The 57,671-nt window shown below is 73.7% G+C and carries 45 protein-coding genes and 1 tRNA gene (2 of these 46 running past the window's edge); 26 read left to right on the top strand and 20 right to left on the bottom strand.

From position 1 onward, the window contains the following. The 10 genes in view from FGW37_RS26560 to FGW37_RS26510 are tightly spaced (at most 38 nt apart) and all read left to right on the top strand, a layout consistent with a single transcriptional unit that may run on beyond the window. A protein-coding gene (locus FGW37_RS26560; RefSeq protein WP_179083349.1) for a beta-ketoacyl-ACP synthase III crosses the window boundary here: on the top strand, positions 1–214 show its final stretch. Its footprint begins 782 nt before the window's first position; 214 of the gene's 996 nt are visible here — the last part of the coding sequence; its start codon lies off the left edge, out of view; the stop codon is at positions 212–214. A 14-nt stretch (positions 215–228) separates the two neighbouring features. Continuing rightward, on the top strand, positions 229–492 hold the full coding sequence (locus FGW37_RS26555) for an acyl carrier protein (RefSeq protein ID WP_058042572.1): 264 nt from the start codon (positions 229–231) through the stop codon (positions 490–492). Next, positions 489–2,330 carry an aminotransferase class I/II-fold pyridoxal phosphate-dependent enzyme gene (locus FGW37_RS26550; RefSeq protein WP_179083348.1) on the top strand — a complete coding sequence of 614 codons (1,842 nt, stop codon included), beginning with the start codon at positions 489–491 and terminating at the stop codon, positions 2,328–2,330. Before FGW37_RS26555 ends, FGW37_RS26550 begins: the two co-directional genes overlap by 4 nt. Beyond that, a complete protein-coding gene (locus tag FGW37_RS26545) occupies positions 2,327–3,958 on the top strand; it encodes a D-alanine--poly(phosphoribitol) ligase (protein WP_246430578.1) in 1,632 nt (543 codons plus the stop codon). The genes FGW37_RS26550 and FGW37_RS26545 overlap by 4 nt, the downstream gene beginning before the upstream one ends. An 11-nt stretch (positions 3,959–3,969) precedes the next feature. Further along, a complete protein-coding gene (locus FGW37_RS26535; protein ID WP_246430577.1) occupies positions 3,970–11,142 on the top strand; it encodes a type I polyketide synthase in 7,173 nt (2,390 codons plus the stop codon). 4 nt (positions 11,143–11,146) lie between these two features. Then, positions 11,147–12,208 (top strand): NAD-dependent epimerase/dehydratase family protein, encoded by a 1,062-nt coding sequence (locus FGW37_RS26530; RefSeq protein WP_179083347.1) that lies wholly within the window; start codon positions 11,147–11,149, stop codon positions 12,206–12,208. Next, complete coding sequence (locus tag FGW37_RS26525; protein WP_179083346.1) at positions 12,195–13,079, top strand: thioesterase II family protein; 885 nt, start codon at positions 12,195–12,197, stop codon at positions 13,077–13,079. Before FGW37_RS26530 ends, FGW37_RS26525 begins: the two co-directional genes overlap by 14 nt. After that, entirely contained in the window at positions 13,067–14,137 is a 1,071-nt protein-coding gene (locus FGW37_RS26520; RefSeq protein ID WP_179083345.1) for an SAM-dependent methyltransferase, read from the top strand. Before FGW37_RS26525 ends, FGW37_RS26520 begins: the two co-directional genes overlap by 13 nt. Positions 14,138–14,175: 38 nt before the next feature. Beyond that, on the top strand, positions 14,176–16,881 hold the full coding sequence (redH, locus tag FGW37_RS26515; RefSeq protein ID WP_179083344.1) for an undecylprodigiosin ligase RedH: 2,706 nt from the start codon (positions 14,176–14,178) through the stop codon (positions 16,879–16,881). Between the two features lie 36 nt (positions 16,882–16,917). Continuing rightward, positions 16,918–18,150 carry an aromatic ring-hydroxylating oxygenase subunit alpha gene (locus FGW37_RS26510; protein WP_179083343.1) on the top strand — a complete coding sequence of 411 codons (1,233 nt, stop codon included), beginning with the start codon at positions 16,918–16,920 and terminating at the stop codon, positions 18,148–18,150. 100 nt (positions 18,151–18,250) lie between these two features. On the opposite strand, the gene uriT is transcribed toward FGW37_RS26510, so the two are convergent. Further along, complete coding sequence (uriT, locus tag FGW37_RS26505) at positions 18,251–19,714, bottom strand: uridine transporter UriT (RefSeq protein WP_179083342.1); 1,464 nt, start codon at positions 19,712–19,714, stop codon at positions 18,251–18,253. Between the two features lie 221 nt (positions 19,715–19,935). Further along, positions 19,936–20,838, bottom strand: coding sequence for a hypothetical protein (locus tag FGW37_RS26500; protein ID WP_179083341.1), 903 nt, complete (start codon positions 20,836–20,838; stop codon positions 19,936–19,938). Between the two features lie 89 nt (positions 20,839–20,927). Between FGW37_RS26500 and FGW37_RS26495 the strand changes: the two genes are divergently transcribed. Next, positions 20,928–21,509 carry a hypothetical protein gene (locus FGW37_RS26495; protein WP_179083340.1) on the top strand — a complete coding sequence of 194 codons (582 nt, stop codon included), beginning with the start codon at positions 20,928–20,930 and terminating at the stop codon, positions 21,507–21,509. A gap of 338 nt (positions 21,510–21,847) precedes the next feature. After that, positions 21,848–22,126 carry a hypothetical protein gene (locus FGW37_RS26490; RefSeq protein WP_179083339.1) on the top strand — a complete coding sequence of 93 codons (279 nt, stop codon included), beginning with the start codon at positions 21,848–21,850 and terminating at the stop codon, positions 22,124–22,126. 78 nt (positions 22,127–22,204) lie between these two features. On the opposite strand, the gene FGW37_RS26485 is transcribed toward FGW37_RS26490, so the two are convergent. Further along, positions 22,205–22,561, bottom strand: a complete 357-nt coding sequence (locus FGW37_RS26485) for a hypothetical protein (protein WP_179083338.1) — start codon at positions 22,559–22,561, stop codon at positions 22,205–22,207. Beyond that, the gene (locus tag FGW37_RS34025; RefSeq protein WP_343067195.1) at positions 22,558–23,277 is read right to left on the bottom strand and encodes a helix-turn-helix domain-containing protein; all 720 of its coding nucleotides are present in this window, start codon (positions 23,275–23,277) and stop codon (positions 22,558–22,560) included. The genes FGW37_RS26485 and FGW37_RS34025 overlap by 4 nt, the downstream gene beginning before the upstream one ends. 345 nt (positions 23,278–23,622) lie before the next feature. Here FGW37_RS34025 and FGW37_RS26470 point away from each other — a divergent pair, with 345 nt between their 5' ends. Beyond that, positions 23,623–24,117, top strand: a complete 495-nt coding sequence (locus FGW37_RS26470; protein WP_179083336.1) for a hypothetical protein — start codon at positions 23,623–23,625, stop codon at positions 24,115–24,117. A gap of 146 nt (positions 24,118–24,263) precedes the next feature. On the opposite strand, the gene FGW37_RS26465 is transcribed toward FGW37_RS26470, so the two are convergent. Beyond that, a tRNA-Leu gene (locus FGW37_RS26465) sits at positions 24,264–24,351 on the bottom strand. Between the two features lie 106 nt (positions 24,352–24,457). On the opposite strand from FGW37_RS26465, the gene FGW37_RS26460 reads away from it, so the two are divergent. Further along, entirely contained in the window at positions 24,458–25,786 is a 1,329-nt protein-coding gene (locus tag FGW37_RS26460; RefSeq protein ID WP_179083335.1) for a DUF2254 domain-containing protein, read from the top strand. Between the two features lie 235 nt (positions 25,787–26,021). Here FGW37_RS26460 and FGW37_RS26455 read toward each other — a convergent pair whose 3' ends face one another. Beyond that, on the bottom strand, positions 26,022–27,668 hold the full coding sequence (locus FGW37_RS26455; RefSeq protein WP_179083334.1) for an aldehyde dehydrogenase family protein: 1,647 nt from the start codon (positions 27,666–27,668) through the stop codon (positions 26,022–26,024). Positions 27,669–27,876: 208 nt separating this feature from the next. Here FGW37_RS26455 and fdhD point away from each other — a divergent pair, with 208 nt between their 5' ends. After that, complete coding sequence (fdhD, locus tag FGW37_RS26450; protein ID WP_179083333.1) at positions 27,877–28,788, top strand: formate dehydrogenase accessory sulfurtransferase FdhD; 912 nt, start codon at positions 27,877–27,879, stop codon at positions 28,786–28,788. Positions 28,789–28,795: 7 nt separating this feature from the next. On the opposite strand, the gene FGW37_RS26445 is transcribed toward fdhD, so the two are convergent. Continuing rightward, a complete protein-coding gene (locus FGW37_RS26445) occupies positions 28,796–29,257 on the bottom strand; it encodes a MarR family winged helix-turn-helix transcriptional regulator (protein ID WP_179083332.1) in 462 nt (153 codons plus the stop codon). Between the two features lie 158 nt (positions 29,258–29,415). Here FGW37_RS26445 and FGW37_RS26440 point away from each other — a divergent pair, with 158 nt between their 5' ends. Both FGW37_RS26440 and FGW37_RS26435 read left to right on the top strand, forming a co-directional pair. Next, complete coding sequence (locus FGW37_RS26440) at positions 29,416–30,375, top strand: quinone oxidoreductase family protein (protein WP_179083331.1); 960 nt, start codon at positions 29,416–29,418, stop codon at positions 30,373–30,375. A 66-nt stretch (positions 30,376–30,441) separates the two neighbouring features. After that, on the top strand, positions 30,442–32,457 hold the full coding sequence (locus tag FGW37_RS26435; protein ID WP_179083330.1) for a sialidase family protein: 2,016 nt from the start codon (positions 30,442–30,444) through the stop codon (positions 32,455–32,457). 49 nt (positions 32,458–32,506) lie between these two features. Here FGW37_RS26435 and FGW37_RS26430 read toward each other — a convergent pair whose 3' ends face one another. Then, positions 32,507–33,508, bottom strand: coding sequence for a bile acid:sodium symporter family protein (locus FGW37_RS26430; RefSeq protein ID WP_179083329.1), 1,002 nt, complete (start codon positions 33,506–33,508; stop codon positions 32,507–32,509). A gap of 95 nt (positions 33,509–33,603) precedes the next feature. On the opposite strand from FGW37_RS26430, the gene FGW37_RS26425 reads away from it, so the two are divergent. The 4 genes from FGW37_RS26425 (at position 33,604) to FGW37_RS26410 (ending at position 39,226) form a co-directional block, all read left to right on the top strand. Next, entirely contained in the window at positions 33,604–34,467 is an 864-nt protein-coding gene (locus FGW37_RS26425) for a LysR family transcriptional regulator (protein WP_179083328.1), read from the top strand. A 405-nt stretch (positions 34,468–34,872) separates the two neighbouring features. Further along, entirely contained in the window at positions 34,873–36,699 is a 1,827-nt protein-coding gene (locus FGW37_RS26420; RefSeq protein ID WP_179083327.1) for an AMP-dependent synthetase/ligase, read from the top strand. A gap of 203 nt (positions 36,700–36,902) precedes the next feature. After that, on the top strand, positions 36,903–37,700 hold the full coding sequence (locus tag FGW37_RS26415; RefSeq protein WP_179084926.1) for an aldo/keto reductase: 798 nt from the start codon (positions 36,903–36,905) through the stop codon (positions 37,698–37,700). A gap of 155 nt (positions 37,701–37,855) precedes the next feature. Next, complete coding sequence (locus FGW37_RS26410) at positions 37,856–39,226, top strand: cryptochrome/photolyase family protein (RefSeq protein ID WP_179083326.1); 1,371 nt, start codon at positions 37,856–37,858, stop codon at positions 39,224–39,226. 27 nt (positions 39,227–39,253) lie between these two features. On the opposite strand, the gene FGW37_RS26405 is transcribed toward FGW37_RS26410, so the two are convergent. Next, positions 39,254–39,559 carry a 4a-hydroxytetrahydrobiopterin dehydratase gene (locus FGW37_RS26405; protein ID WP_168093213.1) on the bottom strand — a complete coding sequence of 102 codons (306 nt, stop codon included), beginning with the start codon at positions 39,557–39,559 and terminating at the stop codon, positions 39,254–39,256. 213 nt (positions 39,560–39,772) lie between these two features. Here FGW37_RS26405 and FGW37_RS26400 point away from each other — a divergent pair, with 213 nt between their 5' ends. After that, a complete protein-coding gene (locus tag FGW37_RS26400) occupies positions 39,773–41,572 on the top strand; it encodes a hydroxysqualene dehydroxylase (RefSeq protein ID WP_179083325.1) in 1,800 nt (599 codons plus the stop codon). 19 nt (positions 41,573–41,591) lie between these two features. On the opposite strand, the gene FGW37_RS26395 is transcribed toward FGW37_RS26400, so the two are convergent. The 3 genes from FGW37_RS26395 to FGW37_RS26385 form a co-directional block, all read right to left on the bottom strand. Then, on the bottom strand, positions 41,592–41,942 hold the full coding sequence (locus FGW37_RS26395; protein ID WP_179083324.1) for a VOC family protein: 351 nt from the start codon (positions 41,940–41,942) through the stop codon (positions 41,592–41,594). A gap of 42 nt (positions 41,943–41,984) precedes the next feature. Further along, the gene (locus FGW37_RS26390; protein ID WP_179083323.1) at positions 41,985–42,803 is read right to left on the bottom strand and encodes a methyltransferase domain-containing protein; all 819 of its coding nucleotides are present in this window, start codon (positions 42,801–42,803) and stop codon (positions 41,985–41,987) included. Positions 42,804–42,876: 73 nt separating this feature from the next. Then, the gene (locus FGW37_RS26385; RefSeq protein WP_179083322.1) at positions 42,877–44,412 is read right to left on the bottom strand and encodes a bifunctional phosphatase PAP2/diacylglycerol kinase family protein; all 1,536 of its coding nucleotides are present in this window, start codon (positions 44,410–44,412) and stop codon (positions 42,877–42,879) included. 149 nt (positions 44,413–44,561) lie between these two features. On the opposite strand from FGW37_RS26385, the gene FGW37_RS26380 reads away from it, so the two are divergent. Further along, positions 44,562–45,134 (top strand): TIGR03086 family metal-binding protein, encoded by a 573-nt coding sequence (locus FGW37_RS26380; protein WP_179083321.1) that lies wholly within the window; start codon positions 44,562–44,564, stop codon positions 45,132–45,134. Between the two features lie 126 nt (positions 45,135–45,260). Beyond that, positions 45,261–45,794 (top strand): GNAT family N-acetyltransferase, encoded by a 534-nt coding sequence (locus tag FGW37_RS26375; protein WP_179083320.1) that lies wholly within the window; start codon positions 45,261–45,263, stop codon positions 45,792–45,794. A 35-nt stretch (positions 45,795–45,829) separates the two neighbouring features. Here the strand turns inward: FGW37_RS26375 and FGW37_RS26370 are convergent, their stop codons facing one another. Together FGW37_RS26370 and FGW37_RS26365 are read right to left on the bottom strand one after the other, a co-directional pair. Continuing rightward, positions 45,830–46,966, bottom strand: coding sequence for an MBL fold metallo-hydrolase (locus FGW37_RS26370; RefSeq protein ID WP_179083319.1), 1,137 nt, complete (start codon positions 46,964–46,966; stop codon positions 45,830–45,832). Between the two features lie 88 nt (positions 46,967–47,054). Next, positions 47,055–48,263 carry an aminotransferase class I/II-fold pyridoxal phosphate-dependent enzyme gene (locus tag FGW37_RS26365; RefSeq protein WP_179083318.1) on the bottom strand — a complete coding sequence of 403 codons (1,209 nt, stop codon included), beginning with the start codon at positions 48,261–48,263 and terminating at the stop codon, positions 47,055–47,057. A gap of 369 nt (positions 48,264–48,632) precedes the next feature. Here FGW37_RS26365 and FGW37_RS26360 point away from each other — a divergent pair, with 369 nt between their 5' ends. Continuing rightward, complete coding sequence (locus FGW37_RS26360) at positions 48,633–50,048, top strand: amino acid permease (RefSeq protein ID WP_179083317.1); 1,416 nt, start codon at positions 48,633–48,635, stop codon at positions 50,046–50,048. Here FGW37_RS26360 and FGW37_RS26355 read toward each other — a convergent pair. From FGW37_RS26355 to FGW37_RS26335, 5 genes are all read right to left on the bottom strand, one after another. Then, the gene (locus FGW37_RS26355) at positions 50,038–50,799 is read right to left on the bottom strand and encodes an SDR family NAD(P)-dependent oxidoreductase (protein ID WP_179083316.1); all 762 of its coding nucleotides are present in this window, start codon (positions 50,797–50,799) and stop codon (positions 50,038–50,040) included. The genes FGW37_RS26360 and FGW37_RS26355 overlap by 11 nt on opposite strands. Before the next feature lie 110 nt (positions 50,800–50,909). After that, positions 50,910–51,491 (bottom strand): TetR/AcrR family transcriptional regulator, encoded by a 582-nt coding sequence (locus FGW37_RS26350; RefSeq protein ID WP_179083315.1) that lies wholly within the window; start codon positions 51,489–51,491, stop codon positions 50,910–50,912. Between the two features lie 113 nt (positions 51,492–51,604). Then, positions 51,605–53,620 carry a DUF5107 domain-containing protein gene (locus tag FGW37_RS26345; protein ID WP_179083314.1) on the bottom strand — a complete coding sequence of 672 codons (2,016 nt, stop codon included), beginning with the start codon at positions 53,618–53,620 and terminating at the stop codon, positions 51,605–51,607. Positions 53,621–53,651: 31 nt separating this feature from the next. Beyond that, on the bottom strand, positions 53,652–54,215 hold the full coding sequence (locus FGW37_RS26340; RefSeq protein WP_179083313.1) for a GNAT family N-acetyltransferase: 564 nt from the start codon (positions 54,213–54,215) through the stop codon (positions 53,652–53,654). 45 nt (positions 54,216–54,260) lie between these two features. Then, positions 54,261–55,790, bottom strand: coding sequence for a hypothetical protein (locus FGW37_RS26335; RefSeq protein WP_179083312.1), 1,530 nt, complete (start codon positions 55,788–55,790; stop codon positions 54,261–54,263). Positions 55,791–56,196: 406 nt separating this feature from the next. Between FGW37_RS26335 and FGW37_RS26330 the strand changes: the two genes are divergently transcribed. After that, positions 56,197–56,595, top strand: a complete 399-nt coding sequence (locus tag FGW37_RS26330) for a hypothetical protein (RefSeq protein ID WP_179083311.1) — start codon at positions 56,197–56,199, stop codon at positions 56,593–56,595. A 64-nt stretch (positions 56,596–56,659) separates the two neighbouring features. Here the strand turns inward: FGW37_RS26330 and FGW37_RS26325 are convergent, their stop codons facing one another. Further along, positions 56,660–57,671: the 3' end of a CHAT domain-containing WD40 repeat protein gene (locus FGW37_RS26325; RefSeq protein ID WP_179083310.1), read on the bottom strand. Its footprint extends 1,088 nt past the window's final position; the window shows 1,012 of its 2,100 coding nt (coding positions 1,089–2,100); its start codon lies off the right edge, out of view; it ends in the stop codon at positions 56,660–56,662.

Genomic DNA, 57,671 nt, shown 5'->3' with positions numbered 1-57,671 from the left:
CCTGGCCGACGAGCTGGGCATCCCGCAGGAGCGCTGCGCCGGGAACATCGCCGAGGTCGGCAACACGGCCGCGGCCTCCATCCCCCTGGCTCTCGACCACGCCCACGCCGGGGGGACGCTCCGGCCCGGGGCCCGGGTGCTGCTCACCGCCTTCGGCGGCGGCCTCACCTGGGGGGCGACGGTGCTCACCTGGCCCGCCCTCGACCGCGACTGACGGCAAGGAAAGCGATGACCCCTCAGAAACTGATCACCGATTACATCGTCGAGGTCTGGATGGACGGCGACGCCGGCGGGCTGGAGCCGGACACGCCCATCGACGAGCTGAACATCATCGACTCGGCGGGCGTCTTCGACCTGGTCCATTACCTGCAGCAGGAGTTCCGCGTCACCGTTCCGCTGCGGCAGATATCGCCGGCGAACTTCCGTTCCGTCAACGCGATCTCGGCCCTGGTCGGCCGGCTGCAGGCAGGGGAAGGAGCGACCACCGCATGACACACCTCATGGACGGCCCGCAGGAGACCGTACGCATCCACCGGAAGGTCGTGGGGATCGTCGCCGAGCGGACGCTCTACGACGAGTCCCAGCTGCTGCCCGACAGCCACTTCGAGGGCGATCTCGGCATCGACTCCGTCATCCTGGAGTCGATCCTGGTGTCGGTCGGCGAGCAGTTCGGCATCCCGGAGCGGCTGCCCGGCGACATCACCACGATCCGCGAGCTCGTCGCCCGGGTGGAGGGCGCGCTGGGCGTGCCCCCCGGGGCGGCGCAGGCCGGGGCCCCGGCGGAGGCGGAGGGCGGGGACGCCGTCCTGGAGGCGGTGCTGGCCGCCGCCGTGCGGCAGACGCAGTACCAGCGCAGCCAGCTGGCCCTCGACGCCGACTTCGAGAGTGAGCTCGGCATCGACTCGGTCATCCTCACCTCGCTGGTCGCCGAGGCCGCGCAGGAGCTGGGCCTGCCGGAGACCGCGGTGGGCGCGGTGACCGCGCAGACCCTGCGCGGCCTGGCCGCCGAGCTCTCCGCCCTGACGACGCCGGCCGGAGCGGCCGCCCGCGCCGGGGACGGCTCCTGGGACGACCGCTCGATGAAGGACTTCGTCGAGCAGCGCGACCCCGACCTCTTCGCCAAGGCCCGCAGCTTCGGTGCCTACCGGCGCCGGCGCGAGGAGGAGCGGCTGTACTGGTACGGCATGCCGCTGCTCTCCCGCTGCGAGAACCGGGCCGTCATCTTCGACGAACTGGCGGGCCGTGAGCGCGAGTTCCTCATGTTCGCCTCGAACAACTACCTGGGGCTCGCCAACCACCCCAAGGTCGTCGAGGCGGTGTGCGAGGCCACCCGCACCTACGGCGCCACCCACACCGGCTCCCGCTTCATCGGCGGCACCAACATGCTGCACAAGGAGCTGGAGCGGCGTCTGGCCGCCTTCAAGCAACGCCCGGCCGCCATCGTCTACCCCGGCGGTTACGCGGCGAACCTCGGCGCCATCTCGGGCCTGGTCAAGAGCTACGACACCCTCGTCGTCGACAAGCTCAACCACATGAGCATCGTCGACGGCAGCAAGCTGTCGGGCGGCGTGCGCAGGATCTACCAGCACAACGACATGCAGGACCTGGAGCAGGTGCTGCGCCGCGGGGCCGGGCAGGGAACGGGCGGCGGCACGCTGATCGTCGCCGACGGTGTCTTCAGCATGCACGGCGACGTCTGCGACCTGCCCGAGATCGTCCGGCTGGCGAAGACCTACGGCGCCCGCGTGATGATCGACGACGCCCACGCCACCGGCGTGCTGGGTGCGCGCGGCTCGGGCACGGCCGAGCACTTCGGGCTCAAGGGCGAGGTCGACCTCGAACTGGGCACCATGAGCAAGGCCCTCGCCGGCATGGGCGGTTTCGTCGTCGGCGAGGAGGAGGTCGTCGAGTACCTGCGCTACTACTCCAACTCCTACGTGTTCGCCGCCAACATCCCCGCGGGCGTCGCGGCCGGGCTGATCGCCTCGCTGGACGTCATCGAGTCCGAGCCCGAGCGCGTCAAACGGCTCTGGGCGAACATCCACGCGCTGCGCGACCGGCTCCGCAAGGCCGGGTTCGACCTGGAGCGGACCGAGAGCGCCATCCTCCCCATCGTCATCGGGGACGAGCGCAAGGCCATGGAGATGGGACGCGCCGTGCGGGCGCGCGGCCTGTTCTGCCAGACCGTGGTCTACCCGGGCGTACCGCTCGGCGACGCCCGCCTGCGGGTCAGCGTCACCTGCGAGCACACGCCGCAGGACCTGGAGCTCGCGACGGAGATCTTCATCGAGTCCGCGACGGAGACCGGCGTCCTGCCGCGATCCGAGTGAGCGAGGAAGTGCACACCACCATGGGCGCCTTCAACACCAGTGTGATCTCGCTGCGGCGGGACTTCCCCGCCGGGCAGGCCGGACGTCCGGCCTTCGTCGGCGAACACCCCCTGACCTACGGCGAGTTCACCGCCGCCGTCGACGCGCTCACCTGCCGGCTGCTCGACCTCGGGGTCCGCACCGGCGACCGGGTGGCCGTCTGGATGGACAAGCACCCGCACTACGCCGAGGCCATCCTGGCCACGGTGCAGGCGGGCTGTGCGTACGTCCCCCTGGACGGCGGGCAGCCGGCGGGCCGGGCCGAGACCATCCTCATGGACGCGGAGCCGGTCGTGCTCTTCACCGACCGCCGCCACCTGGACCTGCTCGCGGACCGCGAGCTGCCGCCCTCCCTGGAGGCCGTCGTCACCACCGGCGAGCCGCCGGCGGGCGGCCGCGTGTCCGGCGTGCCCGTCCACTCCTGGGAGGGCTTCGCGCGGGTCAGGGCCGGGCGGGTGACGATCCTGCCCGCGCTCCGGCCCTCCGACCTGGCGGCGGTCCTCTACACCTCGGGGTCGACCGGGGTGCCCAAGGGCGTGCGGATCTCCCACCGGAACCTGGCCAACTTCGCGGGCTGGGCCCGCGCCGAACTCGACGTGGGGCCCGGCGACGTGTTCGCCAACCACGCGTCGTTCAACTTCGACCTCAGCACCTTCGACCTGTTCGTCGCGCTGTCCGTCGGCGCCGCGGTGTGGATCGTGCCCGACGCGGCCGCCCGGGACGTCCCTGCGCTGGCCGCGGGCATCCGCGAGCACGGCGTCACCGTCTGGTACTCGGTCCCCTCCGTCCTGCACCTGCTCACCGCGGCGGGCGTGCTCACCCCCGACGTCACCCGGAGCCTGCGCTACGTGCTCTTCGCGGGCGAGGTCTTCCCGATCCCGCAGTTGCGCGCCCTCGCGGAGCGGCTGCCCGCGGCCACCGCCCTGTACAACCTCTACGGGCCCACCGAGACCAACGTCTGCACCTACCACCGGGTGCGGCCCGAGGACCTCCTGCGGGACACGCCGGTGCCCATCGGGGCGCCGATCACGGGCGCGCGCGTGAGCGTCGTCGCCGACGGCAGGCCCGTCGACGTGCCCGGCGCGATCGGCGAACTCGTCGTCGAGGGCGACTGCGTGACCCCCGGCTACTGGCGCCGCCCCGACGAGCCCGCCGCCGCCTTCCACTGCCAGGGCCGCCACCCCACCGGCGACCTCGTCAGCTACGAGGACGGGCAGCTGGTCTACCGCGGCCGCAAGGACCGCATGGTCAAGCTGCACGGCTACCGCGTCGAGCTCGGCGAGATCGAGGCCGCGGCGCTCTCCCACCCCGCCGTCGCCGAGGCCGCGGTCGTGCTGCGCACCGGGCCGGGGGAGGACGCACAGCCCCGCATCGCCCTCTACTACACGCTGCGCCCCGGCGCCGTGCGGCCCGGCCTGGTGCAGCTCAAGCAGCACTGCGCCCGCGTCCTGCCCCGCTACATGCTGCCGCAGGCGGCGACCTGCCTCGACCGGCTCCCGCACAACGCCAACGGCAAGACCGACTACCGGCGCCTTGACCACGAGGCGGCCCAGCCCACCGCAGAGCCTGCCGGCACTGCCAGCAAATGACGGAGACCATCTTGAGTCGAGGACCGATCGGGAAGCCCTGGCCCGGCGGCGAACCGGAGACCGTGGCCGCGCTGCTCCAACGCCGCGCGGACCGGACGCCGGACGCGCTCGCCTACCGCTTTCTCCCCGGTGCCGACGACGCGAGCGAGTCGTGGAGCTACGGGGAACTGGACCTGCGCGCCCGCACCGTGGCGGGGCGGCTGCTGCGCGAGAACCTCGGCGGCAGGCCCGTCCTGCTGCTCCACCCGCCGGGCCCGGACTACGTCGCGGCCTTCTTCGGCTGCCTCTACGCCGGGGCGATCGCCGTCCCCGCGTATCCCCCGGACAGCGCGCGCTTCGGCCAGACCATGCCCCGGCTCGCGGCCATCGCCCGGGACTCGGGGGCCACCCACGCCTACACCACCGCCGACGTCCGCGAGGCCGCGCGCGCCAAGCCGGAGGAGATCTCCGCGCTCGGCCTGGCCGGGCTGACGTGGCTGACGGCCGGCGACCTCACGCCCGCGGACGCCGAGGCCTGGCACGAGCCGGGCACGGCCGGCGACTCCCTCGCCTTCCTGCAATACACCTCGGGGTCGACGTCCGACCCCAAGGGCGTCATGGTCACCCACACCAACCTCGTCCGTAACTTGCGCTCCATCCATCTGCGCCTGGAGCACGACGAGGGCTCCGGCATGGTCTCCTGGCTGCCGCCGTACCACGACATGGGGCTCATCGGCGGCATCCTGACCCCGCTCTACGGGGGCTTCCCCGCCCACCTGATGGCGCCGGCCACGTTCGTCCGGCGGCCGCTGCTGTGGCTGGACACCCTCTCCCGGACGGGGGCGTCGACCAGCGTCGCGCCCAACTTCGGCTTCGAGCAGTGCCTGCGCCGGATCACCGACGAGCAGCGCGACGGCCTCGACCTGAGCGCCTGGCGGCTCGCCCTCAACGGCGCCGAGCCCGTACGGGCCGAGACGCTGGAGCGCTTCGCCGACCGCTTCGCCCCCTGCGGGTTCGACCGCCGGGCCCTGCTGCCCTGCTACGGGCTGGCCGAGGGCACCTTGATGGTCACCGGCATCGACGCCGCGCAGCCGCCGGTCCTCGGCGCGTTCGACACCGACGCCCTGGCCCGCGGCGCGGCGGAGCCCGCCGCGGAGGGCGCGGAGCGGGTGACCCGTGTCGTCGGCTGCGGCACCCCCGTACCGGACGTCGAGGTCGCCGTCGTCGATCCGGACACCCGCCGCCGGGCGCCCGAGGGCCGCGTCGGCGAGATCTGGGTGGCCGGGCCGAACGTCGCCGAGGGCTACTGGGGCCGGCCGGAAGCCACGGACGAGTCGTTCGGCGCCCGCATCGCCGGCGAGGAGGAGAAGGAGGAGGAGACGGCTGCGGCCCATCTGCGCACCGGCGACCTGGGCTTCCTGCGCGACGGCCAGCTCTACGTGGTGGGCCGCACCAAGGACATCGTCATCGTGCAGGGCCGCAACCACTACCCGCACGACGTCGAACTGACCGCCGAGAAGGCGGCGGACGCCGTCCGCCCCGGCTGCGGCGCCGCCTTCGGCATCCCCACCGCGCAGGGCGAACAGCTCGCCCTGGCCTACGAGTTCGCGGGCGGCGATACCGCTGCGGCGCTCGCCGCACTGCGCATCGCCATCGCCGAGGAGCACCAGGTCGCCCCGCACACCGTCGTCCTGCTCAAGCGGTCGACGGTGCCCAAGACGACCAGCGGCAAGATCCAGCGGCAGGCGTGCCGGGCGGGACTCACCGGCTTCGGTCTGGAGGTGGTGGCGGCCAGCGTGGTGCGCGACGGCACATGGCCGGCTGCCGCCACCCGCCCTGCGGCCGGTGTGAGCCGCGAGGAGGCCGTGGAGGCGGTCACGCGCGTCCTGAGCCGGGTGACCGGCGCGGACTCCCTCACAGGCCGCAGCTTCGCCGCCCTCGGCCTGGACTACGCGGCCCTCCTGGACGCGGCCGCCGCGCTGGAGCGGGAGTTCGGCGTGACGCTCGCGGTGGGCGACTTGCTGGTACACCCGCACACCGACGCGCTGGTCGAGCTGCTGCTCGCCACGGTGGCGGGCGCGGACGCGGCGGCGGGCCTGACCGGCATGACCACGGCCGTGAACGAGACCGGCGAGAACATGCGGACAGCCGGGCCCGTCGAGAACACGCCCGCCGGCCGACAGGACCGAGGCACGGCTGCGGACCGCCCCGGCAACGGCACGTTCACGGGCGCGACCGGCGAGGACCTGCCCGCCGACCAGCCCGGTCGAGCGGCTGCGAACCAGCCCGGCAACCGCACGTTCACGGGCGCGACCAGCGAGGAACTACCCGCCGACCGGACCGGCCAAGCGGCTGCGAACCAGCCCGGCAACCACGCGTGCGCGGGTGCAACCAGCGAGGACCTGCCCGCCGACCAGCCCGGTCGAGCGGCTGCGGACCTGCCCGGCAACCGGACCTTCGCGGGCGCGACCGGCGAGGAACCACCCGCCGACCAGCCCGGCCGAACGGCTCCGAACCGGCCCGGAAACGGCACGTTCGCGGGCGCCACCGGCGAGGACCTGCCCATCGACCGGCCCGGCCAAGCGACTGCGAACCAGCCCGGCAACCACACCTTCGCGGGCGCCACCGGCGAGAAACCACCCGCCGACCGGACCGGCCAAGCAGCTGCCGACCGGCCCGGCGAGGGCGCGCGCACGCCCGCCAGGGCGCCCCGCAGCGACGCCGTCGAGGCGTGGCTGGCCGCCCGGATCGCGGAGCGGCTCGGTCTGCGGGCGGCCGCGATCGACCGGGACCTGCCCTTCACCTCCCTCGGGCTCGACTCCCGGCAGGCGGTGGCCGTCACCGGCGAGCTGGGCGCCTGGCTGGGCCGCGACCTGCCCGCGGGCCTGGTCTTCGAGCACCCGTCCGTCCGCGCGCTGGCGGCCCGCCTCGGCGCGCAGGAGCGGCCGCGGCCCGCGGCCGCCCCCGCCGCCCCGGCCCCGGGCGAGCCCGTCGCGATCGTCGGCATGGGCTGCCGCTTCCCGGGCGCCCCCGACGTGGACAGCTACTGGCGGCTCCTGCTGGACGGCCGCGACGCCGTCGGCGAGGTGCCGCGCGACCGCTGGGACCCCTCTCTCGTCGACGCCCCCCGCCACGGCGGGTTCCTGGACCGCGTCGACGCCTTCGACGCCCGCTTCTTCGGGATCTCGGCGCGCGAGGCCGAGCGCATGGACCCCCAGCAGCGGCTGCTGCTGGAGGTCGCCTGGCAGGCCTTCGAGGACGCGCACCTCACGCCCGCGCGCCTGGCGGGCAGCGAGACCGGCGTCTTCGTCGGCATCAGCAGCCACGACTACGCCGAGCTGCAGATGCCGCACCTGGAGGCGGTCGACGTCTACTCCGCGACCGGCAACGCCCAGTCGGTCGCGGCGAACCGGCTCTCGTACCACTTCGACCTGGCGGGGCCCAGCCTCGCCGTGGACACCGCGTGCTCCTCGTCGCTCGCCGCCGTCCACATGGCGTGCCAGAGCCTGCGGTCCGGCGAGTGCCGCACCGCGCTCGCCGGCGGGGTGAACCTCCTGATCACGCCGGGCCTGTCGGTGGCGTTCGCGCAGGGCGGGATGCTCTCCGCGGACGGGCGCTGCCGGACCTTCGACGACGCGGCCGACGGCTACGTGCGCGGCGAAGGCGTCGGCCTCGTCCTCCTCAAGCCGCTGTCCGCGGCCCTGGCCGACGGCGACCGCGTCCACGCGGTGATCCGGGGCTCCGCCCTGGGCCACGGCGGGCGCAGCAACGGCCTGACGGCGCCGAAGGGTTCGGCGCAGCGCACGGTGATGGCACGCGCCCTGGCCCAGGCCGGCCTGGAGGCCTCCGCGGTCGGCTACGTCGAGGCGCACGGCACGGGCACGGCGCTCGGCGACCCCGTCGAGTGGGGAGCGCTGGCGGGCGTGTACGGGCAGGGGCGGGCCGCGGAGGAGCCGTGCCTGGTCGGCTCGGTGAAGACGAACATCGGCCACCTGGAGGCGGCCGCGGGGATCGCCGGGCTCATCAAGGCGGCCCTGGTCACCAAGTACCGCCAGGTGCCTCCGTCGCTGCACCTGTCCACGCCCAACCGGGGCCTGGAGAGGGAGGGCGCGGGCCTGGAGGTGGCCACGGACCGGCGTGCGCTGCCGGTGCGGGACGCGGCACGGGCCGGGGTGAGCTCGTTCGGGTTCGGCGGCGCCAACGCGCACGTCGTCCTCGAAGCGGCACCCGAGGTTCCGGCCGCCGCCCCGGCCACGGGACCCCTGCGCCCGCGCCACGCGCTGTGCCTGTCCGGGCACACGCCCACCGCCCTGGCCACGCTCGCGCGCCACTACCGCACGCACCTCGCGGCGCACCCGGACGCGGACCTGCGGGAGGTGTGCCACTCGGCGAACACCGGGCGCGCGCACCTGGCCCACCGCGCGGTGCTCACCGGCGCTTCGGCCGCCGACCTGGACGCCGCGCTGGAGGACCTGGTGCGCGACCGGCCCTCGACGGCGGCGGTCCGCGGCCACGTGCTGGGCCGGCCGCAGCCGAAGGTGGCCTTCCTCTTCAGCGGCCAGGGCACCCAGTACACGGGCATGGCGAAGGAGCTGTACGGCACGCACGAGGCGTTCACGCGCACGCTCGACCGCGCCGACGCCGTGCTGCGGCCGCTGCTCGGCACCCCGCTGACCCGGCTGCTCTTCGACGAGGACGGTGCCGCGCAGCTGCGCAGCACGCGGTACTGCCAGGCGGCCCTGGTCGCCCTGGAGGCCGCGCTGGCCGGGGTGTGGACTCAGCTGGGCGTGCGCCCGGCGGCGGTGCTCGGGCACAGCGCGGGCGCGATCGCGGCGGCGGCCGTCGCCGGGGCGGTGTCCCTGGAGGACGCGCTGGCCCTGGCGGCGGAGCGCGGGCGGCTGATGGACGCCCAGCCGGGCGACGGCGCGATGATCGCGTGCGTCGGCGACCCCGGCGCGGTCCGCGCGGTGGCGGAGGGCTTCGCCTCGGTCGCGGTCGCGGCGGTCAACACCGGTGACCACCTGGTGCTGTCGGGCGAGGCCGCGGAGATCGCCGCTGCGGGCGAGGCCCTGCGCGGAGGCGGCATCACCGTACGGCCGCTGGTCGTCTCGCACGCCTTCCACTCCCCGCTGATGGCGGGCGCGGCGGAGCCGCTGCAGGAGGCGGCCGGGCGGATCGCCTTCGCGGATCCGGCCGTCCCCTGGGTCTCCGACGCCACGGGCGAGCTCACCGGCCGCCCCGACGCGGGCTACTGGCGCGCGCACCTGCTCGGCACGGTGCGCTTCGCCGACGGTTTCGCGACGCTGCGCCGGCTCGGCTGCGACGCGTTCGTGGAGGTCGGCCCGCATCCGACGCTCCTCAACCTGGGCCGGTCCATGACCGCGGCCGAGCCCGGTGCGGCGGACGCCCCGGCGCCACTGTGGCTGCCGACGCTGCGGCGCGGCGGCGACGCGTGGGAGTCGCTGCTGCAGTCGCTGGGCCGGCTGCACTGCGCGGGCGGCGCCGTGGACTGGGCCGCGCTCGACGGGCAGGACCCGCCGCGGCACGTCCCCGTGCCGCACGCCGTCCTCGAACGGGAGTCGTACTGGTTCACGGCCCCTGCGGAACGGGCCCGGCGGTCCGCCGTGACCGGCCCCGCCCTGCCCACCACCGCGCCGTCCTCCGCGCGGCAGGAAGCGTACGCCCCGGCGTCCGGCGACGCGACCGCCGAGGGCAGCGTCCTCGGCCACATCGCGCGGATCTGCGGCTTCCCCGCCGAGCAGATCCCGCCGTACGCCCGCCTCGGCGTGGACCTGGGGTTCGACTCGCTGATGCGGACCGATCTGCAGCGCAGCATCGCCGCCCAATTCCCCGATCGGATGGACGAATTGCAACGTGACCTTCCCGAGGACCCGACGGTACGGGACCTGGTGGACCGGCTGGGCGACGGCGGCGGACCCGTACCGCAGGCGCCTGCCGTCCCCGCCCCCGCCCCGGCGCAGGCCGTTCCGCCCCTGGTGCCGCAGCCCGCGCGGCCGGCGGTGAAGCAGGAGTACGCCTTCGAGGAGTGGGCCGAGTACGCCGAGCTCCAGGGGCGACTGCGGCAGGCCCGCTCCGGCGGCTCGAACCCGTACGGCCGCTCGCACGAGGGCTTCAACTCCGCCGAGGCCACGATCGGCGGCCGCAAGGTCGTCAACTTCGCCGCCTTCAACTACCTGGCGCTGTCGGGGCATCCGCAGGTGCGCCAGGCCGCGAAGGAGGCCATCGACCAGTACGGCACGTCGGCGTCGGCGACCCCGCTGCTCTTCGGCGAGACGCCGCTGCACCACGAGCTCGACGCCGAGATCGCCTCGTTCCTGGGCACCGAGGCGGCGATCGTCTTCGCGGGCGGCCACGCCACCAACGTGGCCACGGTGGGGCACCTCTTCGGGCCGGAGGACCTCATCGTCCACGACGAGTGGAGCCACGACAGCACCGTGCGCGGCTGCGTCCTGTCGGGCGCGCGGCGGCGGCCGTTCCCGCACAACGACTGGGAGGCCCTGGACCGGATCCTGACCGCGCTGCGCGGCCGGCACCGGCGGGCGCTCGTGGTGATCGAGGGCGCCTACAGCCAGGACGGCGACATCCCGGACCTGCCCCGGTTCATCGAGGTCAAGCAGCGCCACGGCGCCATGCTGATGATCGACGAGGCGCACTCGGTGGGCGTGCTCGGGGAGACCGGGCGCGGCATCGGCGAGCACTTCCCCGTCGACCGGGCCGACGTGGACCTGTGGATGGGCACCCTCAGCAAGGCGATCGGCAGCCTCGGCGGCTACATCGCGGCCCGCGAGCCGATCGTGGAGTACCTCCGCTTCACCGCTCCCCTGCACATCTTCAGCACCGGCATCTCGCCGGCGAACGCGGCGGCGGCCCTGGAGGCGATCCGGGTCGTCCGCAAGGAGCCGCAGCGCGTGGCCCGGCTGCGCGAGCTGTCGGACTTCTTCCGCGCCGGAGCCCGGGAGCGCGGCCTGGACATCGGGGTCTCCCGGGCGTCCGCCGTCATCCCGGTCATCACCGGCGACTGGGAGAAGACGATGGCCCTGTCCAACTCCCTGCTGGAGCAGGGCGTCAACGTCATGCCCATCGGCTATCCGGCCGTCGAGCGCGACAAGTGCCGGCTGCGCTTCTTCGTCAACGTCGACCACACCGAGGTCGACCTCGAAACCTCCCTCGACCTTCTGGTGTGATCCCATGTCGACGCTGAACAAGGACACGTCCGGCTCCCCCGCCCCCGGCTCCGGCGAACAGCCGGACGTCCTGGTCACCGGGGCGAGCGGGTTCATCGGCGGGCACCTCGTCCGCCGCCTCGCCGAGCGGGGCCACCGGGTGCGCGTGCTCGTGCGGGAGGGCAGCGACCGGTCGGGTTTCGCCGGGTCCGAGGCCGATGCCGTCGTCGGCGACCTCAACGACCTCGCGAGCCTGCACCGGGCCGTGGCCGGGGTGCGGCAGGTCTACAACTGCGCCGGGATGTCGGCGGACTGGGGCGCCTGGGAGGACTTCCGGCGCATCAACGTCACCGGCGCGGCCAACGTCGTCGAGGCCGCGGCCCACGCGGGTACGGTGCGGCGGGTGCTGCACGTCAGCACCACCGACGTCTACGGCTATCCCGTGCGGCCCTGCGACGAGCGCACCGAGCCGCGGGACACCGGCCTGCCCTACAACCGCAGCAAGCTGCTCGGCGAGCGGGCGGTGCGCGAGGCCGCCGAGCGCACCGGGGTGCCGGTGACGGTGATCCGCCCGGTGTCCGTCTACGGGCCCGGCAGCAAGGACTTCGTCATCGAGATCGCGGACCTGCTGCTGCGCAAGCAGATGGTCTACATCCGCCAGGGCCGCGTCCCGGCCGGACTGCTGTACGTGGGCAACGCCGTCGACGCCATGATCGACGCGTGTGCCTCCGAGGCGACGGCGGGGCGCGCGTACAACCTGCGCGACCCCGAACTCACGACGTGGCGCGAGTACATCGAGGCGCTCGCCCGCGGCCTGGACGCGCCGTCGCCCCGGCTCAGCCTGCCCACACCGGTGGCCACCCTCGTGGCGACGGTCTCGGAGAAGCTCTACGGCGCCTTCGGCATCAAGGCGCGGCCGGTCCTCACCCGCCACGCGGTGCACCTCTTCGACCGCGACCAGTCGTACGGGATCGAGCGCGCGCAGGAGGAGTTCGGCTTCAAGAGCCCGGTGGGCTTCGAGGAGGGCATGCGGCGGACGATCGCGTGGCTGGACTCGGCGGAGGGGCGCCGGCATGTCGCCCGCTGAGCCGCTCGTCGCCGCCCTCCCCCGGGACGCCCTGTGGTTCCCGCGCTTCGGGGCGCCGCCGCCCGCCGCCGGCGCCGCGGGGACCGTGCTGATCTGCTTCCCGTACGCGGGCGGCACGGCCTCCGTCTACCGCGACTGGCGCGAGCACCTCGGCGTGGAGGTCGCGGCCCTGCAGCTGCCGGGGCGCGGCCTGCGGATGCGCGAGGAGCCGTACACGTCCGCGCAGCCGCTCGTGGCCGACGTCGCCGACGAGCTCGTACGCCAAGGGTTCACCCGCGACTACGCGTTCTTCGGGCACAGCATGGGCGCGCTGCTGGCCTACGAGACCGCCTGCGCGCTGCGGGAGCGCGGCGAGCCCGGGCCGCGGCACCTGTTCGTCTCCGGCAGCAGGGCGCCGCACTTGTACGGGGACCGCACCGAGCACCTGCTGCCCGACGCCGAGCTGCACCGGTTCGCGACCGGCATCGGCGCGCTCGGCGACGGCGACCGGGCCCTGGTCAACGACGCCTACCTCGCGCGGAGGCTGCCGGTCCTCCGGGCGGACCTGCAGGTCTGCAACGGCTACCGCTGGCGGCCGCGCCGTCCCCTGGACTGCCCGATGACGGCGTTCTCCGCGAGCGACGACCCCGTCGCCGGGGCCGCGGAGGTGGAGGCGTGGCGCGCGTACACGACGAGCTCGTTCCTGCGCCACCACGTGCCCGGCGACCACTTCTTCCTCACCGCCGACGGCCCGTCGCGGGAGCGGCTGCTGCGGGAGCTGCGCGGTGAGCTCGCCCGCCTGCCCCGCGCCACGGCCCCCACGGCCCCCGCAGCCACCGACGGGGCCGCCACGCCCCCCTCCGAGCAAAGGGAACCCTCATGGACGTACTGAGCCTGGTCAAGAGCGTCGGGAAGCGCGTCGGGGAGCCGCTCGGCGACGCCCTCGCCGCGGTGCGGATCGCCGGCAACTGGCGGATGCCCCTGCTGCTCGCCGTGTCCAAGGGGTTCATCACACCCGTCTACCGGGCTGCCTTCCTCGCCTCGGCGACGGGCTCCGGCGTGCTGGGCTGGCTGGCCGTGCGCCCCTGCGACCTGGAGTCGCTGGCCGACAAGCTGGGCGCGACGCAGGACAAGCAGCGGCTGCGCGCCTGGCTGGAGATCGGGGTGCGCCTCGGCGAACTGGACAAGCGCGAGGGCTGCTACCGGCTCAAGAGCCTCGCCGCCCGGACGCTCGCGCGGGCCGGCAACGACGCCCTGGCCGCCGCCCTGGAGGAGGTGCTGCGCTTCCACGTGCCGGTGCTGCTCGGCGGCCCCCGGATGGCGGCGACCGGCGAGCGCTTCTCCCTGGGCGACCAGGACGGGCTCGTCATCGCCCGCTCGACGCGGGTGATCGAGCCGTTCGTCGAAGCGGCCATCGCGCGCACCCTCGACCGGGAGAGCCCCGTGCGGCTGCTGGAGGTCGGCTGTGGCAGCGGCGTCCACGTGCGGCACGCGGCGCGGCTCAACCCGCGCCTGTCGGCCCTCGCCGTCGACATGCAGCAGGAGGTCGCGGAGACCGCCGCCAAGAACATGGCCGAGTGGGGGCTCGCCGACCGCGTCGAGACCCGGCAGGGCGACCTGCGGACCCTCGACCTGCAGCCGCAGTTCGACCTCGTGACGATGCACAACAACATCTACTACTTCGCCGAGGACGAGCGCGTGGCGGCGCTGGAGCGGGTGCGCTCGCTGCTGGCGCCCGGCGGACGGATCCTGCTCACCACGTCCTGCCAGGGCGGCAACATCGGCCTGGACGTGCTCAGCCTGTGGTTCGCCTACGCCGACTTCGGCGGCCCCCTGCCGCGCGAGGAGGAGCTCGTCGCGCAGCTGGAGCGCGCCGGGTTCACCGGCGTCGAGGCGGCCCGGATCGTCCCGGGCGAGCAGTTCCGCGCCTTCACGGCCACCAGCAAGTAGTCCCCCCGCGCAGGCCCGAGCGTCCAGGAGAGCCCGACATGGCAACCCGTCCCCAAGACACCGCCACCCTCGCAGCACGGACCGGCGACATCGTCGTCCTCGGCGGTCCCGGGCAGGCCGACCCCGCCGTCCTCGGCGGCAAGGCGGCCCGGCTCGCCGACATGATCGCGGCGGAGCTGCCGGTGCCGCCCGCCTTCTGCCTGACCACCGCTCTCTTCACCCGCTACCTCGACGGCACCGGCCTGGCCGGCAAGATCGAGGGCACCGAGGGCGGGACGGTCCGCGAGCTGATCCTCGCGACCCGCATCCCGGCCCCGATCGCCGACGAGATCCTCGCCGCCTACGAGACGCTCGGCCGGCCGCGGGTGGCCGTGCGCTCCTCGGCGCTCAAGGAGGACTCCGCGGCGCGCTCCTTCGCCGGCCAGCACGACACGGTGCTGGACGTCGCGGGGGACGCGGCGCTGCTGGACGCCGTGCGGCAGTGCTGGGCGTCGCTGTGGTCCGCCCGGGCCACGGCCTACCGCGACGGCGCCACGGCCGGGGCGATGGCCGTCGTCGTCCAGGAGATGATCCACTGCGATGTCAGCGGTGTGCTGTTCACGGTCGACCCCGTCAGCGCCCGGCCGCACCGCGTGGTGGTCGAGGCCTGCCAGGGGCTGGGCGAGGGGCTGGTGTCCGGGCGGGTCTCCAGCGACCTGTTCGTCGTCGACGACGGCAGCCTGGAGGTCGTCGAGGAGCGGGTGCGCTACAAGGTGGCCAAGTGGGCGCCGCTGGCACCCGGGAAGATCGGGATGACGAAGGTCGACGCCGCCGACCGCGACGTCCCCTGCCTGGACCACGCGCAGCTCGCCGAGCTCGCGAAGCTCGGGCTGCGGGTGCGCGAGCACTACGGCAGCGAGCAGGACGTCGAATGGGGCCTGCGCGACGGCGCGTTCCACCTCTTCCAGACCCGCCCGATCACCACCCGGCCCGCCCCGGGCGACGCCGCGTCGCGCGCCGGGACGCTCAGCCCGTACGTGACGGAGCAGCCGGAGCCCGTCCAGCAGGGCACCTTGTGGTCCCGCATGGACATCGGCGAGATCTTCGTCGGCCTGATGACGCCGCTGGGCCTGAGCTTCGCGCGCTACTACCAGAAGAACGTCCACCTGGACTGCGCCGCGGCCCTCGGCGTCCGCAACACCGGCGAAGCCGACCTGCACATGGGCTACTACCAGGGGCACGTCTACCTCAACATCTCCTACAGCGCCTACCTGCTCGGCCAGGCCCTGCCGACGCGCAACCAGCGCCACTTCACCAAGCGGTTCGTCGGCGAGGAGGTCGAAGGAGGAGCACTCGCCGACTACGAGAACCCCTTCGGGACGTTCCCGGGCGGCACGGAGGGCCTGCGCTCCACCGCGCACTGGCTGCGCTTCACCGCCGCCGAGGCGGTGAAGATGAAGTCCCGCTCCGGCGAGATGGTCGCCTCGCGGCTCTACGAGTTCGACCGCGCCCGGCGGCTGGACCTCTCGCGCATGAGCCGCCGCGAGCTGCACGCCGAACTCACCCGCAACCTGGGCTACTTCCACGACATGCACATCGGCTACATGCCGTACTACATCAACGCCTTCGGGTTCTACGGGATCCTCACCGAGCTGTGCCGGATGTGGCTCGGCGAGGAGGGCGAGAACCTGCAGAACCGCATCAAGACGGACATGTCCAGCCTGCGGACGGTGGAGTCCGCGAAGGAGATCTGGGCCGTCGCCCAGGCCGCCAAGGACCGGCCCCGGGTGCTGCGCATCATCGGCGAGCAGCCGCTGGATCGCGTCGAGGAGACGCTGCGCGCGGACGACGAGGGCGCCGTCTTCTGGGAGCGGCACATGGAGCCGTTCCTGCGCGCCAACGGCACCCGCGGCCACCAGGAGATGGAGATCACCCACCCGCGGTGGATCGACGACCCGTCGTACATCTTCCAGATGATCCGGCGCTACGCCTCCGACGGCTTCTCCGCCGACGACATCCTCAAGCGCAGCAGCGGCTACCGCGACGACTCGCGGGAGATCCTCAAGAAGCTCTCGCTGCCGCAGCGCAAGGTGATCGAGAGCGTCATCTCGCTGTACGCGCTGTGCAGCGAGCTGCGCGAGACCACCCGGATGTCGATGATCACCTCGATCTGGCTGGTGCGCAACGTGGTGTACGAGGTGGGCCGGCGCCTGGTGGACAAGGGCGTCCTGCACTCCCTCGACGAGGTCGCCCACCTCGACTTCGAGGACGTGCGGGCCTATCTGGCCGGGGAGGCCGGCGAGCCGGAGGCCTTCCCCCGGGAGCGGATCGACGAGGCCCGGCGCGTCCACGAGTACCGCAAGCGGCTGCCGGAGCCGCCGCTGACCTTCATCGGCGAGCACGACATCACCCAGGCCGTGCGGCCCGCCCCCGACGGGGCCCGGCTGAGCGGGCTGGGGGCGAGCCCCGGGCGGGTCGTCGGCCGCGCCCGCATCGTGGAGGACCTCGCCTGGCAGGCCGACGAGTTCGAGGCCGGCGAGATCCTCGTGACCCGCTACACCGACGCGTCGTGGACGCCGCTGTTCGCCATCGCCGGTGGGGTCGTCACGGACGTCGGCTCGATGCTGTCGCACAGCTCGATCGTCTCGCGCGAGTTCCACGTGCCGTCGGTCGTGAACACCAAGTACGCGACGCAGCGCATCAGCACCGGGGACATGGTCATGGTCGACGGTGACACGGGGACGGTCGAGGTCGTCGAAGGCTGAGCACCCGTCCGAGCAACTGCCCGAGGAGAGAACGAAATGATCCCCAACCAGTGGTATCCGATACTCGAGGCGAAGGACGTCGGCAACTCCAAGCCCACCGGCGTGCGCCGCATGGGCGAGGAACTGGTGCTGTGGCGCGACCTCGACGGCAACCTGGTCTGCCAGGGCGCGCGCTGCCCGCACAAGGGCGCGAACCTCGCCGACGGCCGGATGAAGGGCAACACCGTCGAGTGCCCCTACCACGGCTTCCGCTACGGGCCCGACGGCGCGTGCAAGGCCGTGCCCGCGATGGGCTCGGGGGCCCGCATACCCGGCTCGCTGCGGGTGCCCACGCACCCGGTGCGGGAAGCGCACGGGCTGGTGTGGATGTGGTGGGGCGAGGAGCGGGCGGAGGCCGACCTGCCGGACATCGCGATCGCGCCGGTCGTCGCGGACAACCCCAAGGCCTACTCGACGACGCACTGGACCCGCCCGGTCCACTACACCCGCTACATCGAAAGCCTGCTCGAGTTCTACCACATCACGTACGTCCACCGTGATCACTGGTTCAACTACATCGACTACCTGTTCCTCTACGGGACCGCGCGCAAGCTGGGCCTGGACGGCAAGGAGCGCTACCTCGCGGCGACGAAGATCGTCAACCACAAGCTGGAGACCGAGGGCCGGACGCTGCGCTACTCCTTCGACCACCAGGAGGAGGCGGACCCCGCGAACACCACGCACTACGTCATCACGTTCACCTTCCCCTGCCAGGTCCACGTCCGGACCGAGCAGTTCGAGGCGACGTCGTGGCTGGTCCCCGTCGACGACGGGCACACCGAGCACATCCTGCGCTGGTACGAGTACCCGACGTTCAAGCCGCTCCTCCGCGCGGAGAAGCTGCGGCGCATCCTGCCCTGGGCCTCCCTCTACATGGAGAAGTGGATCCAGGACGTCCAGGACGTCCGCATCATGGAGCGCCAGGAACCGAAGATCAGCGAGGGCGGCGTCAGCAAGTTCATCCCGGTCGACGAACTGAACGCCAAGTACCTGGCGATCCGCTCCAGGCTGATCCAGGAGGCGGCGGCGTCGAAGACTTCACCGGCCGCGGAGGCGGTGGCGGCGGCCGCCGAGACCTCCGAGACCGCGGCGGAGCAGGAGCCTGCGGCGAAGCGTACGGCGGCGAAGGCCGCAGCGAACGGCCGCCGGGCGGCGAAGGCTGCGGCGAACGGCAACGGCGCCGGCAACAGCAGCGGCACTCCCGTGGCGCCGGCGAGCCGGGCGCACTGAGTCCTGGTGCGGCCCGGCGGACCCTCGCGCGGACGCCGTCCGGAATGCGAAAACCCCGGCTCGGGAGCCGGGGTTTTCCGCCGTGGCCGACCGGGGGTGGTCAGCCGTGCGCCTCCGCCGTGGCCGGCTTCGGGATGAGGAAGGACGCCGCGAGGGCGGCGGCCATGATCACGACACCCGCGATCATGCCGGCGGTGTAGCCGGTGGACGAGGCCGGGTCGGCCGGCTGCACGGCGGTCTTCACCGCGTACAGCAGGGCGAAGCTCAGGCCCGCGCCGAGGTTGAACGCGCCCGCGTTGAGACCGGGCAGGAAGCCCGGGTTCTCCTTGGGCGACAGCACGATGCCCAGGCCGTTGAGCACGATGTTCGCCACACCCGCGTAGGTGATGCCGACCAGCAGCGAGGCCACCAGCAGCAGGACGCGCGAGTGCGCCGGGATGGTGAGGATCAGCAGGACGACGGACGCCGCCGACCCCACGAGCCCCAGACGCAGCACGCGCCCGTAGCCGAAGCCCGCCGCGAGCCGGCCGGCGACCGGCCCCATGGCCAGGCCCGCGAGGGCGTACGGGGTGAGCGTCCACCACGCGGAGGCCTCGGCGGACATCCCCAGGCCCGCCTCGGCGTCCTGGGCGAGGGAGGGGATGAGGCCGTTCATGACGGCGAAGACGCCGGTCATGGTGAGCGTGGTGGTCAGCAGGGTGGCCCAGGTCCCGCGCTGCTTGAGGTGCCGGGTGGCGACCAGCGGGTGGCCGCTGCGGTCTTCGGTGCGCCAGAACAGGGCGAAGGCGACGGCGGAGACGGCCGTCAGCGCGGCGACCATCGGCCAGCGGGCGGCGCCCAGCTTGCCGGCCTCGTTGAGCGCGATGAGCAGCGAGCCGACGGAGACCACGAGCAGGGCCACGCCCGGCCAGTCCATCCGGTCGGCGGCCGCCACCTTGCTCTCGGGCGTCAGGGTGGCGACCAGGACGGTGGCGACGACGGCCACGACGGCCATCGCCCAGAAGACGGCCTGGAAGCCGTGGTTGTCCGCGAGGAAGCCGCCCGCGAGGGAGTCCACACCGGCGACGCCGCCGTTGACGGCCGTGATCACACCGAGCAGGGTGCCGTAGCGCTTGGGCTCGGTCACCTCGACCCGCAGCATGATCAGGCACAGGGGCACGGTGGGCCCGGACACACCCTGCAGGATCCGCCCGGCGAACAGCATGGGCACGCTCTCCGCCAGCGCCGCGACCACACACCCGACGGCCATCAGGGCCAGCATGCCGGCCAGGACCTTGCGGCGTCCGATGACGTCACCGAGGCGCGGCAGGAAGAGGGAGAACAGGGCGGCCGACGTGAAGAACGCGGTCTGGGTGAGCCCGATCTCGGCGGAGCCGGCCCCGAGGCTGTCCTCGATGCTCTTCAGCGCGGGGCTGAGCATGCTGGCGTTGAGCTGGAAGGCGACGCAGGCCGTGAGCAGCGCGGCGACCAGCACGCCCACCCGGACGGGACGGCGGCCCGTCGCGTCGGCGGCGGACCGGTCACCTGCGGCGCGCCCGGCGCGCCCGGTGGTGGAAACGTTCATGCCTCGTGGATCTCTGATAGTTCAGGGCACACGGAAAAACCCCAGCCCGGCTGGGGTTTCGATGGTGTCCAAGGATGGGCAGACCGGCCTCCCTCACCGAGCGCTCCCGACAGGCCCCTGACCTGCGAAAACACCCCCCTGAGAGGGACGCTTCGTACCATATTACCCGCCCCGGCGGGCTCGCGGGAGACAGGAGGCGACCGCGGCACGCGAGGGATGACTCACTGGATCAAGTCGGTGTGCGGATGATCCGGGGACTCCGGGCATACGTAGAGCTGCAGATGGTTGCCCCTGGAGACCTGGACCGCGGGCGGGTTCGCAACGTCGCCCGTGCCGAGCGCGGCGAGGTGTTGATCCTCGTACGGGACCCAACCGTGGTTGCTGGAGTCCCATTCGCCCGAGGCGACGGTCAGCAGCGGGACCATGCCGACGCCACAGGCGGCGCAGAACCGAGCGACGGGATCGGTGAGGCCCCACGGCGGCCAGCCACCGACCTTCCAGCCGGGGGCGACGGACAGCTCGCACCAGTAGAACTCGTGCGGGGCAAGGGCATAGTGGTTGTCCACTCCGGCTGCCTGCCACCTGCTTCTGTCGTCCAGTTGTTGCTGCAACTCTCTGCGCAGATCCAGGTAGTTGGGGTACTCGGTGATCTGCTCCGGCGCGACGACGCACGGCTCCGGCACGTAACCGTCGTACTCCACCGCAGACGGCTCGGGCGGCGCGGCGAGGATGTCGGTGACCTCGGCGGCGGATCGCCAGAACAGCGCGGTCGGAGGCTTGTAGTCCGGCTCGTGTTCGAAGGGGCACCACAGGACCTGGAGCAGATCGGCCTGTCCGGGCGGTCGCAGCAGGGGTACGTCGCGCACGTACAGCTGGACCACGGGCACCATGGCGACCGGACCCTCGTTCCACTCGTCGGCCAGAGCCCCGTGCGACTCGTCCTCGCAGTACGGCCACGGCTCGTCGGCGGGCCACAGCAGCGGCCCGCCGACCGAACTGTCGTGCGGTGACGGAGACCCGGGGCGGGGATGCAACCGGGTCGCCGGGCGTGCCAGCGGAGCCAGTTGAGGAAAGACAGTGGCGACGTCTGCCGGCCGAGGCGGGGTGGTACGGATGTCGTTCACGGCGGCGATACTGCCAGCAGCCTCTGACAATGGGCGTACCGATCCGCGTACAGCTGCCACCGGGCAGCTCTTCGCTTATCGTCCCTGCCATGACCTCAAGTGATCATCTGCTTGACCTGATCCGGACCACCCCGGAGATCGATCTGCTGCTGCGGTCATCGTTCGGCTTCGACATCCACCGGAAGCACTATGGCGAGGGCATCAGACTGGCCTCAGGTGCGCCACTGGAGGTGATCGCCGGGGAATCCGCTGGCGGGGCGTACTTCCTGGGCGCTGAGGAGAATGGCCGCCGGCCGGTGGTGTTCGCGAGTTCCGAAGGGGCGGGCGGGCTGCTCGCCGATGACCTCGCCGAGGCGCTGGAGATCATCATCGGGCTGGAGTGGCGGGACTGCCTCTCGTTCTCGGGCGGTGGCGATGTGGAGGTCATGCAGATCTCCGCTCAACACCTCGAACGGTACCGTGACAAGCACAACCCGGACATCGACAACGAAGCCGCCCAGGTGGCCGCAGCCCTGTCGCTGCGCATCGCGCCTGTCCCGGACCTCGTCATCCGGTTGCACGCAGCCGCCTCGAAGACCGAGCCGCACTACGTCGTGACCGACGACGACGGGCAGGCGTTCGACCCACCGTTCGGCGAGCACGTGGAGCCGCGCCACGGTGGCTGGCGCTGAACCCGACCGGCCGCCGCTGCCGCCAGTCGCCATCGACTCCGGTATCGCGGCCATCTGCCGGGCGTTCCCCTGCCCGATCCGCTTGAGCCGCTCCTTGATCTCCGTCAGGTCTTCCTGCAGGCGATCGGCGCGGGCTTTCTGTGCCTCTGCCTCGCCTCTCCAGCCCTCGGCGGTCTTGGCCTCCTTCGAGGCCCGGATCACGACATAGGCACCGACCCCGGTAGCAAGGATGCCGACGATTCCGAAGAGGTCCAATATGAGGTTGGAATTACTCATGGGCTCCTAGGTGTTTCACAGGGGCGCTGGTTCCGGAGCAGCGGCAACCGACATGAATGTCGATGAGCGATTCAAAGCAAGCTGCAGTGGCGGGAGGGTCGTTCCAGGCATTCCGCGCACACGGAGTCTTCACCAGGCCCTTCAGTGTGACTGGAGTCAATCGCACCAGCGTCGTCATGGTGTCTTTGACAGAGATCAGCGCTGAAGGAGTTCCCTTTATGGGGGGCGCGACGATGAAGGTGTACAACATCGTGCCTCACGACGGGGCGCAAGTAGAGGTGCGCGGAGAGATCCTCCACGATGTCGACCTCAACGTCCGTATCAGCTTTCTCGTGGCCTGAAAGGCTGACGTACGAGCATGTTACGGAAACCTGGTGAAAGCGGCCGGGTTACTGAGCTCGTGGGCGTGATGTCGTGCTCTAGCGGAGCCGTTCAAAGGTGCCTTTGCCGGTACCGTCGAGGTCGTCGTCGCCGCGCCAGCGGGCGAGGGTCTGCACGATCTGCTCGAGAGTTGCGTTGGAATAGTCATGCCAGCGGGACTCGTAGCCGTGCGGGTAGCCGAGCAGCATGTTGAGCACGTTGTTCACCGCGTCGTCTTGTGTGTCGGAATCGGAGAACGACGGCCAGGATGCCGCGATTGCGCCGATCTCGTCCCGGGTGAAGCCCATGAGCGTGTGGAACTCCCAGTCAGGGAAGAACGGTCCGTTCACAGCCGCGTCAAGGCACTCCTTGATGATCTGCAGGTCCTGGTCGGTCACTCTCTCCACCGCGTTCATTCTCTGATGGTCTCATCCTGTTCCGGGGAGCAGCGGGCTCGCCGCAGCCCCGTCGCGGCGAGGCATCCGTCGATGACTTCGCTGCGGTGCACATTCAGGTTGTCCCAGATGACCACGAGCGGGCCGCCGAGCTGTTGGTGTGCCGCGACCAGCAGGTCGCGGTAGTCGGTCCAGGCGAAGCTGCGGCGGCGTGCGTTCTTGTGGTCCTCATGCCGCCGGGTCCGGTAGACCAGACGCGAGCATTGGCCGGGCTTGTAGCAGGTCAGAGCGGCGATCGAGATCCGGCACCGGGAGCGTCCTCTAACCCGGATAACCGGTGTGTGTCCGCGTCGGGCCCAGCTGCGGAAGATTGGCGGCGTCATCGAGAAGCCCTCTTCGTCTTCGAAGCAGAGCCAGGGCCCGAGCGCCGCCGCAGTGAAGCGCGCCCGATCAGCGTCTTGATTCTCGCCAGGGTCCAAGTCGTGCGCGACCGGCCCTCTGGCCAATTCCTTCTCCAACAGCGCGAACAGGGTCTCGCTCAGCTTGGGGCGGGCGGCTGAGCCCTTCGAGCGCAGAGCCCGGTGGCCGCCGGCCAGCCACGAGCGCCGCCACCGCTGCACGGAGCGCACACTGACCCGTAACTCCTTCGCGACCACCGCATTGCCCTGCCCAGTGGCGAACATCCGGGTCGCCTCCACCCGGATCCGTTCACGAAACGCCCACCGTTCGGCGCTCAACCCACCACCTTTCAGATACCTCACATCTCGGGCGTACCGCGACAGCCGTCACCCGTCAGCCCCCACGACATCACGCCCACAAACTCAGTAACCGTTTGGTCGGCCCATCAGCACAGCGGCGAAGCGATTGAGCTGCGCACTCGTGCGCGAGCCGGCCGAGACCTCCCACTCGCCTGTACCCGGCACCGCGGCCACGCGGAGGCTCACCCGCTCCCCGCGGGACGCACGCACCAGGCCCCGCAAGGAGCAGGTGAGGTACGTGCCGGGCACGGTGATCGAGTAGAGCGGGCCGCCGGGAGATGTCCCTTCGGCGACAAGGCCGTGAAGTCCGCGGTCAGGAAATAGATGCCGCTCGACGGCACGGTGAAGAACTCGGCGGTGCCCGACCCCCTGCCCCCGGACGACTCGATCACGTCCCACTTGAGGGTCCGGGCGGTGCCGCTGTCCGGCCTGTGGTGGCAGCAGGAGCGCCAGCAGTACGAGAAGGAGAGGCTCGGGAACCTCTGGGTGGATCACGGCCTGGTGTTCGCCAGGGACGGCTTCAAGCTCTACCGGGGCGAAGCCGGCGGCCCCCAGGACCCGGAGAAGGTGTCCGCCCGCTGGCGGACCGTCCGGAACCGGCTCCACCTGCCGGAGAACCTCCGGCTCCACGACTGGCGGGGCAGCAAGATCACGAATGACCTCAACGCCCACGAGTCCCCGGTAGAGGTCTCGGCGAACGCCCGGCACCACTCGCCGGGCTACACCATGGAGCGGTACGGTCGGCGCCGCCCGGACGCTGCGAAGAAGCCGGCTTCCGCCGGCGCCAACCGAATCGTGCCGGCTCGCGTAGCGGCCTGATCCGATATCTCTGACCGGGTCAGTCTCGTGGTTGGTCACGCCACCGGTCTGGGAAGAGCCCGATCCCGTGGGTCACGCGGTGGGTCACGCGGAGCGCCATCAGGCCCGCAAAAACAGAAAAACCCCAGGTGAACTGGGGTTTCTGCTGGTGTCCGAGGGGGGACTTGAACCCCCACGCCCGATAAAGGGCACTAGCACCTCAAGCTAGCGCGTCTGCCATTCCGCCACCCGGACCAGGTGTTGTCTCCGGCGGGGTGTTCCCCGCGGCGACATGGATAACAATACCAAGGTTTCGGAGTGCCTTTCACCTGGGTATCTGCGCGAGGCATAAGGTCCATTTATGGGCAATACGGGGCAAGCCTGGACGGCTGCGAGTGCGCGGCGGCGGCCGCGGCCCCTGTCGCCGTTGCGGGAGCACCTGCGGGACACCTTCTGGTTCACGCCCACCGCGGGGCTCGTCGGGGCCGCGGCGCTGGCCGGCGGGGTGCTGGAGGTGGACCGGTTCGTCATCGGGATGCTGCAGGCGGACGGGGACTATGCGGCCGTCGGGTCCCTGATCGGAATCGCCGACGACGCCAAGACGATCATCACCACCGTCGGCTCGGCGATGCTGACCTTCATCGGTGTGGTCTTCTCGATCTCCCTGGTCGCGCTGCAGATGGCCGGCGGGCAGTTCTCCCCGCGCGTGGTGCGGCTGTACGTCCGGAGCCGGATCACCAAGTGCACGTTCGCGGTCTTCCTGGCGACGTTCCTGTTCGCGCTGCTGGTGCAGGCGTCCTACGAGGGCGACGAGAACCCCCGCACCGTCTCCACCGTCCCGGTCTTCTCCGGCATCGTGTGCGTCGTACTGGTGCTGGTGAGCCTGGGCCTGTTCGTCGCCTACGTGAACTCCACGCTGCGGCTGATGCGAGTGAGCCACGTGATCGACCGGATCACCCGGGAGTCCTTCCGCGTGCTGGACAAGCACGGCGTCGCCGACGACGAGCGGCCCGTGCTCGCGGAGCCGGGCGCGCAGATCGCGCACAGGGGCCGGGCCGGGGTGCTGCGGGACGTGCACGTCGCACGGCTGGTGCGGGTGGCGCGGCGGCACGGCGTCGTCCTGCGGCTGATCCCGCGGATCGGCGACTACGTGGTGCCCGGGACACCGGTGCTGGCAGTGCACGGCGAGGCCGCGCCGCCGCCCCGCGCGCTGCGGTACACCGTGTCCGTGGGCGTGGAACGGACCTTCCACCAGGACCTGGGCTTCGGGCTGCGGCAGCTGTCGGACATCGCGCAGCGGGCCCTGTCCCCCGCCGTGAACGATCCGACGACCGCCGTGCAGTGCCTGGACCGGATCACCCAGTTCCTCGCGGCCCTGGCCCGCCGCCCCCTCGGGGCGCTGCACCACTGCGACCGCCGGGGCGCCGTGCGCCTGGTGCAGGACGTGCCGGGCTGGGCGGACCTGGTCGACCTGGGGTTCGCGGAGATCCGCGGCTGTGCGACCGGCAGCCCGCAGGTGACCCGGCGGCTGATGGCCGCCCTGGAGGACCTGTGGTGGCTGGTCCCCGAGGACCGGCGCCCGCCGCTGGAACGGCACCGCGCGCTGCTGGAGCACGCCGTGGCGCGCACGGTGCCGGATGCGGCGGACCGGGATTTCGCGCTGCTGCCCGACCGGCAGGGGATCGGTTAGCCCGGCGGGCAGGGGATCCCTCCCCTGCCCGGCAGGGATCGGTCGGGGCGACCGGACGCCGCGCGCCAGCCGGGCGACGGCGGCCGGGCGGCGGCCGGGCAGCGGCCCGGCCGGCGGCCATCACGGCGCTCATCAAGGCGCTCATCCGGGGCCCCACGGCATCGCAGCCGACGGTCACGGCACCGGACCCGCCGTCACGGCATCGCCGCCCGCCGTCACGGCATCAGGCCCGCCGTCACGGCATCAAGTGATAGTCCGGGAAATTCCCCGGCAGCCGTTCGCCGCTCGGTCCCTCCGTCACCGCGCGCACCAGCAGTTCCCCGCCGACGAAGGCCCCGCGCCACGACGCCCCGAAGCCGCCGAAGAGCTCCTCGCGGTCGCCGCGCGAGCGGGGGCCGTTGTGGCCGACCTTGAACGCCCGGATCTGCGGGGCCAGGCGCGCGAAGACCGCCTCGTCGTCGCACGAGAGGGCCGCGACGAGCGCGCCGTTGCTGGCGTTCATGGCGGCGAGCAGCTCGGCCTCGGTGTCGACCGGGACGACGGTGTCGACGGGGCCGAAGGGTTCGGCGTGGTGCAGGGGCGAGGACGGCGGCGGGCTCAGCAGCGCCACGGGCGGTACGTACGCGCCGGTGTCCTGGCCGGGCAGGAAGCGGCCGTCGGCCGGGCGGCCGCGGTGCAGGGGGACGGCGCCCCGGCGGACGGCCTCGGCCACCCGGCCGGTCAGCTCCTCCGCCTTGGCGGCGTTGATCAGGGGGCCGAAGTCGAGCTCGGGGAGGTCGTCGCCGGGTGCCTCCACGGCGAGCGGGTGGCCGAAGGTGACGCTCCGCACCGCGGGCAGGTAGACCGCGAGGAAGTCCGCGAAGGCCTCCCGCTGGACGACGAACCGCGGGTAGGCCGTGCAGCGCTGCTTGGCGTACTCGAAGGTCTTGCGGATCCGCGCGCCGAGCGCCGTCCAGTCCGTGAAGTCCCAGACGCCCCAGGCGTTGAGGCCCTCCTGTTCGAGAACGTGGCGCTTGCCGAGGTCGGCCACGGCGGTGGCGACCCGCGCGCCGGTGTCCCGGCCGCCGACGAAGGAGACGCAGCCGATCCCGGGAGCGCGCACGAGCGCCTCGGAGAGCTCGCCGCCGCTGCCGCTGACCAGGGTCAGGGGGACGCCTTCACGCGCCGCGAGGGCCGAGGCCAGCGTCAGGCAGGCCAGGCCGCCGTCGGTGGGGGTCTTGGCGATCACGGCGTTGCCGGCCAGCGCCTGGACGAGCATGGCGTGGACGAGGACGCTCATCGGGTAGTTCCAGCTCGCGATGTTGCTGACGGGGCCGGGCAGCGGCGTGCGCCCCTGCAGCATGCGGTCGATCTCCGCCACGTACCAGCGGACGCCGTCGACCGCGCGGTCCACGTCCGCCCGGGCCAGGCGCCAGGGCTTGCCGATCTCCCAGACCAGCAGGAGCGCCAGCAGGTCGCGGTGGGCGTCCAGGGCGTCGAGGGCGGCGGCGACGCGGGCCTTGCGGTCGGCGAGCGGGACGTGGCGCCAGGCGCGGTGCGCGTCCACGGCGGCGCGGACGGCCCGGTGGGCGGTGGCCGCGTCGAGGCGCGGCGGGCCGGGGACCGGGGTGCCGTCGACGGGCGTGACGGCGGGCAGCGGCTTGCCGTCGGGGTGCCAGGTGCCGGCCCAGAGGTTGAGGACCCGGTCGTCGCGGAAGGCCTCGGGGGCGGCGGCCCGGCAGCGCTGCCAGGCTCCGGCCCACTCGGTGCCGGGCTTGAGCGCGAGGACGGGCGCGGTCCCACGTAAGGCAGCGGTCCCACGTAAGGCAGCGGTCCCACGTAAGGAAGGGGTCTCACGTGAAGGAGAGGTCTCGCGCGGAGGAGGGGTGCGGTCGGGTGCCATCGCTGATCTCCGCTCTCGGTACGGGATCGGTACGGGATCGGTACAGGAGGGGCGGGAACGTCGGCGGTCCACTACCGGACGGTAGTCATACGGAACGGTAGCCACGCGGCGGGCTGCGAGAGGCGCCCCGGCCCCCGATGAGGCCCACGTCACGCCCGGGCACAATGGAGCGTCCAGCAACCCCAACCACCACCGGGACTGATCGCTCATGGGACGGGTCACCGAACGCCGCCGCGTCATCCGCATCCGGGACGGGGCGGTCAGCGCCCGCCCGGACACGCTCGTGGCCGAGGAGCCCCTGGAGATCCGGCTGAACGGCAAGCCGCTGGCCATCACCATGCGCACGCCGGGGGACGACTTCGCCCTCGCGGCCGGCTTCCTGGTGAGCGAGGGCGTGCTGGGCCGCACCGACGAGCTGGCCAACATCGTCTACTGCGCGGGGGCCACCAAGGAGGTGCCGGTGGTCACGGTGGGGGCACCCCCGGCGGTGGCTGGGGCAGGGGCAGGGGCAGGGGCCAACACGTACAACGTCGTCGACGTGCGCCTCGCGCCCGGCGTGCCCGTCCCCGACGTCACGCTGGAGCGCAACGTCTATACGACGTCCTCCTGCGGCCTGTGCGGGAAGGCGAGCCTGGATGCCGTACGGACCACGGCGCGGCATCCCCTGTCCGACGGTCCGGAGGGCCCGATGCGGCTCGAACCGGCGCTGCTGTCCTCGCTCCCCGACCGGCTGCGCGAGGCGCAGCGGGTCTTCGACCGCACGGGCGGGCTGCACGCCGCGGCGCTGTTCTCCGCGGACGGCGAACTGCTGGACGCGCGCGAGGACGTGGGCCGGCACAACGCCGTCGACAAGATCGTCGGCCGCGCGCTCCAGCAGGGCCTCCTGCCGCTGTCCGGGACGGTGCTGATGGTCTCCGGGAGGGCCTCGTTCGAGCTGGCGCAGAAGGCGGTGATGGCCGGGATCCCGGTGCTCGCGGCGGTCTCGGCGCCCTCATCGCTCGCCGTGGACCTCGCGGCGGAGACGGGGCTGACGCTGGTGGGCTTCCTGCGCGGGGCGTCGATGAACGTGTACGCGGGAGAGCAGCGGATCGCCCTCCGGGAGCCGGCGGCCAACGACTGACGCCGCGTCAGGCCACCGGGCCCTCCTCCCGCTCCTGCGCCACGCGCGCGAGCAGCGCGGTGAACTGCTCCCGCTCCGCGGGCGTCAGCGCGCCCAGCAGCGCCTCGTTGGCCTCGTCGCCCAGGCGGGCGAGCCGGTGCAGACAGCTGCGGCCCTCGGCGGTGAGGGCGATGGCGTTCTTGCGGCGGTCGCCGGGGTCGGGGGTGCGGGTGACGAAGCCGGCCCTCTGGAGGTCGTTGAGGATGCCGACCATGTCCTTGGGATCGAAGCCGGTCATCCGGCCGAGGGCGGCCTGTGCGACGGGGCCGGAGTCGGCGACGGCGGCGAGGACGGCGTGGTGCGGCATGCGCAGGCCCTCGCGGGCGAACGCCTCGCCGAGCAGGCGGCGGCCCCGTGCGGAGGCGCGGTTGAGGAGCCAGCTGGGGAGGGCGCGGATCCGGTCGAGCGCGGGCTCGTGGGGCTCGGTCATGGTGCGACCCTACCGAAGAAACCATTGGAGCCCCCAATAAAAAACGTTGGACACCCCTATGAATTTCCGCCTACCGTTGGGACCACCAACGACATCCGCTGGGACTCCCAACGAAATCCATTGGGGAACCCAACGACAACCCGTGGAGGTGCGTGCCCATGCGCCGTATCCGCTATCACCAGAACGGCGGCCCTGAGGTCCTGCGGCTGGAGGAGACCGACGTCCCCCGGCCCGGTGCCGGCGAGCTGCTGTTGCGCACCGAAGCCGTCGGCGTCACCCTGCCCGTCGTGCGGAAGGTGCGCGCCGGCGGTCTCCCGCTGCCCGCGAGCCTGGGCGGCGAGGTCGCCGGGGAGGTCGTGGCGACCGGCCCCGGCGTCACGGGATTCGCGGTCGGGGACCGCGTCACCGGCCTGTGCTTCGCCGACGGTTACGCCGACCACTCCCTGCTGAACGCGGCGATGGCCTCGCCGGTGCCCGACGGCGCGAGCGCCACGGACGCCGTGGCACTGGTCCGCTGCGGCCTGGTGGCCCGCGGCGCCTACGCCGCGGCCCGCCCGGCCGCAGGTGAGTCGGTGCTGGTGACGGCCGCCGCGAGCGGTGCGGGCCACCTCGCCGTACAGCTCGCCAAGGAGCTCGGCGCCGGGCGGGTCGTGGCGGCGGTCGGGCCTGCGGCGGCGGAGGCCAAGGCCGACTTCCTGCGGGAGCTGGGCGCGGACCACGTCGTGACGTACGACGACCTCACCGGCAAGGAGGCCGACCGCTGGGGCGGCGCGGTCGACATCGTCCTGGACGCCGTCGGCGGCGAGCTCCTCTCCCCCGCCGTCGCCGCCCTGGCGCCCGGCGGCCGGCTCGTCGCGTACAGCTCGGGCGGCGGCACGATCGAGGCGTACGACCTGCTCGTCGGGGCGAAGTCCGCGGTGGGCTTCCAGATGGCGCTCCTCGCCCGCGACCGGCCGGAGCTGATGGAGCAGTGGCGGCAGGAGCTGTGGGAGCTGTTCGCCGCCGGGCGGCTGCGGCCGCGCGTGCACGCCGAGCTGCCCCTGGAGGCCGCCGCACAGGCGCACGAGATCATCGAGGCGCGCGTCAATCTGGGCAAGGTCGTCCTGCGGCCGGCGTGAACCCGTTTGGGCTCTTCAGCCGAGTCCTCCTTGTATGACAGTCGTACGGCACCTACGTTCGGCCTCATGGCGCCGCCGCACGTCCGCACTGGTCCCGCCGTCCCCCTACGCCCCGTCAGAAACACGATCGCCGCTGCCGCGCTGACCGGCTCGTTCCTCCTCCTGCTCCTGCCGCCCGTTGCGGCGCAGCAGGCCCGTGCCACGGGCACCCCGTCCGCCGCGTTCGAGGAGCAGGTCCTGTTCCGGGCCGGTCAGGAGGCCGACGACGGTGTCTATACCTGCTTCCGCATCCCGGCGCTGGCCACGACCTCCCGCGGCACCGTTCTCGCCTTCGCCGAGGGCAGGAAGGGCGACTGCAGCGACGCCACCGACATCGACGTCGTGGTCAAGCGCTCGGCCGACGCCGGCCGCACGTGGAGTCCGCTGCAGGTGGTGGACGAGGGCCGCGGCGACACCCACGGCAACCCCGCACCCGTCGTCGACGCGCGCAGCGGCCGGATCACGCTCCTCACCACGTACAACAAGGGCCGCCCCGGCGGCGGCAACTGCGACGTGCCCTGCGACCGCACCCCCCACCTGCAGTACAGCGACGACGACGGCGTGCACTGGTCCGCGCCGCGGGACGTCACCCGGGACCTGCGGCCGCCCGGCTGGAACTCCTGGTACGCCACCGGCCCCGGGCACGGCGTTCAGCTCACCCGCGGGCCCCGCCGCGGCCGCCTGGTCGTCGGGCTCAACGCCGAGAGCCACGACGGCACCCGCGTCCGCGCCAACCACGCGGCGCTCGCCCTCAGCGACGACGGGGGCGCCCACTGGCGGCTGGGGGCGGTGGACACCCACGAGATCGCCCCGGAGGGAACGTACAGGCAGAAGCCGTCCGAGCTGACGCTCGCCGAGCGGTCCGACGGCTCGGTGTACGCGGGCGGGCGCGAGCAGGACGGCACCGAGCTCGGCAACCGCGACTTCGCGGTCAGCCCCGACGGGGGCACGGGGTTCGACGGGCCCTTCCGGGCGGTCCCGGATCTCTACACGCCCATGGTGCAGGGGTCGGTGGCCGTGCCGCGCCCCGGGCGCTGGCTCTTCGCCTCCCCCGCCGACCCGGACCGGCGGCGCTCGATGACGATCCGCTCCTCCTATGACGAGGGGCGCACCTGGGAGGGCGTGGAGCACGGCAGGCTCGTCACGGCCGACTGGGCGGGCTACTCCGACATGGCCGTCGTCGAGGGAGCCTCCGAGGGGAGCGGTGCCGGGGGGGCCGGCGCCCGGGGCTCCGGCACCCGGGGCTCCGGCGCCCCCGGCGGCGGCACGACCGGCCTGCTCTACGAGGCGGGCAAGCGCGACGCGCGCGACGAGATCCGGTTCGTCCGCTTCACGGAGGAGTGGCTGGGGCCTCGCCCCGCGCCGTCACCCGTGACACCGGACCGGGCACCGGGGGCGCGGGGCGCGCTCGTCCTGGGAGGCCCGCGCCCGGTCGCCGGGCGCTTCGGCGGCGGCCTCGCTTTCGACGGCGTGGACGACGCCGTACGGCTGCCCTACCGCCCCTCCCTGCCGCTGTGGGAACGGGACTTCACGGCGGCCCTGTGGTTCCGGTCCCCGCCCGCCGCCGCACGGAGCGAGCAGCCGCTGCTGTGGATGGGCGGGATGGGCGGGGCGCCCCAGGTGGCGCTCCGGCTCGCACCCGGGGGGCGGGTCACCGGGCAGGTGACGGCGGTCGCCGGGGCGGGGCCCGCCCGGACGGTCGTCGTACGGTCCGCCCGCACGTACGGGGACGGGCTGTGGCACCAGGCGGTGCTGCGGCGCGGCAGGGGGCGGATCGTCCTCACCGTGGACGGGGCGGCGGTGAACGCGGCCGGCGTGCCCGGGGCGGTGAGCCGCAATTCGACGTTCGGCGTGCACTTGGGACAGCGCCCGGACGGCCGGGAACACCTGGCCGGGGAGCTGGACGAGGTCCGGGTGTACGGGCGGGCGCTGACGGACGGTGAGGTCGCGCGGCTGCGCGGGGGCGGGAGGCCGGGACCTGGGGCGGGGGCGGGGTCGCCGCGCGACCTCGTGCTGTGGCTACCGCTGGACCGCACCGGCTGAGCCCGGGGCGGCCGCGGTCCGGGCCCGCGGTCGGGCGTCACGTGGGGTGTCAGGTGCGAGCAGGCGCCGGCACTGCGGCGGGTTCCGGCGCCGCCCGGCGCCCGTACCTCTTCGCGAGGACCGCCCCCACCATCAGCTGCATCTGGTGGAAGAGCATCAGCGGCAGCACGGCCAGGCTCGCCTGGGCCCCGAACAGCACGCCCGCCATCGGCAGGCCCGCCGCCAGGCTCTTCTTCGAGCCGCAGAAGACGATGGCCAGCCCGTCCTCGCGGCTGAAGCCGAGCCGGCGCGAGCCGAAGGTGGTGACCGTGAGCATCAGCCCCAGGAGCGCGGCCTCCACCCCCATCAGGGCCAGCAGCCGCAGCGGGGTGACCTCGTGCCAGATGCCGCGGACCATGCCCGCGCTGAACGCCGTGTAGACGACCAGGAGGATCGAGCCGCGGTCCACGTAGCCGAGCACCTTCTTGTGCCGGGTGAGGAAGCCGCCCACGCGGCGGCGCAGCAGCTGGCCCGCTAGGAAGGGCACGAGGAGCTGCAGGACGATCGACAGCAGCGAGTGGGAGGAGAAGCCGCCGCCGCTGTTGCCGAGGAGGAGGGCGGCGAGCAGCGGGGTGAGGGCGATGCCGACGATGCTGGAGAACGACCCGGCGCACACCGCCGCCGCCACGTTGCCGCGCGCGATGGACGTGAAGGCGATCGAGGACTGGATGGTCGAGGGCACGAGGCACAGGAACAGCAGCCCGGAGTACAGCTGAGGGGTCAGGACGACGGGGACCAGCCCGCGGGCGGCGAGGCCGAGGAGCGGGAAGAGCACGAAGGTGCAGCCGAGGACGGTCAGGTGCAGCCGCCAGTGGCGCAGACCGTCCATCGCCTCACGGGTGGAGAGGCGGGCGCCGTAGAGGAAGAACAGCAGCGCCACGGCGCCGGTGGAGGCGCCGCCCGCGACGGTCGCCGCCTGGCCCCGGGCAGGGAGGAGGGCGGCGAGGGCCACGGTGCCCAGGAGGGCCGCTACATAAGGGTCGATGGGAACGCGTATGCGAATGCGCGGCATGGACCCCAGCCTGCCGCCCCGCGCGGCTATCCGGAACCCCGCTTGCCGCTCTGACTGTCATCACGGATCGCGATGAGCAGCGCTAGGCTCGTCGTGTGTTCGAGCCCGTGCAGCTCCGTACGTTCCTGGCCGTCGCGCAGACGCTGAGCTTCACCCAGGCCGCCGTCCGCCTGGGCGTCCGGCAGTCGACCGCGAGCCAGCAGGTCCGCAGGCTGGAAGCGGCGGCCGGGCGGCAGCTGTTCACCCGCGACACGCACAGCGTGCGGCTGACCGAGGACGGGGAGGCCATGCTGGGCTTCGCCCGCACGATCCTGGAGGCGAACGAGCGCGCCGCGCACTGGTTCGCGGGCACCCGGCTGCGCGGGCGGCTGCGCTTCGGGGCATCGGAGGACTTCGTATTGACCCGGCTGCCCGAGGTCCTGGAGGGGTTCCGGCGCGAGCACCCGGAAGTGGATCTGGAGCTGACCGTCGACCTGTCGGAGACGCTGCAGCGGCGGCTGGCGGCCGGGCGGCTGGACCTGGTGCTCGCCAAGCGCCACCCCGACGAACCGCACGGGCGGCTCGTGTGGCGCGACCGGCTGGTGTGGATCGGCGGCGAGCGGCTGCGCCTGGACCCCCACCGGCCGCTGCCCCTGATCGCCTTCCCGCCGCCCGCGGTGACCCGGGCGCGCGCCCTGGAGGTGCTGGAGCGCAGCGGCCGGGCCTGGCGGGTGGTCTGCACGAGCGGCAGCCTCAACGGCCTGGTGGCCGCGGCCCGCGCGGGCCTCGGCGTCATGGCGCACACCCTGGGCATGATCCCTCCCGGGCTGGTGCACCTCCCCTCCGGTCCGGGCCTGCCCGAGCTGGGCGGGGTCGACGTGGTGCTGCTGCACGGCACCGCGCCGGACAGCGCGGCGAGACAGCCCGCGGAGGCCCTGGCACAGGCCGTCCTCGCGGCGGGCGACCGGCTACAGGCGTAGGGCCACCCTCCGCGCGGGGCCGGCAACGGCACGTCAGGCGGTCTCGGCGCGGCCCGCGCGAGCGCCGCCGGATACGTCGTTCGGCACCGCCGAATACGTCGCAGGGGTTGCTCGCCGCCGCGGCGGAAGGGGGATGGCCGGAGCAGCGTTTCCGGTCGCCGCCCGGGCGGCGACCTGCGAGTCGTACGCCTCCGTACACCCGCACAACACGGCCCAGCCGCCACCGCACGCCCCGTACAGGGTTACTCGCCACCGCAACGCCGCGCGCGTCCGGAATCCGGTCACGTCCGGAATCCGGGCGCGCGGGGAGATCCGTCCCAACAGGCCACCCTTTCGGGGAGATTGAGAGGCCCGTGAGCCGGGTAGGGGCACCGCGCTGTGCGGAGCATGACAAGGAGCTGCCCGTTGCACGAGTTCACCGTGCCGCCCCTGGTGACGGCGCCCCCCGTCGGAGGCCTGGCGGACGTCGTGTTCGAGCGTGCCGAGGAGGATCCCGGGCAGGCGGCGTTCGGCCGCAAAGGGCCGGACGGCCGCTGGCGGGACGTGACGGCGGCCGCGTTCCGCGACGAAGTACTGGCGCTGGCCAAGGGGTTACTCGCCGAAGGCGTACGGTTCGGCGACCGGGTCGCCGTCATGTCCCGTACGCGCTACGAGTGGACGCTCTTCGACTTCGCGCTGTGGTCGATCGGTGCCCAGCCCGTGCCCCTGTACCCGACGGCCTCCCCCGAGCAGGTCTGCTGGATCCTGCACGACGCGGGCGTGACGGCCTGCGTCGTCGAGCACGGGGACCACGCGATGACGGTCGGCTCGGTCGTCGGCCGGCTGCCGGGGCTGAGCCGCCTGTGGCAGCTGGACGCGGGCGCCGTCGAGACGCTGAGCGCCGCCGGGGCCCGGATCGGCGACGACGTGGTGGAGCGGCACCGGATGGCGCTCACCCCGGCGACGCCGGCCACCGTCGTCTACACCTCCGGCACCACGGGCCGCCCCAAGGGCTGCGTGCTGACCCACGCCAACTTCATGGCCGAGGCCGACAACGTCGTCAGGCGCTACGAGCAGGTCTTCCGCTCCCGCCCGGGCGACGAGGCGGCGACGCTGCTGTTCCTGCCGCTGGCCCATGTGTTCGGGCGGATGGTGCAGGTCGCGGCGGTGCGCGGGCGGGTCAAGCTCGGCCACCAGCCGCAGCTGACCGCCGCCGCGCTGCTGCCGGACCTGCGGGCCTTCCGGCCGACGTTCGTCCTCGCGGTCCCCTACGTCCTGGAGAAGATCTTCGCGCTGGCCCGGCGCGCGGCGGAGGCCGAGGGCCGGGCCGCACCGTTCGAGCGGGCCGTCGACGTGGCGGTGCGGTACGCGGAGGCGCTGGAGCACCGGGCGTTCGGCACCGGCGCGGGGCCCGGGGCCGCGCTGCGGATCCGGCACCAGGTCTTCGACCGGCTCGTCTACGCCAAGGTGCGGGAGGCACTGGGCGGGCGGGTGCGGCACGCCATGTCGGGCGGCTCGGCGATGGACCGGAGGCTCGGGCTGTTCTTCGCGGGCGCGGGCGTGACCGTGCTGGAGGGGTACGGGCTGACGGAGACGACCGGGGCCGCGACCGCCAACCCGCCCGAGCGGCCCCGCTTCGGCACGGTCGGGCAGCCGGTCCCCGGCACCACCGTACGGATCGCCGGGGACGGCGAGATCTGGCTGCGCGGCGGCCAGGTGTTCGCCGGCTACCTGGGCGACGCGAGGGCGACGGGCTCGGTGCTGCAGCAGGGCTGGTTCGCGACGGGCGACCTGGGGCGGCTGGACGCGGACGGCTATCTGACCATCACCGGGCGGAAGAAGGAGATCCTGGTGACGTCGGGCGGCAAGAGCCTGTCGCCGGTGGCCCTGGAGGAACGTGTACGGGCCCACCCGCTCGTCGCCCACTGCGTCGTCGTGGGCAACGACCGCCCGTACGTGGCCGCCCTGGTGACACTGGACGAGGAGGCGGTCGCGCACTGGCTGCACCGGCACGGCAAGGAGCCGGCGGGCCCGGGCGGGCTGCTGCGCGACGCGGACCTGGAGGCCGAGATCCGGCGGGCCGTGGTGGCTGCGAACACCCTCGTCTCGCAGGCCGAGTCCATCCGGACCTTCCGGATCCTCAGCGCCCGGTTCACCGAGGAGGACGGCCTGCTGACCCCGTCGCTGAAGCCCAGGCGGAAGGCCATCGAGGCGGCGTACGCACGCGAGGTCGACGCGCTGTACCGCGGGTAGCGCTCTACCGCAAGTAGCGCTGTACCGCGGGTAACACCAGCACGGCTCCCCCCGAGTGAAACCGTCGGCGACCACCGGGAATAGCGTGGCAGCTACACCCGTTCACAAGTGGAGTAGCACGTACCGCTTTCTCCGAACGTAAGGAACGAGCACCCGTGAGCAACGCCTTCCCCGCCACCGTCACGCTCAACAACGGCGTCGAGATGCCACGGCTCGGCTTCGGCGTCTGGCAGGTCCCCGACGCCGAGGCGGCGGCCGTCGTCGAGACGGCCCTGGCCGCCGGATACCGCAGCATCGACACCGCGGCGGTGTACGAGAACGAAGCCGGCACGGGCAAGGCCCTCACCGGCTCCGGCATCCCGCGCGATGAGCTGTTCGTGACGACGAAGCTGTGGAACCACGCCGCCGAGACCTGGACGCGCGAGGGCGTCCTGCGCGAATTCGACGCCTCGCTCGAGCGGCTCGGCCTCGACTACGTCGACCTGTACCTCATCCACTGGCCGCGCGCCGTCCGCGACGACTACCTCACCATCTACCGCACGTTCGAGGAGATCGCCGCGAGCGGCCGCGCCCGGGCGATCGGCGTCTCCAACTTCAAGCCCGCCCACCTGGAGCGGCTGCTGGCCGAGACGACCGTCGTCCCGGCCGTCAACCAGATCGAGCTCCACCCGTTCCTGCCCCAGGCCGAGCTGCGCGCCTTCCACGAGCGCCACGGCATCACCACCGAGGCGTGGTCGCCCCTCGGCCAGGGCAAGGACCTGCTCACCGCACCCGTCATCGCCGGAGTCGCGGAGAAGCACGGCCGCACCCCGGCGCAGATCGTGCTGCGCTGGCACCTGCAGCTGGGCAACGTGGCGATCCCCAAGTCCGTGACGCCCTCCCGCATCCGCGAGAACATCGACGTCTTCGGCTTCTCCCTCGACGCCGAGGACCTCGCGGCGATCGCGGCGCTCGACAGCGGCACCCGCCTGGGCCCGGACCCGGACGAGTTCGACATCTAGCCCCTCCGGCTAACCCCTCCGGCCAGCCCCTCCGGCGCAACGTTCCCTGATCGTGACGGCCCTGCCGCCCCGCTCCCGCGGGGCGGCAGGGCGGACAATCACGGGATGGGCGTAGCGACCGAGGGCGGGACAGCGCGGTGAGCCGGGGCGCCTGTGTGTCCATCGCCCTCTTCACCGCAGATCTCCGGCTGTACGACAACCCCGTGCTCACCGCGGCCCTGCGGAGCGCGCCGCGCGTCGTACCGCTGTTCGTCGTGGACTCGGGCATCGCCGCCGCAGGCTTCGCCGTGCCCAACCGCGCCGCGTTCCTGGCCGACTGCCTCGCCGCGCTCGACGAAGGGCTGCGGGCCCGCGGCGGGCGGCTCGTGGTGCGCAGCGGCGAGGTCGTGGCGGAGACCTCCAGGCTGGCCGCCGCCACCGGAGCGGGCGAGGTGCACATCGCCGCGGGCGTCAGCGGGTACGCGCTGCGCCGCGAGGAGCGGCTGCGGAGCGCCCTGGCGGCGGACGGGCGGCTGCTGCGGGTGCACGACGCCGTGGTCACGGCGGTGCCGCCCGGTGCCGTCCTGCCCGCCGGCAAGGACCACTACGCGGTGTTCACCCCGTACTTCCGCCGCTGGTCGGCCGAGCCGCTGCGGCCGGTGCTGCCCGCCCCGCGCGCGGTCCGGCTGCCCGAGGCGGACTCGGAGCCGCTGCCCGCGGCGGCCGCCCTGGCCCGGGGCACGGCGTCGCCGGGGCTGCCGCGCGGCGGCGAGGGCGAGGGGCGCCGCCGACTCGCCGCCTGGCGCCGCGGCGGGCTCGCGCACTACGCCGATCGCCACGACGACCTGGCGCGGGACGCGACGTCACGCCTCTCCCCGCACCTCCCCTTCGGCAGCCTCTCGCCGGTGGAGCTCGTCGCGTCGGCCCGGGAGCGGGCCGCCGCGGGCTGCGCGGGGGCCACGGCGTTCGTACGGCAGCTGGCCTGGCGGGATTTCCACCATCAGATGCTGGCCGCCCGGCCGCAGGCGGCCCACCGCGACTACCGGCCCCGGCACGACCGCCGGCGCCGGGCCCCCGGGGAGCTCGCCGCGTGGCGATCGGGTCTGACGGGCTATCCGCTCGTCGACGCGGCGATGCGGCAGCTCGCCCACGAGGGCTGGATGCACAACCGGGCCCGGCTGATCGCCGCGAGCTTCCTGACGAAGACCCTCTACCTGGACTGGAGGGACGGCGCCCGGCACTTCCTGGACCTGCTCGTGGACGGCGACGTGGCCGACAACCAGCTCAACTGGCAGTGGGTGGCGGGCACCGGCAGCGACACCCGCCCCCACCGGGTCCTCAACCCCCTGGTCCAGGCCGACCGCTTCGATCCCGGCGGCGCCTACGTGCGCCGCTGGGTGCCCGAGCTGGCCGCCGTGCCGGGCCGGGCCGTCCACCGGCCGTGGCGGCTGCCGGCCCGGGAGCGGGCGCGCCTGGACTATCCGGAGCCGGTCGTCTCCCTGGAGGAGGGCCTGACCCGGTTCCGGCAGGCGCGCGGGCTCACCTGAACGGGGGTCAGCGTGCGTGAGAGGCGGTCAGCGCCCGCCGTGGCCCGGGGCGACGGCCTCGATGCGGCGGGCCAGCTCGACGTCCAGGCCGGTGACCTTGCCGCCCGCGCTGTGCGTGTTCACGCTGAGCGACACGGTGTTGTAGCCCAGAGTCGCATCCGAGTGATGGCCCAGCTCCTCCTGGATCTGCGCGATGTGGATCACCATGGCGGCGGCCTGGAAGTGCCCGTCGAAGCGGTAGGTGCGGCTGATGCGTTCACCGTCCGTGGTCCAGCCGGGCAGCTCCTGGAGGCGCTCCTCGACGTCCTTCTGCGAGAGCGGTTCGACGGCCATGACTGTCCCCTTCGTGGGTGGGTGCCGTGATGGTTGCCCGGGGTGTGCCCGCGCCGGGTGCCGGAGACTCAAGCGTCCCACGGGGCAGGGGTGCTTTCGCGCCAATGTGACGCCGTGGCGCACGGTGAGTCGGACGCGCTCTACCGGGTAGAGGGTGCCGCTTCTATGCTCCTGCGCCGGACGTGACGCGTCACCGGCAGCAGGGGGCTGGGCATGGACGGTACGGGCAGCACGCGCAGGATCTTCATCGGCGGAGCGGCGGCCGTCGCGGCGACGGCCGGCACGGCCGCGCTCGGCGGGCGGGCGGCGGCGGCCCCGCGCGCCAGACCGGCCGGGGCGGGCGGCGGCAGATCCGGCGGCGGCCCGAGCGTCGCCGTACTCGGCGGCGGCGTCGCGGGCCTGACGGCCGCGCACGAACTCGCCGAGCGGGGCTTCCAGGTGACCGTGTACGAGAAGAAGGCGCCCGGCGGCAAGGCCCGCAGCATGGACGTGCCCGGCAGCGCACGGGGCGGCCGCAAGGCCCTGCCCGGCGAGCACGGCTTCCGCTTCTTCCCCGGCTTCTACCAGAACCTGCCGGACACCATGCGCCGCATCCCCTTCCCCGGCAACCCGGGCGGCTGCCACGACAACCTCGTGGCCTCGACCGAGGTGTTGCTCGCCCGCACCGGGCACGAGGACATCCGGCTGCCGTTCCGCACGGTCGGCAAGCCGCCGCCGCTGCTCACCCCGGACGCCCTGCGCCGTGCGCTGACCGGCTTCCTCGACGCCTTCGGCAACATCCCCGTCCACGAGACGGTCTACTTCGCGAGCCGGCTGCTCGTCTGGCTCACCAGCTGCGACGAGCGGCGGACCGGCGCCTGGGAGCGGGTGCCGTGGTGGGAGTTCATCCGCGCCGCGAAGATGTCCCCGAACTACCAGCGGCTGCTGGCCATCGGCATCACCCGCAACATCGTGGCCACCAAGGCCGAGGTGGCCAGCACCAAGACGGTGTCGACGTGCGTCGAGGCGTTCCTCTTCAACGCCCTGGGGCGGGGCGCGGACGGCGAGCCGGACCGGGTGCTCAACGCCCCCACCAACGAGGCGTGGATCGACCCGTGGGTGGCCCACCTCCGCTCCCTGGGTGTCACGTTCCGGATCGGCTGGGCCGTACGGGACCTGCGGATCGCGCGTGGCCGGATCACCGAGGCGGTGGTGCAGGACGCCTCCGGCACCAGGCAGTCGGTGACCGCCGACCACTTCGTCTCGGCGATGCCCGTCGAGCACGCCCGTACCACCTGGAACGCCCAGGTGCGCGCGGCCGACCCGCGGCTGGCGCGCTGCGACAAGCTGCAGACGGACTGGATGACGGGCATCCAGTTCTATCTGACGGAGCCCACGCCCGTCCTGCACGGGCACGTCAACCACATCGACTCCCCCTGGTCGATCACCTCCGTGGGGCAGGCGCAGTACTGGTCGGGGCGCGACTTCCGCGCCGACTACGGGGACGGCGCGGCCGCGGACTGCCTGTCGGTGGACGTCTCCGAGTGGGACAAGCCCGGCATCCTCTACGGCAAGACCGCCAAGCAGTGCACGCGCGAGGAGGTCGCGCGCGAGGTGTGGGCGCAGATGAAGGCCGGGCTCAACGACACCGGGCGCACGGTCCTGAGCGACTCGAAGATCCACTCCTGGTTCCTGGACCCGGCCGTGGAGATCGGCGGGCCCCGCCCGGTCAACGACGAGCAGCTCCTCATCCACCCCGCCGGCACCTGGTACAACCGCCCCGCGGCGCGCACGGCGATCCCCAACCTCTTCCTGTGCGGGGACTACGTGGCCACCGACATCGACCTCGCGACCATGGAGGGCGCGAACGCCGCGGCACGGGCCGCGGTCAACGCCCTCCTGGACGAGACGGGTTCACGGGCGGAGCGGTGCACGATCACACCGCTGTACCGGGCCCCCGAGCTCGAACTGTTCAAGGCCGAAGACGCCATCCGCTACCGGATGGGACTGCCCAACGCCCTCGACCTGGGGTGACCCGGTAATGGAGGCCTGATCAGCTGGGTTTGCGGTCCACGTATTCGAAGACCGAGCCGTCCGGGTGCCGGGCCACCAGGTTGCGGCCGATCGGGGTGGGCACCGGGCCGGCGATGATCTGGGCGCCCACCGCCTCCAGGTCGCCGAGTGCTTCCTCGACGTCCGTCACCGCGATCGTGGCGGTGATCTTGCGCAGGATGGACAGCTCCTTCTCCGGCCCGCTCATGAGGAAGAAGCAGCCGACCGCGGCCACCGCGACGCCACCGCGGTGGAAGCGCAGCGCTTCGGCACCGGTCAGGCGTTCGTAGACACCGATTGCGTGGTCCAGATCATCGACGCACACCCGTAGCGAGGTCCCCAGAATGTTCATGGGGGCAAGGCTAGTTGGCCGCACGGCACGGTGCTGGGCGGTTCAGACGCGGCACAGGAGTTCACCGTTCAGCACGGCGAACCAGGCGTCGTCCGCGCTCCCCCACGCGCGCCAGGCCGCCGCGATCCGGTCGAGCCCGGCCCGGTCCGCGTGTCCGCCCTCCAGCGCGAGCTGCGCGTACGCCGAGGCGGTCGTGCGGTCCGCCCACAGCTCGCTCCACCAGGAGCGTTCCTCTTCGGTGGCGTAGCACCAGGCGCTCGCGGTCGCCGTGGTGCGGGTGAGGCCGGCCTGCCGGGCCCAGGACAGCAGGCGGCGCCCCGCGTCGGGCTCGCCGCCTGCGGCGCGGGCGACACGCCGGTAGAGGTCCTGCCAGTTGTCCAGGCCGGGGACGGCCGGGTACCAGGTCATGGCGGCGTAGTCCGCGTCGCGGACGGCGACGAGCCCGCCGGGTCGGCAGACGCGGCGCATCTCGCGCAGCGCGCCCACGGGGTCGCCGACGTGCTGGAGCACCTGGTGGGCGTGGACGACGTCGAAGGATCCGTCGGGGAAGTCCAGGGCCTGGACGTCACCGACCGTGAAGTCGGTGTTGGTCAGCCCGCGGGCGGCGGCGCTCGCGCGGGCTGCGCCGAGCACCTCCTCGGCGGCGTCCAGGCCGGTGACCCGGCCCTGCGGGACCAGGGCGGCCAGGTCGGCGGTGATGGTGCCCGGCCCGCAGCCGACGTCGAGGATCTCCAGGTGCGGCTCCAGCTCCGGCAGCAGGTACGCGGCGGAGTTGGCGGCCGTGCGCCAGGTGTGCGAGCGCAGGACCGACTCATGGTGGCCATGGGTGTACACGACGGTTCCGGTGGTTTCGTCAGCCATGGCAGCACCGTAATCACTCGTCTCGGATTTCGAGAGAGGCGTCTCATATTTCAGACGGGCCCTCACCCTCCGGTCACTCTGCCGGAAGGCGGTACACCACCAAGGCCTCGTTCTCCTTCCGCAGCGTCAATTCGCCGGGAGCGGGCGCGATTTCGCCGTCGTACGCCAGGTGCGTCCCGCGCCGGATGCCGCTGATCCGCAGGCTGCGCACCCGGGCCGTCCTGAGCACCGGCGAGTGCTTGAGGCCGCCGCCCAGCGCCGCGGCGAGCAGCCGCGTGCGGGCCAGCGGGCCGCCCGAGACCGTGCGGACGTCCAGCACCCCGTCCGCCAGGTCGTGCCGCCGCACCGGCGCGAGACCCAGCCCGCGGTAGGTGCAGTTGCCCGCGAACAGCATCCACAGCCGGCGCCGCCTGCCGTCCACCTCCAGCCGGAGCGGGCGCGCCGTGCGCAGTACGTGCACCGCCGCCAGCACGCCCGCGGGCCAGGCCCCGACGCGCGGCGCCCATCGCTCGCGCACGCGCACCAGCTCCGGGTACGCGCCGAGGCTGAAGGTGTTGAGGAACCAGGCCGCCTCCGCCTCCTCGCCGCCGCCCGTGCGCATCCGCACCATGTCGACCGCCACGGCCTCTCCGGCCTCCACGGCCCGGCAGGCGTCGCCGAGGGACTCGATGCCCAGGTCGTAGGCGAAGTGGTTGTACGTTCCGCCCGGCAGGACGGCGAGCGGCAGCCGGTGGCGCCGGGCCACGACGGCGGCCGCGTTGACGGTGCCGTCGCCGCCGAACACGCCGAGGGCGCCGTCCAGTTCCCGGGCCCGGAGCGCCGCCGACTCCAGCGTCTTCCCGAGGTCCCCGCCCCCGCTCCCCCCGCTCCCCTCGCTCCTCCCGTTTCCTTCGTCTCCCTCGTCCTGCCCGAACGCGACGACCTCCGCCAGCGGCAGCGCGGAGCGCACCTCCTGCACCGGATCGGTGCGCACGCCCGCCGCCCGCTGCCCGGACCCGGCGTTGACGACCACCACCAGCCCCTCGCCGCGCTGCAGGGCCGGGGCGTCCGCCCGGGGCCGGGCCGGGGGTGCGAGCTGGGCGCGGGTGGGCGCGATGCCGCGCACGGCGAACGCCGCGCCCGCGCCCAGCGCCGCACCCGCCAGCACGTCACCCGGATAGTGGACACCGGTGTAGACGCGCGAGAAGCACACCGAGGCCGCCAGCGGTGCGAGGGCCAGCCCCCATGCCGGGTTCTCCAGCGCGACGCCCGTCGTGAAGGCGACCGCCGACGCCGAGTGCCCCGAGGGGAACGACGTCGTGAAGGGCTGCCGGGACAGCTGCCGGACGAGCGGCACCACGTCCAGCACCGGACGCAGCCGCCGCACCGACCGCTTGCCCACCGTGTTCACGGTCGCCGAGGCGACGGCCAGCGACGCCACCCCGCGCAGGGCGGCGCGGCGCGCGGGCCGCCCGCCGGCCAGGGCCGCGCCCGCCGCCACGCCGAACCACAGCAGCCCGTGGTCCGCGCTGCGCGACAGGCGGGGCAGGACGCGGTCGCCGCCGGGCCAGTGCCGGGCCGCCACCGCGAGGAACGCCGCCCGGTCCCAGGAACTCACGATCTTCCGCATGGCCCACGTGTACCCCGCCGGCGGGGTACGACGCCGCCGGACCGGCCGCCCGGACGCACCGCCGGATGCACCGCCGGATGCGCCACCCGGACGCACCGCCCGGACCCGCCGGGCGGGCGCCCGGGGCGCCGCGCGCCGACAATGGGCCCATGACCGATGCGACGCTGCTGGGCCGGCACCGGGAGGCGCTCGCGCTGTTCACCGAGCGCGTGCACGCCGTCCGCCCCGGCCAGTGGGACGAACCGACGCCCTGCACCGAGTGGAATGTGCGCGACCTCGTCAACCATCTGGCCGTGGAGCAGCTGTGGGTGCCGCCGCTGCTGGACGGCCGGTCCATCGACGACGTCGGCGACGCGCTGGACGGCGATCAGCTGGGGGACGACCCGGTGGCCGCCTGGGACGCGGCCGAGGCCGCCGCGCGCGAGGCGTTCGCCGCCCCCGGTGCCCTGGAGCGGACGGTGGAGCTGTCCTCCGGGCCGTCCGACGCCCGCGGGTACTGCACGCAGATGACGGCGGACGCGGTGGTGCACGCGTGGGACCTCTCCCGCGCGATCGGCGCGGACGAGCGGCTGCCCAAGCCGCTGGTGGAGCTCACGCGGCGCGAGGTGGAGCCGTACATCGACAGCCTGGCGGGGACGGGCCTGTTCGCCGAGCCGGTGGAGCCGCCGGCCGGCGCCGACGCGCAGACCGTGCTGCTCGCGCAGCTCGGGCGCCGGGTCTGAAGGCTCTTCCCTCCCGGGCCGACCTCCGGGCCGCCCCCCGGACCGGCCCCCGGGCCGCCGGCACCACCCCGGACGGCCGACCGGCAGGAGCCGGGTAATCGGCACCGCGCTGGGCAGGATGCCGCCATGGCCTCCCCACTCACGCTCCTCACGCCCCGCCTGACACTGCGCCGCTGGCACGCGGACGACGTCGAGCCGATGGCCGCCGTCAACGCCGACCCCGAAGTGATGCGCTGGACCGGCGACGGCTCGGTGCACGACCGGGAACGGACCGCGGCCGCCGTCGCGGCCTGGGAGCAGGGGTGGGACGAGCACGGCGTGGGCCTCTTCGCCGTCGAAGTGCGCCGGTCGCGCAGGCTGGCCGGCTTCGCGGGCCTGTCCGTGCCCGCCGAACTGCCCGAGCTGCGCCCGGCCGTGGAGATCGGCTGGCGGCTCGGCCGCCCCTTCTGGGATCACGGCCTGGCCACCGAGGCCGCGCGCGCCGTCCTGGACTTCGCGTTCCGCGACCGCGGGCTCGCCCGGGTCGTCGGCGTGCACCGCACCGGTCACGAGGCCCCCGCGGCGGTCATGCGCAAGCTGGGGATGCGGCACGACCGGGAGACGACGCACCCGGAGTACGGCGTGCCGGTCTGCGTCCACGTCATCGAGGCGCGGCCTTAGGCACGCGCGCCTACGTCCCTGCCAGGCACGCGCGCCTACGTCCCTGCGGCCGGGCCGGCTCCCGGGTCCCTGCCCCACCCCCCCGGCCCGCCGGGCCCGCCGGCCGCCGGTTCGCTGCCGGGCAGGGCCAGGGGCTGCGGGCCGGTCCGGGAGGACGGGGGCGGACCGGACCACCCCTGAAGGATCCGGGACCCGCCGACGGGCAGGTCCCAGAGGTCCTCGCGCGGGCGGCCCGTCGCCTCCCAGGCGGCGCGGACGCGGCGCAGGGGCTCCAGCGGGGGCTCGGCCGAGAGGATGAAGGTCGACCAGTGCATGGGGGCCATCGCCCGGGCGCCCAGGTCCTGGCAGGCGGCGACGGCCTCCTCCGGGTCGGTGTGGACCGTGCCCAGCATCCAGCGCGGGTCGTACGCGCCGATCGGCAGCAGGGCCAGGTCGATGCCGCCGTAGCGACGGCCGATGCGCTCGAACCAGTGGCCGTAGCCGGTGTCGCCCGCGAAGTACAGGCGCTGCCCGCCGGGGGCGGTCATCACCCAGCCGCCCCACAGCGAGCGGCAGGTGTCGGTCAGGGTGCGCTTGCTCCAGTGGTGGGCCGGGACGAAGTCGAAGCGGACGGGGCCGGCCGGGCCGGGCAGTTCGACGGCCTCCCACCAGTCGAGCTCGGTGACGTGCGTGAAGCGGCGCCGGCGGGCCCAGCGGGCCAGCCCGGCCGGCAGGAGCAGCGGGGTGTGGCGCGGCAGCCGCTTGAGGGTGGGCGCGTCGAGGTGGTCGTAGTGGTTGTGGCTGATGACGACCGCGTCGACCGGCGGCAGGTCCTCCCAGCGGACCCCGACCGGGGTGAGCCGGGGCGGCGTGCCGAGGATCCTGCGTGACCAGACGGGGTCGGTGAGCACCGTCAGACCGCCGATGCGCACGACCCAGCTGGCGTGCCCGGCCCAGGTGACCGCGGCCGTGGCGGCGTCGGTGACCGGCAGCGGACCGGGCTCGACCGGCAGCGCGGCCACCTCCCGCAGGGCCTCGGCGCCGGGCCGCAGCCGCCCCTCGCGGGCCAGCCGGGCGAGGGCGCGCACGCCGGGCAGGGGGGCGGTGAGGCGGTCGGCGAACGACCGGGGCCAGATGCGGGTCTCACCGGGCGGGCGCGGCTCGGCGAGAGGGCGCTCGGTCTGTTCGGTCATCGAGGGGGCTCCAATCGCTGGGGAACCGGGGCGGTGCGGCGTGTCCGGCGTGGCGTGCGCCGGGTCTCGCACGATCGGCCACGGTAGGTCAGCCGCCGGCGAGCCAGCCGAAGGCCGATCCGAAACTGGTCAGTGCGGCGCCGACACCCGGCGCGGCCAGCGGGTCCGGGGCGTCCAGGGCGCGCTGCCGCTCCTCGTCGGTCGCGCCGAGGAGGGGTGGGGTGGAGATGCGGACCCGCAGGGCGTCGGGGGCGTCGCCGAAGCGGTGGCCGCCGGGCACGGGGCGGCCGAGCGCGGTGCTGAGGTGCGCCTCGAGCTCGACGGAGTCGGTGATGGCGCGGCCGGCGAGGGCGGCGCGCAGCTCGCCGAGGTCGGCGTAGAGGTAGGGCCCGGCCTGCGGGGGGCGGCTGAGGACGCCGGCCGCGGTGAGGTGCTCGTGCGCGGCGCGGGCGAGGGCGCCGTAGATCCGGACCGCGGCGGCGGCCCGGGCGCGGACGGGCCCGGGCTCGTCGAGGGCGTAGGCGGCGGCCGCGGCGACGGGGGGCGGCAGCTCGGCCCGTACGGCGGCGAGCGCGGAGGTGACCCGGGCGCGCAGGACCGGGCCGCGCCCCCCGGCCGGGAAGCGGGCGACGGCGGCGGGCCAGGCCGTGGGGAAGAGGCCGCCGGCCAGGTCGGTGAGGACGACGACGTGGTCGGGCCACATCTCGGCGGGGCCGAAGAAGACCGTTCCGCCGGGGTCGTGGCGCATGTCGCGCCAGGTCTCGTCGCTGACGACGGTCAGCTCCTCGCCGACGGCCGCCTCGCACACCTCGTGCAGGAGCTCGGGCGGGGTGACCGAGCCGGTGGGGTCGTCGGCGACCGACAGGACGAGCACGCGCGGTCTGCCGCCCTCGGCGCGGATCCGGCGCACGGTCTCCAGCAGCGCGAAGGGGTCGGGCACGCCGCCGCACTCGGCGGGCACGGGCACGTGGTAGGTGGGGCGGCCGGCGAGCCGGGCGAGCGGGGGGTACCAGGCGGCGCACGGGCGCGTGAGCAGGACGTCTCCGCCGGCCCCCGCGAGGACCGCGAGGAGCAGGGGCTGGGCCCCGGGCGCGGCGACGACGTGCTCGGGCGCGGTCGGCAGGCCGCGGCGCGCCCAGTAGCCGCAGGCGGCCTCGCGCAGGGCGGCCCCGCCGCCGACCGGTTCGGGTGCGCTGTCCCGGGCGGCCTGCGCGAGGCGCGCGGCGAGCTCCGGCAGCACGGGCAGCCCGCGCTCGGGCGCGGTGCCTGCCGGGAGCGCGGGAAAGCTGACCTGCATCCGTCCGTACCTCCGACCACCGCGCCGTCTGCACCGGGCGGCAGCGCCTGTACGGCACCGGGGCCGCCTGCCGCCTCCCCCGTCCACCTTCGCAGATCAGGGGGTGCGGAGCGGGCCGACACGGGCGGGCGGGTGACGTCGCCGGCCGTGGCCGGGCGGGCGGCGCCCGTGCGGGGCGGGGGCGGCGGCCGGTCCGGGGGCGGCTGGACGAATCACGGCCCGGGGCCCGTATCGCAGCACCATTTGCGGCCGCCGGGCGGGGGCGGCGGGACAAAAACAAGGGATTTTGCGGACTGCTCAGCTCCGGTCACCATGTCGTGTCGCACATCCTGGCGAACCTGCCCGCTGGACCGAGAGGCACACCCCCTCATGCACGACACCGACGGCACGCACACCCGCCGTTTCGGCCTCCCGACCGCCACTGCCCTGGTCATGGGCAACATCATCGGCGGCGGCATCTTTCTGCTGCCCGCGTCCGTCGCCCCCTTCGGCACGGTCAGCCTGCTGGCGTTCGGCGTCCTCACCGTCGGCGCCATCGCCCTGGCCCTGGTCTTCGGGCGCCTCGCGCAGCGCCATCCGCGCACCGGCGGCCCGTACGTCTACGCGCGCGAGGCCTTCGGCGACTTCGCCGGCTTCCTGTCCGCCTGGTCGTTCTGGACCATGACGTGGGTGAGCAACGCGGCCCTCGCCGTGGCCGGTGTCGGCTACCTGCACGTCATGACCGGCAAGGGCTCCATGGCCGGGGACCTCGCCATGGCGCTGGCGATGCTGTGGCTGCCCACGCTCGCGAACCTGGCCGGTACGCGCTGGGTGGGCGCGGTCCAGATGGTCTCCACGGTGATGAAGTTCGTGCCGCTGCTGTTCGTCGCGGTCGTCGGCCTGTTCTTCTTCGACCCGGACAAGCTGGGCTCGTTCACCACCTCCGACGGCAACTGGACCGGCGGGCTGACGGCGTCGGCCGCGATCCTGCTCTACTCCTACGTGGGCGTGGAGTCCGCCGCGATGAGCGCGGGCGAGGTGCGCGACCCGGAGCGCAACGTGGGGCGCGCGAGCGTCCTGGGCACCGTGGGCGCGGCGCTGGTCTACCTCCTGGGCACCGTCTCGGTCTTCGGCACCGTCGAGCACGACAAGCTGGTGGAGTCCACGGCGCCGTTCTCGGACGCGGTCGACGTGATGTTCGGCGGCCACTGGGGCGGCACGCTGATCGCCGTCTGCGCCGTGATCTCCATCGTGGGCGCCCTCAACGGCTGGACGCTGATGAGCGCCCAGGCCCCCTACGCCGCCGCGAAGGACGGGCTGTTCCCGGCCGCGTTCGGGAAGAAGAAGCGCGGGGTGCCGACGTTCGGCGTGCTGGCCGCCACGGTCCTCGCCTCGCTGCTGACCGTCGTCAACTACACCTCGGGCGTGGGCGGGGTCTTCGAGATCCTGGTCCTCATCACGACGTTCTCCGCGACGGTCCCGTACCTGCTGGCCGCCGCCGCGCAGGTGTACTTCCTGCTCACGGGCCAGCGGGACAAGGTCCGCACCGGCCGCTTCGTCCGTGACATGGCGCTCGCGCTGGGCGCGTTCGCCTTCTCCTTCTGGCTGGTGGCGGGCGCCGGGTACGCGGCCGTCTACCAGGGCGTGCTGTTCCTCTTCGCGGGCATCCTCGTCTACGTGTGGCTGACGGCCCGCCGCACCACGGCGCAGGCCGGTGCGCAGGACGGGGCCGGTACGCAGGCCGCCGCCCCGGAGCGGGCCGGGACGGCGGAGCGGGCGGAGCAGGCGGAGGCCGTCAGGCCGTGACGCCGCCGTCGAGGACGAGGTCGGCACCCACGGTGTAGCCGGCCTCGTCCGAGGCGAGGTGGAGCACGGCGGACGCGATCTCGTCGGGGGTGCCCGCGCGGCCGGCCGGCACCTCGCGGCGCATGCGCTCGGCCTTGTCGAGCGAGGACTCGCCGGGGCGCGAGGACATCGGCGTCTCGACGGGCCCGGGGCTCACGGCGTTGATCCGCACGCCCTCGCCGATGTGGTCCAGCGCGGCGTTGCGCGTCAGGGCGGAGACGGCCGCCTTCGTGGCCGTGTACGCGCCGAAGCCCGGCTTCCTGCGGTGGGCGCCGACGTTGGACGCGATGTTCACGATGGCACCGCCGCCGTTGGCGCGCATGTGCCCGATCTCGTACTTCATGGACAGCCAGACGCCCTTGAGGTTGGTCTCGACGATCCGGTCGAAGTCCTCCTCGGGCACGTCCGCCACCTTGGCCGGGGGCACGGCGAGACCCACGTTGTTGACGGCGACGTCGAGGCTGCCGAAGCGCGCGACGGTCTGCTCCACGAGGGCCCGCACGTCCTCGGCCCGGGTCACGTCCGCGGTGAAGGCGACGGCCTCGCCGCCCTCCGCCTCCACGAAGGCCACGGTCTCCTTCAGCGGCTCCTCCCTGCGGCCCGCGACCACGACCCGGGCGCCTTCCCGGGCGAAGGCGAGGGCGATGGCCTGGCCGATCCCCGTACCGCCGCCGGTGACGAGGACGGTCCGGCCGGTGAAACGTGCGGTCATGTCGACACTCCTAAGCAATGGGTCGCATAAAGGCGGGTGTGTTGCATGAGATGCCGTGGCGGCGGCAGCGGTCCGGAAAGCCGGCGGGAGTCCGTCACCTTCGCTCCGGTTCACTCCAGCAGGGTGAGGGCCTGTGCGACCGCGTCCCGGAGCCGGGCCCGGCCGGGTACCGCCTTGCCGACCACCCGCATGCCCTGCATCAGGACGAGCAGCATCCGTGCGAGGGCCGCGGGGTCGCGGCCGGCGGGAAGTTCGCCCTGCTCCTGAGCCCGCGTCAGTGCGGCGGTGAGGGCCGCCTCCAGGGCGAGCCAGCTCTCCTCGACGCCGCGGGCCGCGGCGGGGTCGTGCGGCGCCAGCTCCACGGCGGTGTTGGTGACGAAGCAGCCGCGCCGCAGCTCGTCGTCGGCCGCCTCGTCGGCGAAGCGGGTCACCAGTCCCCGCACGGCCGGCAGCGCCGGGCCGGGGCGCGAGAGCTCCTCGGCGACGCGCGGGCTGTGCTGCTCGCTGTAGCGCTGCAGCGCCTTGAGGTAGAGCTCGTGCTTGCTGCCGAACGTCGCGTACAGGCTGGCCCGTGCGATGCCGAGGTGACCGACGAGATCGGCCATCGACGTCGCTTCGTAGCCACGCCGCCAGAACAGTTCGACGGCCGACTGGAGCGCGGCGTCCGGATCGAATTCCTTGGTCCTGGCCATGAGTTGACCGTAGCGGATTCGAGAACGTTCGGTCAAGAATGACCGGTCCAGAAAGCCCGGTGCAGAGAGCCCGGCCGCCGGGGACGGCCGGGCAGGAGGACCGGGAAGGCGGCCTACGGGGCCGGCCGCATCCTGAAGTCGTACGGCCGGGGCAGCGCCTCTGCTCGCGCCCGCGCGCGGATCTCCTCAGTGACGGGCCCCTCGCCCGCCAGCAGCCGCGCCCGGATCGCGTACCAGGTCTCGCCGAGGGACTCGTCGCCCTCGCGCAGGTCCTCCACCTCGAAGCCGCGGTCGAAGATCTCCCGCGCGGCCCCGGCGTCACCCTGCGCGAGCAGCACCCGGGCGTGCAGCAGCCGGAAGCGGCCGCGCTCGCGGACGCCCGGGCGCAGGCCGTCCAGCACGGCCGAGGCGTCGTCCGGCCGGCCGGCGGCCAGCAGCGCCTCCACCGCCTCGCGGCCGAGCGCGGCCATGGCGGCGGCCCACGAGGCGCTCTCGCGCCGCTCCCCGCAGGCCTCGCCGAACGCCTCCAGATAGCGGTCGGCGGCGCGCTCGGGATGGCCGTCCTCGGCGTCGGCGAAGGCCAGGCAGCGCTTCGCCCACCACAGGCCGCCCGCCGCTTCCCAGGCGCGGACGGCCTGCGAGCGGTCGCCGGTGTGCCAGCGGGCGACCCCCAGGTGGTAGGCGCCGCAGAGATCGCCCTCGCCGCTCGTCTCCAGCAGCTCGCGCCAGCGGGGCGACACGAGCGAGGGGCCGGGCGGCAGGCTCCGGTCCGGCCGCGGGAACTCCCCCCGGTGCAGGAACTCCAGCCAGGGCTCCTGCTCCTCCCCCAGCGTCTCCGGCGCGAAGGGCGTGCCCGGCAGGTCGTAGTGCCCGCGCTCGGCCTCCAGGGCGCCCCAGCCGGAGCCGGTGTGCAGGCTCTCCTTCGGCTCGGCGTCGGCGTACGGGCGCCACGCCGCGTACGCCGCGTCCACGTCGGCACGGGGCAGGGCCGCCTCCAGGGCGGCTGCCACCTCCCCGCGGGCCGCCGCCCAGTCGCCGCCGTGCACGGCGGCGGGGTCCGCGGCCAGCGGCCCGTAGGCCTCCAGCCAGGCGAACGCGCCGCCCGCCTCCAGCGGCACGTGCTCCAGCTGGGTGCGGGCGAGCCCGGCCTGGATCTCGGCGTAGCCGCCGGTGCCCGGCTGCGTGAGCCACTCCTGCCAGCGCCTGCCGCCGCGGCCCGAGCCCCAGACGAAGAGCTTGCGGCCGCGCAGCAGGCCGGTCGAGGTCTGCACGAGGCCGTGGCCGTCCGCGTCGAGGGAGGCGATCCAGCGGCGCTCCCCGCCGGGCACGTCGTAGAAGAAGTCGGAGGCGTGCGTGCTGTTCAGGGGGTACGTGCGGTCGGCGCCGTCCCACTCGGGCACCGGGACCCGGCTCAGGCTGCGTTCGTAGCCGAACCGCCAGGCCGCCTCGGCGGGTGCGAGCACGCGGGTGCCCGCCTCCTCGGGGACGGCGATGTTGGACCACCAGTAGACGGGGGCGGGCCGGTCGTGGGGGTTGCGGATGCGCACGCCCACGTAGAGGAAGTCCGAGCCGTCGGGCAGCCACAGGTCGACCTGGAACGGCAGGTCGCGCAGCCGCTCCCACTCCCACAGGCGCAGCATCTCGCCGCCGTCGGGCGCGGGCACGCGGGCCGCGTGCAGCGGGGCGACGGACAGCGTCGTGTGGCCGGTCGCACCGATGTTCCATTCGATGCCGCCGGAGAACCAGGCGCCGTTCAGGGCGAAGGAGGCGGGCTGCAGGACGGGGTTGCGGTAGAGCAGCTGCCGGCCCGTCGGCTTGTGCTCCAGGGAGTGCACGCGCCCGCCGAGGCCGGGCAGGACGGTGGCGCGCAGCCGGTCGTTCTCGATGACGATCGCCTCGAGATCGGCGGGGGTGTGCCTGCGGGAGTAGCCGTCGCGGCGGCGCACGGGCAGCAGGGACCGCAGGGGCGCGTGGCCGGCCTGGCGGGCCATGTCGGCGGGCAGGGCCCTGCGCTGCTCGGCGCCGATGCGGTGGACGTCGGCGGCCGTGCGCAGGGACGGCAGCGGATCCTCCGCGCCGAGCGGGGCGGCGGGCAGGGACAGCACGGCGCGTCGGATGGTCGTGGGCACGGCAACCTCTCTCAACCCTGGTGGTCCGGTCTCAACCCTGGTGGTCCGTCAGCATGTCCGCCGTGATCGCCCAGCGTTCGTGGTCGCGCCACGCCCCGCCGATGAAGAGGAACTCCGGGGAGAACCCCTCCAGCCGGAAGCCGTGCCGCTTGACCAGCGCGAGGGACGCCGTGTTGCCCGGCTGGATGTTCGCCTCCAGGCGGTGCAGGCCCAGCGGGCCGAAGGCATGGCGCAGGACGAGCCCGAGACCCTCGCTCATGAGGCCGCGCCCGGCGGACGGCACGAACGCGCCGTAGCCGAGCGCGCCGCACTGGAAGGCTCCGCGCACGATGTTGTTGATGTTGACGAAGCCGGCCGGGCGGCCGGAGTCGCGCAGGCACACGAGGAAGCCCGCCCGCTGCTCCCCGTCGAGGCGGGCGGCGTACCGCGCGAAGCCCTCCTCGGTGGTGGGCATGGACAGCCACGGGTGGTGCAGGTCCGCGCTGTCCCGGACCAGGCGGGTGAACTCCGGGCCGTCCTCCGGCGTGACGGCCCGGATCGCGACCCGCGTCCCCTCGGTGAGAGGGCGGGCGTCGGCGCTCCGGTGGTCGGACACCGCTTCATCGTACGGTCCGGCCGCCGCCCGGGGGAGGAGCCGCGATCACACCACGACCGGGCGGAGGTCCGGGCCGACGACGTGCGACGGGGGCGGCGGACCGGCCTCGTCGTGGAAGAAGTGGGCCCCGTACCAGACCACGAGGTCCTGCCCGTCCACGGATTCGCCGTTGACGAAGTCGCCGAGGCGGGCGCGCGTGTCGGCGGGCTGCCCGTCGTCGATCTCCGTTGCGCGGTAGCGCAGTACCCACAGGTCGGCCACGCCGTAGGCGTCCGCCGTGCCGTCGTTCGCGCCCGGCACGAGGGCGTAGCCGCGCCCGGTCGCCGGGGCGACGACGCGCCATCGCCGGTGGCCGGCGGGGTTGCGGGTGCGCTGGGTCTCCAGGCGGACGGGCGTCCAGCCGGTGGCGTCGTTGAACTCGTCCACCCGGTTGGCGGTCGAGCCTCCGACGTCCAGGTCCAGCCGCCAGTACACGTGGTGCGTGTGGGCCAGGCAGGTGCACGGGTTGGTGACGGCGGCGAAGCCGAAGCGCGGCAGGATCGCCCCGTCGTCGGCGAGCCGCCACTCGGTGACGTAGCGGTACCAGCCGGCGGCGAGTTCGCTGACGATGCGGAGCGCGGAGCCGTCGTGGAAGAACGCGACGCCGCGGAAGTTGCCCTGGTCGCTGTGGGTGTCGAGGATCGTGCGCGGCGCCGAGGTGCACAGGCGGTAGCCCGGGCCGACCGGGTCGGAGCCCGTCGCATTGAAGCAGACCTCCTCGTTCGCCCAGTCGCGGAAGGGGCCGCACCGGTCGCCTGTGTAGCGCACGTTGAGGATCGGCGCGTGGGCCTGGTAGAGGACGCGCTCGCCCTTGTAGTCGACGAAGCGCAGCTCCGCGCCGGAGCCGTTGACGCCGGAGGAGGTCCTGGGCCGGTTGACCACCAGGTTCCACAGCTCGGTGGTCCCGCGGCTCACCCTGACGCGGACGGCCCGCGGACCGCCGGACGGGTCGGGGCAGTTGTCGGCGGGCGGGATGGTCACGCAGTCCAGGGCGGAGGGGGCGGAGACGCCCTCGGGGGCGGGGATCACCGTGCCGTCCTTCGTGCGGACGCCGACGATGCGGTGCTTGACGTCGCTCCCGGGGGTGCGCAGGCCGACGGTGACGACGCGGTCCACGGTGCCGTCGGCGTGGGTGATGTCGGCGAGCGGCGGCATGGGCCGGTACGCGAGAGCGCCGTCGGCCGCCAGCTGCGGCCCGAACTCGGCGTGGGCGCGCACCGCTTCGACCGCCCGGCCGAACTCCTCGCGGTCGGGCAGCGGCCGGAAGCGCACCGAGCGCGCGGTCGCCCCGGCCAGGTCGCCGAGCCGGCCGGTGACCTCGACCGAGCGGTAGGCGTCCGGGTCGTGGACGACGGCGCGGAACGGCGCGTCGGCGCCGGGGTCCTTCTCCAGGAGCCGGAAGTCGGCGACGGCCGGCCGGGATCCGGAGAGGCGGTCGCGGACGGCGGGAAGGGCGACGAGGTCGCCGGCGAGGGACGAGGCCGTCGCCGTGCCCTCCTGGTACGGTTCGATGCTGATCGTGATGGGGTCGGGCACGGGAGCCCCCTCTGCCTGATGCCGTCCGGTGCGCGTACCGGCTGTTAGCGCGTGCTGCACGACCGCGTACTGAGTGACCGCGTGCTGAGTGACTCAGCGTGCCCGCGAACCGGACAAGCAGGGCATCCACCACACGAGGGGCGCAGGGGGTACTTCCGGGGCGCGCCGGTGCACGGGCCCCGCAGGAGAAACAGGCCTACGGCGGCGAGCAGTTGACCCATGTGCACCGGGTGCCCCACCCTTCCCGGGCGTCAGCCATTCCACGGAAGAGGCTTCACTTCCGCGCGCCCCCGCGGTACCCACCATCGCTCCCTGCACTCGATCACTCCTTCCTCCGTAGCTTGTGGATCCGGAGCTTCCGCATCCCCGGGAAGCCGCCCACAGCTTCACGACACAGGAGGTCGGCATGAAGCGCACCATCATCCTCGCCATGGCGGCGGTCGCGGCCCTCACCGGCGGTCTGGTCACCACCGCCTCGGCGGAGGACGCCGCCGACGACAAGCCCGTCGTCGCCGCGGACAAGGCCCAGGAGTTCGCCGAGGACGGTCCGGAGGTCGGCGGCTTCGACCAGGTGGAGGGCCTGACCGTGAACGTGCCCCCGCAGGGCAACGGCCGCGCCTTCGTGGCCTGCCCGGACGGCCGGGTGCCCAGCGGCGGCGGAGGGAAGACCAGCGGCTTCCGCATCCTCTTCACCGACTCCTTCCAGGAGGGCAACGGCTGGGTGATCCGCGGTACGAACATCAACCCCGCGGGCGGGGCCACCGAAACGATCAGAGCGGTCGCGATCTGCACCGCACCGCGCTGATCCCCGGGACCGGCCCCCCTGCGCCGGTCCCCCCTGTGATGAGCCCGGCGGCCCCCCGCCGGGCTCATCCGCGTTCCCCGGGCACCGGCGTCAGCTTCACCGTCTTGTCCTCGCTGCCGCTCGCCAGCCAGCCGCCGTCCGGGCCGAACGCCACGCAGAAGACGGTGTGATGGTGCTGCACGCGCAGGGCCCGGGTGCCGTCCGCAACGGCCCACACGCCCGCCGTACGGTCCGCCGAGGCCGTGGCGAGCCAGTGGCCGCCGGGGCTGAACGCCACGTCCTTCACGGCGTCCCCGTGCCGCACGAGCAGGAGCTGATGGCCGCTGCCGGCGTCCCACACGCGGACGCAGCCGTCGTCACCGGCCGTCGCCAGCCGGCCGCCGTCGGGGCTGAACGCGACGGCCTTGACCGCGTGGTCGTGGCGCAGCCGCAGCAGAGCGTCGCCGCCGAGCGACCACAGCCGTACGGAGCGGTCGGCCGAGGCCGAGGCCAGGCGCGCGCCGTCCGGGCTGAAGGCGACGTCCGTCACGACCTGGTCGTGGGTGATGCGCAGCATGAGGTCGCCGCTGGTGGAGTCCCACAGCCGGACGGTGCGGTCGGCGGAGGCGGAGGCGACGCGGAAGCCGTCGGGGCTGAAGGCCACGCCGAAGACGACGTGGTCGTGGCGCAGGCGCAGCAGCTCCTCGCCGTTGGAGGAGGCCCAGATGCGGACGGTGTTGTCGGCGCCCCCGGTGGCCAGGCGGCGGCCGCCGGGGCTGAACGCCGCGGCGAAGACGGACGAGAGCCGGCCGCCCACCGGCTGCTCCCAGATCCGGTTGCCGGTCAGGGCGTCCCAGACCCTGACCCGGTTGCGGGATCCGGTGGCCAGCCGTCTGCCGTCGGGGTGGAAGGCGAGGGCGTGCACCCACTGGCGGGTGTCCAGGACGCGCGAGGTGATCACCGCGCCGGGCGCCGCGGGCGGGCCGCCGGGCGGTGCCGGTGCGCCGCCGGAGGCCGGGGGCGCGGGCGGCTTCGGCGGTACGGGGCCCGGGCCGGGCAGCGGTACGGCCGGTCCGGCCTCCGCCCGGGCGGTGGGC

This window comes from Streptomyces rectiverticillatus, from assembly GCF_013394065.1.
Classification (GTDB): Bacteria; Actinomycetota; Actinomycetes; order Streptomycetales; family Streptomycetaceae; genus Streptomyces; species Streptomyces rectiverticillatus.
The sequence above is the reverse complement of the archived record's forward strand: the minus strand, read 5'-3'. Positions and strand labels throughout refer to the sequence as shown.

What these genes read in the sequence shown, in the direction of transcription:
- FGW37_RS26385 (WP_179083322.1), bottom strand. Translation starts at nt 44,412, where the DNA reads ATGCGGAAGATCGTGAGTTCCTGGGACCGGGCGGCGTTCCTCGCGGTG.
- FGW37_RS26495 (WP_179083340.1), top strand. Translation starts at nt 20,928, where the DNA reads ATGACCTCAAGTGATCATCTGCTTGACCTGATCCGGACCACCCCGGAG.
- FGW37_RS26395 (WP_179083324.1), bottom strand. Translation starts at nt 41,942, where the DNA reads ATGAACATTCTGGGGACCTCGCTACGGGTGTGCGTCGATGATCTGGAC.
- FGW37_RS26330 (WP_179083311.1), top strand. Translation starts at nt 56,197, where the DNA reads ATGAAGCGCACCATCATCCTCGCCATGGCGGCGGTCGCGGCCCTCACC.
- FGW37_RS26550 (WP_179083348.1), top strand. Translation starts at nt 489, where the DNA reads ATGACACACCTCATGGACGGCCCGCAGGAGACCGTACGCATCCACCGG.
- FGW37_RS26455 (WP_179083334.1), bottom strand. Translation starts at nt 27,668, where the DNA reads ATGGCACCCGACCGCACCCCTCCTCCGCGCGAGACCTCTCCTTCACGT.
- fdhD (WP_179083333.1), top strand. Translation starts at nt 27,877, where the DNA reads ATGGGACGGGTCACCGAACGCCGCCGCGTCATCCGCATCCGGGACGGG.
- FGW37_RS26470 (WP_179083336.1), top strand. Translation starts at nt 23,623, where the DNA reads ATGCCGCTCGACGGCACGGTGAAGAACTCGGCGGTGCCCGACCCCCTG.
- FGW37_RS26445 (WP_179083332.1), bottom strand. Translation starts at nt 29,257, where the DNA reads ATGACCGAGCCCCACGAGCCCGCGCTCGACCGGATCCGCGCCCTCCCC.
- FGW37_RS26430 (WP_179083329.1), bottom strand. Translation starts at nt 33,508, where the DNA reads ATGCCGCGCATTCGCATACGCGTTCCCATCGACCCTTATGTAGCGGCC.
- FGW37_RS26530 (WP_179083347.1), top strand. Translation starts at nt 11,147, where the DNA reads ATGTCGACGCTGAACAAGGACACGTCCGGCTCCCCCGCCCCCGGCTCC.
- FGW37_RS26485 (WP_179083338.1), bottom strand. Translation starts at nt 22,561, where the DNA reads ATGAACGCGGTGGAGAGAGTGACCGACCAGGACCTGCAGATCATCAAG.
- FGW37_RS26365 (WP_179083318.1), bottom strand. Translation starts at nt 48,263, where the DNA reads ATGCAGGTCAGCTTTCCCGCGCTCCCGGCAGGCACCGCGCCCGAGCGC.
- FGW37_RS26350 (WP_179083315.1), bottom strand. Translation starts at nt 51,491, where the DNA reads ATGGCCAGGACCAAGGAATTCGATCCGGACGCCGCGCTCCAGTCGGCC.
- FGW37_RS26415 (WP_179084926.1), top strand. Translation starts at nt 36,903, where the DNA reads ATGCCACGGCTCGGCTTCGGCGTCTGGCAGGTCCCCGACGCCGAGGCG.
- FGW37_RS26525 (WP_179083346.1), top strand. Translation starts at nt 12,195, where the DNA reads ATGTCGCCCGCTGAGCCGCTCGTCGCCGCCCTCCCCCGGGACGCCCTG.
- FGW37_RS26355 (WP_179083316.1), bottom strand. Translation starts at nt 50,799, where the DNA reads ATGACCGCACGTTTCACCGGCCGGACCGTCCTCGTCACCGGCGGCGGT.
- FGW37_RS26380 (WP_179083321.1), top strand. Translation starts at nt 44,562, where the DNA reads ATGACCGATGCGACGCTGCTGGGCCGGCACCGGGAGGCGCTCGCGCTG.
- redH (WP_179083344.1), top strand. Translation starts at nt 14,176, where the DNA reads ATGGCAACCCGTCCCCAAGACACCGCCACCCTCGCAGCACGGACCGGC.
- FGW37_RS26375 (WP_179083320.1), top strand. Translation starts at nt 45,261, where the DNA reads ATGGCCTCCCCACTCACGCTCCTCACGCCCCGCCTGACACTGCGCCGC.
- FGW37_RS26435 (WP_179083330.1), top strand. Translation starts at nt 30,442, where the DNA reads ATGGCGCCGCCGCACGTCCGCACTGGTCCCGCCGTCCCCCTACGCCCC.
- FGW37_RS26440 (WP_179083331.1), top strand. Translation starts at nt 29,416, where the DNA reads ATGCGCCGTATCCGCTATCACCAGAACGGCGGCCCTGAGGTCCTGCGG.
- FGW37_RS26555 (WP_058042572.1), top strand. Translation starts at nt 229, where the DNA reads ATGACCCCTCAGAAACTGATCACCGATTACATCGTCGAGGTCTGGATG.
- FGW37_RS26490 (WP_179083339.1), top strand. Translation starts at nt 21,848, where the DNA reads ATGAGCGATTCAAAGCAAGCTGCAGTGGCGGGAGGGTCGTTCCAGGCA.
- FGW37_RS26460 (WP_179083335.1), top strand. Translation starts at nt 24,458, where the DNA reads ATGGGCAATACGGGGCAAGCCTGGACGGCTGCGAGTGCGCGGCGGCGG.
- FGW37_RS26400 (WP_179083325.1), top strand. Translation starts at nt 39,773, where the DNA reads ATGGACGGTACGGGCAGCACGCGCAGGATCTTCATCGGCGGAGCGGCG.
- FGW37_RS26370 (WP_179083319.1), bottom strand. Translation starts at nt 46,966, where the DNA reads ATGACCGAACAGACCGAGCGCCCTCTCGCCGAGCCGCGCCCGCCCGGT.
- FGW37_RS26520 (WP_179083345.1), top strand. Translation starts at nt 13,067, where the DNA reads ATGGACGTACTGAGCCTGGTCAAGAGCGTCGGGAAGCGCGTCGGGGAG.
- uriT (WP_179083342.1), bottom strand. Translation starts at nt 19,714, where the DNA reads ATGAACGTTTCCACCACCGGGCGCGCCGGGCGCGCCGCAGGTGACCGG.
- FGW37_RS26390 (WP_179083323.1), bottom strand. Translation starts at nt 42,803, where the DNA reads ATGGCTGACGAAACCACCGGAACCGTCGTGTACACCCATGGCCACCAT.
- FGW37_RS26510 (WP_179083343.1), top strand. Translation starts at nt 16,918, where the DNA reads ATGATCCCCAACCAGTGGTATCCGATACTCGAGGCGAAGGACGTCGGC.
- FGW37_RS26405 (WP_168093213.1), bottom strand. Translation starts at nt 39,559, where the DNA reads ATGGCCGTCGAACCGCTCTCGCAGAAGGACGTCGAGGAGCGCCTCCAG.
- FGW37_RS26360 (WP_179083317.1), top strand. Translation starts at nt 48,633, where the DNA reads ATGCACGACACCGACGGCACGCACACCCGCCGTTTCGGCCTCCCGACC.